We start from the raw sequence: 57,671 nt of genomic DNA, 5'->3' as shown, positions 1-57,671 counted from the left end.
TTTATCTTACGTGTTTTGTGAATTGTTTGGGCTTACGTATTTTAATTTTGTGTTAATAATGGTATTAAGCTCGTCTTTGGTTGGTCTTATAGGGATTATTCCTTTTTTTTTAACATTCTTTTTCGGCGTAAATGAGATGCTTACGGGTCTTCTGATGTCTTATGGGAATCAAAGATTGGTAGATGGATTTATATCAAAGCTTTTAGGTCTAAATGAATTTTTAAATCATACAAAGAGTGTCGATCAAATATTTACTCTCGATACTTCTTTGCCATATTTAATTTTGTTTGGGGTTTCGGTCTGGGGATTTTATGTATTGATACACAAGCGAACTATTTTAGGATTAAAGCTTGAAATATTGAGTGATAGGAAGATGTTGGGTAAGTTTTTTAGTGTTAATGAGTTTAAGTATAAATTTTGTACGGTATTTGCTAGTGCTTTTCTTAATGGACTTGTAGGTACAATGTTTGTTATATTTTTTAAAAATTATTTATTTTTAGGGTTAACTGCGGGACTCGGTTGGAGTGGATTTATTGTGGCAGTAATTTCGGGGTTTAACTATATTTATGTGCTGTTCTTCAGCCTATTTTTTGCAATGCTGAATGAGTTTAATAATTATCTTAAGATACATTATTCTTTTAAGTACGATTTTATTGGATTGTATCAGGCTATATCTATTTTTTTCTCATTATTTTTAATTAATTCGGGTAAAAAATAATGCTTGTTATTTTTATACATTCTCTAATATTCGCATATTTAGCACTTGGGGTGCTTTATACGGAAAAAATAGGTCTTTTAAATATATCTATTGAAGGAATTTCTTTTTTGTCTGCTTTCTTAACATCTCTTCTTATTTATTTGGGGTATGGAATTTTTATTTCAATTGTTATGTCGCTTCTCGTTAGTTTTATTTTTGGTGGGTTTTTGTCCTTTCTTACGGTAAAGGGCTACGACATTTTCATATCAGGCATAGGAGTGAACATATTATGTTATTTTTTAGTCAGTTTTTTGATGAGGTTTAATTTTGATTTTATGCCAGGGTTTAGTTTGGATCTATCAAATAATTTTGCTATTTCTATTTTTGTTTTATTTTTTTTCGTCTTTTTAGGCTTCAGCATTTATATAATAAATTGTTCAAGAGTTAGGGTAGTTTTTGAGTTTATACGCTCAGGAGATTATGAGAATGTATTAGGTGAGCGAACTAGTAATTACTTTAAGTCTTTTGCTATCTTAATATCTGCGATTTCAGCAAGTGTGTCAGGCTCATTTCTTGCTATAAGTCTTAATGTTTATTCTCATAATTTAGGGTTAAATAATGGTTGGCTTTCCGTTTGTATATTATATATTTCGTTTTCGAGTCCTTGGCTTGTTTTTCCAGTTGCATTTTTTATGGTGTTTATTGAGTATAATTTCTTTAATTTTCAGGATTATGTAAATTCTTATTTTGCTCTTGCTTTGCCATTTTACATGGCCATATTAATTAACATATTGATTTCTCCTTTTAGGAAAAATAAGAAATTTTAGTCATACCATTTGTTGAATTTTTAATTTGCTTTAGGGTTCTCATTTGTAGTTCTAACCTTTTTATTTTGATTTTATTAAAGAGATAAAAGGGTAACTGCTTTACAATATCTAGGTTATGTAGAAAGAGTGTATATAACATATCGTCATGTGTTTCTATTTGAAAAATAGTGTTAATGATTAGATCAAATATTGAGTCTTCATCTTCAATGAAATGATAAAGACCTTTTTTTAATATGGCGTCAATGAGTATGTATGTGTTAGTGTTTAGTAAATTTTGGTTTTTTTGCATAAAATCTGTTATATAAGCCATTGAATTGCTAGACTCTCCGATGAGAAAATACGCCCATGAAATGTCAAGATAATTTGATGTATCCGCGAAATCAATTATCTCTAGATAAGTTTTTGTTTGTTTAATTGCTTCTAGCCAATTTCCCATCAGATATTCTAGTTCCGAGAGTAATAAGTACGCATCAACTTGTTTAGGATCCTTGTTTATAATTTCCATCAATAATAGTTTAGATTTGTCATATTTTTTTAAATTTTTTAATAAAACTGATTCTTTGTAAAGCTCATCAATTTTATCTCCTCCCATATCTTCTGCAGATATTTCTGCGTAAATGGGAATAACGATATTTATAAAGGCTAAAATTAGAATTATTCTAAATTTTTTCATAGGTTTTCCTCTTTTATTTTGTTTAAAATTTCTAGTATTATGTCTTGGCATTCGTTGATTAAATTGTCCCCAGAATTTTTATCCTCAATTTCATTTTTGATATTTCGGATATCATTCATTATTTCAAGATAGGTTCCAAACCTTAAGAAGGTATTGTGAGGATTTTTAGATTTATTTTCGTTATTTGTAAGTATTCCAGTTAAAAATCCGGCCATTCCAAAAAGAGAGCTTGTCTTAAGGCCCAACAAAGGGATATGCTCCTTAATGCTCAGGATGTGTGTTGCTTTGTTAAGTTCAATGTCGCTTCCGTGCTCCAGGTGAAGAACTGCAGGAGTTGTGAGAAAATTTTCGCAAATTAATAATTTTTGACTTTCTTTTGAATTGGAGTTCCTTATTAAACCCACCGGCAGGAAATAAATTATATTTGTAGTATTAATACTGGAGTCTATTCCATAAATTAAGTGAATAGTCAGATCCTCCTCTTCTTTGTAAAGTACCGTCTTTAATATCATAAACAATTAAGCTTCCGGAATGAGGTAATTCAAGTAGCAGGCTTAACTTGTATAAATTTTCAGAGTTACCAGCGTTATGCCCTAAAGCATGCTCCAGTACAACCATTAGTATTTGCCTTATTTTCTTCATCCCTCGTTTGATTATCCAAGCGGGTTGCACTTGAATGTGTTTTTACTGTATCCTCTCCATGATTAAGCTTTAGCGCTAAACCCGTGCCTTTAAAGAGATTTAGAAAATTATTCATTTGAAAGTACGACATTAATGTTCTTTTCAATATTTTCTAAAAACAATTTATTTTTCATATATAAGAATTATAATAAAAGCATAGCTGAGATGAGAGTTGTATGTATGATGTTAATGATGAGTATTCTAGGAGGGCTAGGAAAGAGGGGTACCTTGCTAGGTCTGTTTATAAGTTGGTAGAAATTGACAAGAGGTTTTCTTTGTTTTCTTCTGGTAACATATTGGATATTGGGGCATCTCCTGGCAGTTTTTCTCAGTATGCCTACGGTAAGCTGAGAGAGGGGATGCTTGTTGCTGTTGATCTTGATGAAATGAGTCTTAATTTTGGCAGTAATTTTTGTTTTATAAAGGGTGATGTGTATCTTGGTAGTGTTGTGCAAAGAATTAAATCTTTTGCTCCTTACAGTCTGGTTTTGAGTGATGTAGCTCCTAGGACCACCGGTAACAGGTTAGTTGACACGAGTAATTCTTTTAATCTGAATAGTAGAGTGGTAGAACTAGCTTCTGAGATCTTAGCTAGGGGCGGGAGTTTATTAATTAAGGTTTTTCAGGGAGGAGAAGAGGATCAGATTTTTTTTGTGCTTAAGAGATATTTCAGAATTGTTAGGAAGATTAGGCCTAAAGCTGTGAGGAAAAATTCATTTGAAATTTATTTTTTATCTAAGGGCTTCATGTGTTAGAAGCGAGTAGTTAGGTAATGTTAAGGGTGTGGGTATGTTTGGAAGAGAAAAGGTTAGAGAGAGAAAATCTCAGTTACAGATTGCATGTTTTAAGATAGGAAGAGAAAGCTATGGGATTACAATAGATCATATTAGGGAAGTGATTAAGGTGCCTCTGGATAGCATATATGCGATACCTAATGTTCCTGAATACATCACAGGTATTTACAATCTTAGAGGGGATATTATTCCTTTAATAAATTTAAATATTAGGTTTAACATTCCTTCTATTTGTCAAACAGAGGAAGATAAAATTTTAACGGGTTACTTAATAGTAAATATTAAGGGAAAGCTTTTAGGCATATTTGTGGATAAGGTATTAAAAGTGATTAGTTTTGATGCATCTAGAGTGCAAGAACCTCCTGCTACTTTGCAGACTTTGGATAGAAAGTATATATCTGGTGTTGTTAAAGTCGATAGTGAGGAAAATTTTGAAAGTGAGTATTTAGTATTAATTGATATTGAGCAAATATTTGACAAGGTTGAGTTTGAGGGGATTCCATACAAGGAAAGTAATGGAAGATAGGGTTTTAATTTATATTAATTACTCAAATTTGCATGCTGAGTTTCTTGGTTGTGAAATACAAAAATATTTAAAAGATAAGTACGGTGTTTTAGGTTTGTTGATGGGAGCTGGTAAGTCTTTGGAGTTATCGGAAAGCGGTGGTTTGATTTTTGCAATAACCCTAGGGGGGGATGGCACGGTTTTATTGGCCAGCAGTTTATTGTTAGAAAGTGATATTGATGTTCCAATAATTTCAATCAATCTGGGCAAGGTAGGGTTTTTAGCAGACATAAAACCCAAAGACTTTAAGGAAGTAGTAGATAAATTTTTCGATCATTCTTTAGTTATTCATGAAAAATATTTGCTTAGTGTGACTGCTTATAGGGGTGGGCGCGCTGTACTTACTAAGTATGCTTTAAATGATGTAATTATTCGTTCAAGTATTCTTAATAAGTTAATTTGTGTAGATCTTAAGGTTAATTCAGAAGATTTTCTTTCATATAGAAGTGATGGGGTAATATTTGCGACCCCCACGGGGTCGACCGGATATTCTTTCTCTGCAGGGGGCTCTGTTTTAGAATCAGATCTTAAAGCCTTCATTTTAACTCCCATTTCTCCACATTCGGTTTATAATCGTTCCTTTGTTTTTTCAATCGGGAGCCAAGTTACGCTTTCATTTCAAAAAAAATGTACTCTAAAACCAATATCAATTTTTGTTGATGGGGTTAATCTTGGAAAATTTGATGTTGATACTGTTTTTGAAGTAAGTCTTGCAAATAAAAGCCTGCGGTTTGCGTCTTTTTGTACGGACACTTTTGTGAAAAGACTTAAAAATAAGTTATTATAAAGCAAAGCATTTTAATATTTATTTTTGAGTTTTGTATGTTGGTTGAGCTTTTTATAAGAAATTTTGTTTTAGTTAAAGAAGTGTCTATTGGTCTTAGAAAGGGATTGGTAGTATTTACGGGTGAATCTGGTAGCGGGAAGAGCCTACTGTTGTCTTCAATTTATTATTTGTTTGGTGGGAAGCTTAAAGATAACGTCATTATGGATAAAGAGAGAGAGTGTGTTTTGCTTGCTAAATTTATGGCAAATAGAGGAGCTAGGGATTATTTATCTTCTAAAGGCATACTAGTAGACGATTTTATTAGCATAAAGAGGGTAATTATGGCTAAGTCTTCAGACACCTTTTTGAGTAATTACTATATTAACAACGAGCCTATTTCTAGTGTAGTCTTAAAACCAGTTTTTGATATGCTGATTGAGATCCATTCTCAAAATCAACAATATTTAATTTTGAGAAATCCATCAAATAATTTAAAGATTTTAGATAATTATGCTAATTTGAACGTTTCTTTGGAAGAATATAAATTAGTTTACGAGGATTACGTTAAGTTTTCAAATGATTATGATAATTTTATTTCGGAAGAAAAATCACATAAAGAAAGTAAAGAAGAATGTGAAAGGATACTTAAGGATATAGATTCTTTAGATCCTGAAGTAGGAGAGGAGGAGAGGTTAAAGTCCAGATTAGATGAGCTTCGCAATCATGAATCTTTATGCAGTACGCTGTTAAACTTAAAGAATGTCTTAACTTTGAGCGAAGATGCCTCTGCTTTAAGTGAGGTAAAAAGGGTAATTTGTGATTCCGAGCATCTGTCTGAGATGAATAGTTCTTATCTTGAGCTTGAAAAGCGTCTTAAGAACGCTTATTATGAACTTGAGGATATTGGGCAAGTTTATAGCCGGCTTCTGCTCGATATGGCCTATGATGAGCGAGAGGTTGAGGAAATAGAGAGTAGGTTGTATGACATTTTTCGCTTCAAGAAAAAGTATGGACCAAATATTGAAGATATTATAGAATTGAGGGAGAGATGTAGTGCTGTTGTTAATTCGTCGCTTAATTTCGAAACTGAAAGGCTATATAGGGAGCAAAGACTAAATGACTTGTTAGTCCTAACGGAGAAGTTGGCAGGTAATATTTCAGAAGCTAGGAAAAAGGCTGCTTTGAGCTTTTCTTCTGGAGTAACAGCAATATTACACAGGCTTAGTATGGGTAATGCAAAATTTTTTGCTTCAATATCAGAAAGGAAAATGGGCTTGACGGGTATTGATGAGTTGGAATTTTCGATTTCTAGTAATCTTGGGGTAAAAGCGCAACCAATTTATAAAATTGCTTCTGGAGGAGAACTTTCAAGGATAATGTTGGCCATTAAGAGTGTACAAAATATTAGTGAAGATAGGCTTGTAATATTTGATGAGATTGATTCTGGGATAGGGGGGGAGGCTGGTGTTAGTTTGGGTAGGTATTTAAAAAATTTATCAGGGAATGTTCAAATATTTGTTGTAACTCATCTTGCCAATATTGCAAGTCTTGCAGATTATCACGTTTTAATAAAAAAGGAATTCAATAAAGGTGTTACTTGCGTTAACGCTACTATGTTGAAGGGGAATGATCGAGTTTTAGAGGTCGCTAGGATGCTTAGCGGGGATATTAATGACAGTAGCATTAAACACGCAGAGGTCCTTTTGAAAAATAGTAGTCAAGTATGAATGGTTATTTATGGATTTAATTGATAGCAAAGATTATCAAAAGATTTTATTTATTGATGGTCTTATTTTGCAAACTTTCAATGACATAAGGGAAATCAAAGAGTCTGGAAAATTATCACTTGATTCTGAAGCAACGATTAATTTTATCAATTTAAATTTGAATGTTTTAAGTTATATTGTTTCTTTAAATTATTTTTATACAAGACCTAGATTGAAGGTTAATTATAATTTTAAGAAAAATCTTTTTAACTTTATTACCGATTCTTCTTTGTTTGTAAGTCCTGTTTTACTTGCTCCTTCCAGTGAGCTTATTGAAAGAGGATCTGTAATTGATCTAGACCCCAAAGAGCGGTTTTTGATTGTTAGAAAATTAGGGTATCTTATTGACCTGGGAATATATTTTAATAAGGGTGATTCTAAATCAATTTTTTTCCTAGAAGATATATATCTTAGATTTATTGTTTTTGTGAAGAATTTTATTGATTTTAAGAATTTAGCAAAAAATCTGCTTATTGATAGTCCTTTTTATAAAGTTCAATTAGCCCATCTTGTTAAGTCTTTAGAGCTTTTAGAGGAAGGGGCATTTCTTTTAAAAGTCAGATATGAAACAAACAAAGCTTACGTATTTTCAAAACAGGCCCTGAGTTATATTCAAGCCGGAAAGATTTTAGCTGTTGTCACTTCCCAAAAGGAGATAGCTGAGAAATTTTCAAAATTTTATGATGTTTGGTCTGCTAAGTTTAAGTCGGATTTGAACAAATCAGAGTAATAAGGAAGGATACTAATAGTTTTGAATTTTGATGAAGAAGGCATAGTTAAGTATAAAAAAATAAGATTTCTTTTATTACTAATTTTTTTATTACTCTTAACAGTAGTGGTCGGTTTTTTGCTAAAAACAACCACTACTGTTTCTACGTTTTATAAGTTTAAGCGTTTTGAGGTGAGTCCTCATGATTTTGTTGATATTTCTCCAAGCAATAGTGTCTTTATTGGAGGAAAGGTTATAAAACTAGATTCTAACAGGGGTCATTACAGCGTTTTAAACGATCATTTGGTGAGTTTTTCAGATTATTACTATGTGATTTCTAATTTTAAAGATCATTATTCCGTATTCCTCAGGGAAACTAATAAATTTTTATTTTCGTTTAAATTTAAAGGTTTTGTTTTTTCGAAAGGTAATGCTATTTTTGCTCTAAATGATTTATATAAAGATTTAGAGGTTTATGGGTCTAGTGGAGATAAAATTTTATCTTTGAAGTTCATAGCGTCCATATTAAGCATTGATTATAACGATGATGTCTTATCGCTAGGGCTATCTGATGGTAGAGTATGCACATACAAGCGGGGTAATTTGATTTATAGTAGTGATGTTCCAGAGATTAGATTTCCGGTTTTATGTGTCAAGTTAAGCTTAGATAATAAATATTTGTGTGTGATAAGAGAACACGAAGGGGACTCTTTAGAGATAATTAATCTAGATAATAAGCGCGATCAGGTAATGCATTTAAGTAATTTAAAAATTAAAAATTTGAATCCTTTTTTAAGATTCGATGATTTTTATAATTTATTTATTGAAACCAAAGATTCATTTTTAATAATTAGTATTGAAAACGGTAAACTTTTTAAAGTTGATAATAAAAATTATGTTTTAAAAGCCTCATATGATTCTTTTTGTGAAATTTATAGAATATATTTTTATGATTCAGATGCTAAGATAGTAAATATAAGAACTTATTCTGAAAATTCTTTTAAGTTGTTTGATAACGTGTTTTTTAGCGATGGGATGGTTTCGTACGTTGAATTTAATGGAGGAGTTTTGTACTTTAGCGATGATGGTGGTTTAAGGTATTTGGGACTGTAATTGCCATGAAGATTGTATTTCTTTTTCTTTTTAGTTTTGTTAATCTGTATTCGTTTTTGGAGTTCGGGAGAGGTGAAAAATTTGGTTTGGTTAGGGATTTTGGAGAACCCTTAAATGGAGATAATGATATAGGTATTGGCATAAAGCTTCAAGCTGTGGATACGAATATCTCTGTTTTTTCAAACAATTACAAAATTTTATATTCTAAAAATAAGGAACATGAATACGAGAGAAGCGTTTTAATTATTTTTGATAAAGATTCAGCCCTTAATCTGGAATTTTTTGGTGATTTTGTGTATAAAAACGAGAGAATTTTTTTCGCAGACGGTAACAAAGTCTTTGATGTTGTAGTTATTGATCAACATAGAGGGTATATAATCAACCCATTATTTGTAATCAAGAATAGAGGTAATTTAACTGTAGGTCCTTCCTTTTCTTTGGGTAGTGTCCTTTTAAAGGGTAAAGACGATACGATGCTTGAATTGCAACGAAATACAAATTTGGATATGGGGTTTGGAAATTATGGCCTTGTTTTGAATTTTTCTAAAGGCAATGCTAATGCCTTAAATACACTTAAGGGTATTTATTACTTTGAAGTGTTGTTAAATAATAAAAGTATTTTTCGTGTTAAATTTCAAAGTATATTTTTGAACAATAATCTGTATGTTGTTTCTGGAAACAAGAACCATGATTTATCGCTTTTTAACTTTAAGAAGGATAATGGAATTATTGAAATAAATAATCTTGAATTTGCTAAGGGAAAGAACGAAATTACAATTAGGTATGGAGATGTTTATGAGACTGAGATTAAGTTAACCTACAGGTTTGTTATTAATGGGTGATGTTATGCTTCATACCTCTGTACTTCTTGACGAGGTGGTTGATCTTTTAGATTCTGTTTGTGTAGGTGATGGATGTATTTTCGTTGATTGTACCCTAGGAGAAGGCGGGCATTCATGTGCGGTATTAAGAAAATATGAAAACATAAGTGTAATTGGTATTGAGAGAGATGTTGCTATTTTAAACAAGGCGAAAAATTTTCTTGAGGAATTTAAAGATAGAATTTCATATTTTAATATTTGGTTTGATGATTTTTTTTGTGAATACCCCTTAAAGAATAGGGCTAATTTTATTTTGGTTGATCTTGGCGTTTCTATGTTTCATTACAGGGAAAGCGGCAAGGGGTTTTCTTTTTTAAAGGACGAAATATTGGACATGAGACTTGATCCTAGTTCTTCAAGTCTTAGTGCGTATGATATTGTAAACACTTTTAGTAAGGAAAAACTTGAAAATTTAATCTATGAACTTGGCGGTGAGCATTATTCTAGAAGAATTGTAAAATCTATTCTAGAAAGTAGGAAAGTGAAAAAAATAAAGACTGCCTTAGAACTACAGAATATCATTGAGAGAGACTATCCTAGGATCAATTTTAAAATAAATCCAGCAACTAAGACATTCCAAGCGTTAAGAATTTATGTTAACGATGAGCTTTTCAGATTAAAGAGAAGTTTACCATTATGGTTAGAAAAATTAGCAAAGGATGGAATTTTGGCCATTATTACATTTCATTCATTAGAGGATAAAATTGTAAAGGAATCTTTTAAAAATTTAGATAGAAATTTGTATTCTGTATTGACTAAAAAACCTATAATTCCGAGTTTGAAAGAGAAGAAATGTAATAGTGCATCCCGAAGCGCTAAGCTTAGAGCCGTAAAAAGAATAGATAGGTAGAATGGGGAAAATTGAAACTATATTATTTATTGATTTTGATATTAACAGTAGTTGCATGTCTTAACATTTATCTTAATTTTAGATATGTTGTGAAATTGCGAGAGTTTGAGGATTTAAATCAGGAACAAAGTAACATTGTTGATGAAAACCTTAGATTGCTAACTGTGATATATGAACTAGAAAATATTGAGAGGATAGAAGAGCTTAGCAAAGATTATTTAGATTTAGAGAAACAGGAGAATAGTGACATAAATGTTATTGAGTAACAGGTTCCTTAAATGAGGGTGTTTAGTGCATATAAAAGTTGAAGATATTCTAAATTCTTCAGATGATGTTAAATTTATCGGACATTCAGAAAGCATGCAAAAGGTTTTGTCCTTTTATTCGATTGATAGCCGTGAGATAAATACAAAGAACAGCAATGACAGTCTTTATTTTGCATATAAGGGAGATAGAGTAGATGGATTTTCTTTCGTTGATTATTTGATTGGTATTGGTGTTAAATATTTTGTGTGTTCTAGGGATTATGAACTTTCCTGTATTGAGTATTTCAAAAAGAGAAATGATTTAGGATTTTTGCTAACTAGTGATGTAATTGCTTTCTTGCAGAAAATGGCATCGCATTTTATTAAGAAAACAAATTTCAAAAGGATAGCTGTTACTGGTAGCAATGGAAAGACTACAACAAAGGAAATGCTTTACAGCGTATTATCTGAAAGGTATAAAACTTGTAAGACTTGGGGGAATTTAAATTCAGACATTGGACTCCCCCTTAGTATCTTAAGAACTAGGGGAGATGAAGAATATGCTGTTTTTGAAGTTGGGATTAGCTACATTGGGGAAATGAATCTCCTATCTGAGATATTAAATCCTGAAATTGTTATTATTACAAACATAAGTTATGCACATATGCAAGCTTTTGAAAACCTAGATATTGTTGCTTCTGAGAAGGCCAGAATTATTACTAAGAGCACTCGGATAGTTATGCTTAATGAGAACTGTCCTTATCATCATGATTTGAAAAAAATAGCCAATTCTAGAAGCCCAGGGAGTAAAATTTTCTACTTTGAATTTGATAGGCTACAGATAGGATCATTGTCAATGTTGAATAAGAAATTGTCTCGTGATTTTAATTATAAAGGTTTTAATTACTCTATTTTATTACCAGGTAGGCATAATATTTTTAATGCAATATCTTGCATCAATCTAGCCTTGTTACTTGGGCTTAGAGAGGATGAAATTAGAAGGGGACTTATGCATACTGACTTCCAAAGAGGTAGAGCAGAGCTTATGAAGGTGAAGGACTATCTAGTGTTAAATGATTCTTATAATGGTAATTTAGGTTCCTTTATGGCTTTAAAGAAGATGATCATAGATCTTGATATTGAGGATAAAAAAATTATTGTTCTTGGGGCTTTTAAAGAGCTTGGAAAATTTTCGTATGAAGCACACAAAACAGTAGTACAAGAGATTATTCCAATGAATTTTGATAAAGTTTTTTTAATTGGAGAAGAATATCAAGAAATAAAGAGGAGTAAGAATTTTGAATTGAGTAATTTGTATTACTTTAATAGTTTTGAAAATTTTATTAATTATTTTGTTAAGAATTTAGAGGCTCATTGCTTTATTGTTATTAAAGGATCAAGGGCAAACAGGCTTGAAAGGATTCTTGACTACATTTAGGGATTGATGAGGTTTTATGTTTTATCTTCTAGGATTAAGATTACTCAAATATATTACTTTCAGGGCAGCTTATGCCACCGTTTTTGCATTTTTACTTGCTTTATTTGTTGGTCCTTTTATTATCTTGAAACTTAAGAAATTGAAGCTGGATCAAATCTTAAGAGAAGAAGGCCCTAAGCGCCATTTGAATGAAAAGGTAGGGATACCTACCATGGGTGGCATTCTCATTTTTTCTTGCGTATTAATTTCTTTGTTGTTTTGGGCCAATCCTTTCAATATTTACTTTTTAATTATTCTTTTTGTAATGCTTAGCTTTGCATGTTTGGGATTTGTGGATGATCTTTTAAAGATAAAGAGACAAAATACAGATGGACTTAATGCTAGGTTTAAAATTTATGGACAGATTTTGTTTTCTTTTGTGTCAGTTAGTATTCTTTACTATTTTGGAAGTGGACATGTCAGTATAATTTATTTTCCGTTTATTAAGTCTTTCAATTTAGATTTAGGCTTTTTGTATATTCCGTTTGGAATGTTTGTTTTAATATCTGCATCTAATTCTTTTAATTTAACAGATGGCCTTGATGGGCTTGCCATTGGACTTAGCACAGTTATAACAGGAGCTTTAATAATAATTGCTTATCTTACAAGTAGAGCAGATTTTGCATCTTATTTAAATATTCCAAATATTAAAGGAACTGAAGAACTTGTAATATTTCTTGGAGCTTTGCTTGGGGGTAGTTTTGGGTTTTTATGGTTTAATGCTTATCCTGCTAAAATAATGATGGGAGATACTGGCAGTTTGTCAATTGGAGCAATCCTTGGAATGGTTGCTTTAATTTTGAAAAGTGAGATTCTTTTTGCAATTCTTGCAGGGGTTTTTGTGGTTGAGACCTTGTCTGTAATTATTCAGGTGGTTGTGTATAAGAGAACTGGAAAAAGGATATTTAAGATGGCACCGCTACATCACCATTTTGAAGAGCTTGGGTGGTCTGAAATGCAGGTCGTTATTAGGTTTTGGATAATAGGTTTAATATTCGCTATACTTGCTTTAAGTACTCTTAAGATTAGATGAGTTAAAATTTGCTGATATGTTGTTTGTAGATAAAAGTTTGCTTAGAAAGTATTATTTGCTTGTTTTGTGGTCTCTTGTTTCTTACGGACTTATTGTATTTTATACGTCTTCGTTCTTTTTAAGTCTAGAACTTACGGGAGATCCTAATTTTTTGTTTTTAATGCGTCTTAGGTACCTTTTTTTGAGTTTTATTACATTTTTTGTTTTTGAAAGAGTTTCTCTAGATTTTTTAAGAAAAATAGTGTCTATTGTACTACTTATAACCTTTACTTTGGTTTTGGCAACTTTTTTGTCTCCTAGTATTTCTGGTGCAAAAAGATGGATATTTTTAGGGGGAGTTAGTATACAGCCTTCAGAGATTTTTAAATTGTCTTTTACGATCTATCTCTCAAGTTATTTGAGTAAGTTTAGATTAAAATCAGACAACAATATGTCTTATTGGATTAAGCCTATGATGGTTTTTTCTAGTTTTTGGTTGCTTATAATTTTGCAAAATGATTATTCAACAGCTATTTATTTTGCTATTCTTTTTTTTATTATCTTGTTTATTTCTGAAATGGCAATTGGGTATATGTTTTCTATCTTGTTCACGTTTTTGCCGATTTCTGTTCTTTTTTTGGTGTTTGAGCCCTATAGAGTTGCTAGGATTTTTGCTTTTCTAAATCCTCATGAAGATCCTTCGGGAAAGGGATACCAGATAATTGCGTCTTTTAATGCTTTAAAAAGTGGAGGCATTTGGGGTAAGGGTCTTGGCATGGGAGAGATAAAACTTGGAAAACTACCAGAGGCTAACTCAGATTTTATTTTCTCAGTTCTTGGAGAGGAGCTAGGGTTTTTAGGGGTTTGTGTTGCAATTGTGCTGTTTTTTCTATTTTTCTATCTTGGGTATTTTGTTGCTATTTATGCTAAGACTAAGTTTAGGTTCTTTATTGCCTTCATATCAAGTCTTGTAATCTTTCTTCAAAGTATTATGAATATTTTAATTGCAGTGGGGCTCCTGCCCCCTACAGGAATAAATTTGCCGTTTTTTTCTTCAGGCGGCTCTTCTATTGTTATTACAATGGCACTTGCTGGGTTGATTGCAAATGTTGCTAGAGATGTTGAGAGTGGGTAAGTTTTAGGGGGGTATAGAAGAATTGATTCAATCTTGAATATGATGGTTTATAAAAGATTTTTGTTAAGATACATATACGTAATAGTTTCTCTTATATTGCTTGAGGTTGTTTTTATTATTTTTATTTCGCCTTATTTTTTAATTAGGTATATCAGCTTTAATGATGGTATTCATATTTCTCAAGAAGATATAATAAAGATTTCAGGTATTAAGCCTAATACTTATTATTATGAAGTTGATACTGCTGTTTATGAGGCAAATATTAAGAAGCATTTAAGAGTAAAAAATGTAAGGGTGGAGCTCATATTTCCTAATAAAATTAGTATTAATATCGAAAAGAGAATGCCTGTTGTTGTTACTTATGAAAATATTAATGGTGGCTTCATTTATTATTTCATCGACTCAGATGGTGTAATTTTAGAAAAGGGTAAAGATTTAATTTATGATTTGCCTATAATTAGTGGATTGCGTCTGAGTGAAAATGAGGTGGGTGATTTTTTAGAAGATAGAATGGTTGCTGTTATAAAGCAGCTTAACTATATTAAAATAAATCATAATACTTTGTATAATTTGGTATCAGAGATCAATTTTTTAAAATTGAATTTCTATGATTACAAGATAACTTTGTATATGAAAAATATATATAATAGGATATTGATAACGTCTGATATGAACTTAATGAGTTCAGTGCATAGGGTATTAATGATAGCTGATTTGCTTAAAGGAAGCTCCGATACTGTTGATTTAAGAAGTGGTGATATCATTTTGTTAGGAGAAAATTAGTGTCTAGGAATTTGATAGTAGGGTTGGATGTTGGAACTTCAAAGATTTGCACTGTTGTTGCTGAGATAAATTTGAATAACCAATTGGAAATAGTGGGAATAGGCACTAGTGTATCAAGGGGTGTTAGGAAGGGGGTTCTTATAAATATTGAGGCGGCGCTTGATTCGATTTCTAATTCTATTGAAGCTGCAGAACTTATTTCTGGGTGTGATATTTCTGACCTTTCTGTTTCTATGTCAGGTAGTAGCATTGAGGGCGCTAATTCTCGTGGAGTTGTTGCAATAAATTCAAAAACCAGAGAGATTAATGAAGAGGATGTTGATCGTGTTATTGAGGCGGCTAAGGCTATTGTAATTCCTATGGATAGAGAGATTTTACATGTTGTTCCTCAGGAGTTTATTGTTGATGGGATTCCTCATATAAAGAATCCGATAGATATGATGGGAATTAGGCTCGAGGGGGAGGTACATATTATTACAGGTTCTAGCTCTTCAAGTCAAAATTTAGTTAGATGTGTAAATCGTGCTGGATTTTCTGTTGACGAGATTGTTCTTGGAAGCTTAGCCTCCTCATATGCAACTTTATCTAAGGAAGAGAGAGAAATGGGAGTTTTATTTATTGATATGGGCAAGGGGACTACAGATGTAATTCTTTATGTTGATGGTTCTCCTTATTATACGGGAGTGGTTCCTATTGGTGCAAATAGAGTAACCCTCGACATTGCTCAGGTTTGGAAGGTTCCCGAGGATGTTGCTGAGAATATTAAAGTAACAGCAGGGGTTGCTCATATTTCTGTACTTGAAAGCCAGATGGAGAGCGTTGTTATTCCTAATCTTGGAACTAGACCCCCTCAGGAGAAAAGTAGGAAAGAATTGGCTATTATTATTAATTCAAGGTTGAGTGAGATTTTTGAAATGATTAAAGTCGAGGTAATGAAGAGGGGGCTTTACAATAAGATCAATGGAGGAATTGTGTTAACGGGTGGAGGTGCATTATTCCCTGGTATTTCTAATTTAATGGAAGAAGTATTTAAATATCCGTCAAGAATAGGGTTTCCAATGAATATTAACGGGGTAAGTGAGGAGTATGTTGATCCTAAATTTTCTTCAGCCCTTGGGCTTGTTCTTTATAAACACGAACAACAAAAATTCAATAAATTAAAGAAGGGAAGTAGTAAATCCAAGAATCAAAGTAAAATATCTTCAAAGTTGAAAGGTTGGTTTTTGAAAGAGTGGTTTTGACCGGCCATGGAGGAAATTTAATGAAAGATTATAATATTATTGACAGTCATTCAAGGAGGTTTGATTCTGCTGCAAATCCTACGGTTCTTAAAGTAATTGGTGCAGGTGGGGGCGGTAGTAATGCTGTTAATCGTATGATTGAATATGGAGTAAGGGATGTTGAATTTATTGTGGCAAATACTGATCTTCAAGCGCTCCAGACCTCTATTGCTCCGATAAAAATTGCTCTTGGTGCCAAGGTTACTGCAGGGCTTGGGGCTGGTGGGAAACCTGAAATTGGACAGGCTGCGGCCGAGGAAGATATCGATATTATTAAAAATCATTTAGCCGGCGCTGACATGGTATTCATTACTGCTGGAATGGGGGGAGGAACTGGAACGGGTGCAGCCCCTGTGATTGCGCAGGTAGCAAAAGAACTTGGGATTTTAACTGTTGGAGTTGTTACTAAGCCTTTTAAATTTGAGGGACCTAAAAAAATGCGACTCGCTGAGCAGGGAATAAATAATTTGCGAAAATCTGTCGATACCTTAATAATTATTCCAAATCAGAAGCTTTTAACTGTTGTCGATAAGCGGACCACTATTAAGGATGCTTTTAAAAGAGCAGATGATGTTTTGAGGATGGGTGTTCAGGGAATTGCTGGTCTCATCATTGAGCATGGAGAGGTTAATATTGACTTTGCTGATGTTAAGAGTATTATGCAGGGTCAGGGTGATGCTTTAATGGGTATTGGTTACGGTAAGGGAGAGAATAGGGCAGTTGATGCAGCTACTTCTGCCATCAGTAATCCCTTGCTTGAAGAAGTTAGGATTGAAGGGTCTAAGGGGCTTCTTGTTAATGTAACGGGAGGGGAGGATTTCTCATTGCTTGAGCTTGAGGAGATTATGGGAATAATTACTGCTAGTGTTGATGATGAGGCTACTGTTATTTATGGGCATGCTATTAACTCTAACCTTGATGATGAAATTTATGTTACTGTTGTTGCCACTGGATTTTCCTCTAAAAAGCAAAAAGACTTGTCTGGTACTAATGAGAGTAATACTTTAAGTTCAAAAGAATTTGATAGTTTGATGTCAGGAAATCAGGACAATACTGGAAGTTCTTATGGAATGAGCGACAACTTTATAGCAAAATCCAAAAATGTTAATTATTTTGAAGATGATATTGATGTCCCAACATTTTTAAGAAATTTAAATAAAAAAAGTAGTGATGATTGAATGAAAAAGTTGATGTCATTCTTGTTATTTGGGGTTATTTCTTGTGGGAGTGGATCCAAGGAGAAGACAAATCTTGGTCTTAGAATAAGAGAGATAGAGATAGCAGGAGGGGGTCCTTTAGAGAAGATTGAGGTTTATAAGGAATTTATTGGTAGGGAAGAAAAAAATGTTTTAAACATATTAAATTCTATTGATAAAAAATCTAGATTTTTTAGTCTAATTGGGCTTGAGCTTATTAAGCTGGGTCAATACGGCCCTGCCATTGAGTATTTTAATAAAAATTTGGAATATAGTTCGAGCAATTATTTATCTCATTTTTATATAGGAGTATCTTCTTATAACTTAGCTAAGGAGATAAAGAGTAGAGAAAAGATTGAAGAATACTTAAGTCTTGCAGAAGATTCTTTTTTAAAATCAATTTCTATTAAAAATGATTTTAAAGAAGCTCTTTTTTCTATCTCCACTATGTATGTTTATGATCTTAATAGGCAAGTGGATGCCAAGGAATATCTAAGTAAACTTGAAGCTATGGGAGAGAGTTACTTTGAATTTTTTATGTTAAGAGGCTCAAATTACTATTCTCTTGGTGATTTTAGTAATGCCTTATTGTTTTATGAAAAAGCAAAAAACAAGGCTTTGACTGAGGAGCAAATAGAGGGAGTTAATAGAGTGATGAGTAATTTCAAATAGTTTATGATTAAATTACTCTACATAGATAGTTTGAAATTTTTAAAGAGCAAAGAAAAACTTAAGATTTTTAATGATTTTGGTCTGGATGATGTCTTTCGATTAACCCTGAGTGATATTTCTTCCTATTTATCTAGAGATTTCAAAAAAGTGCATAGACTTCCAGACTTGAAGTTGATCGAGCTTCAACAGAAGGTTATTAATAGGACAGGTGCAAAGGTTTCTTTTTTGGGAGACAGGGACTACCCTCTAAAGCTTAAAAGGATTTACGATCCACCGTTTGCTATTTATTATAAAGGAAATCTTCCAAATTCTGTGGCTGTGTCTTGGGCTGTTGTGGGTTCAAGGCGAATTGGAAGGACTTTAGCAAGTCGAATTGGAGAGTTGGTATCTCATCTTGCTAGAAATAATATTGAAGTAGTATCTGGATTTGCGATAGGTGCTGATATTGAAGCGCATCTTGGAGCAATAAAGAATAGGAAAAGAACGTACGCTGTTATTGCAACTGATATTGATAATATTTATCCGAGGCAAAATAGAAAATATGTCTCCGAGCTTTTAGAAAATGGAGGAGGAATAATTACTGAAACTTTACCCTACGAAAAAATACAAAATTATTTTTTTGCGAAGCGGAATAGGATAATATCGGGTCTCTCAGATTCCGTTTTTGTGACATATGCTCCGATGAAATCTGGTGCCTTAATTACTGCTGATATTGGACTTGATTTAGGCCTTGATGTTTATGTATACGATATTGATTATTCTGGAGAGGGCTCTAAGGCTTTATATGAAAGTGGAGCTCAGGAGATCAAGGGAATACCAGATCTTTATAAGATACTTAATGTTCAATATAATGAGCCTGAAATTAGTGACGATGGCCCTGGGGATCATTTTGAGTGTAGGAATATATCTAGTGTGCTTGTTAAAAATTTATTGAATGAAATATCTAAATAGGGGGTTTAGTATGAATTTTAATGGGACTACAGTAATTGCAATAAGAAGAAAGGGGAAGACAGTGGTGGCCGCAGATGGGCAGGTGACTTTTGGGCATACCGTTTTAAAGTCCAATGCTATAAAAATAAGAAAATTACTTAGTGGTAAGATTTTGGCAGGATTTGCAGGTTCAACTTCTGACGCTATTACTCTTTTTGAGAAATTTGAAGAAAAGATTAAAGCTAGAGAAGATGGGATTATTGATATCAAAAGAGCTGCTGTAGATCTTGCAAAAGATTGGAGGTCTGACAGAATATTACACAAGCTTGAAGCAATGATGCTTGTAGCGGACTCTGATAATATTTTATTGATTTCAGGTACTGGTGATGTTGTTGAGCCTGAGGAGGATGTCATCTCGATAGGCAGTGGGGGCAATTATGCATACTCGGCGGCGCTTGCTTATATGGAAGATAAAAAATTAAGCGCTGTTGAAATTGCTTTTAAGTCTTTAAAGGTAGCAGCGAGGGTGTGTATATACACAAATTCAAATATTGTTCTTGAGGAGATTGGTTAATGGATAAATCTGAAAAGCATAATATAATTCCTAAAGAGATTGTTGCAGAATTGGATAAATACATAATAGGACAGTCTGAGGCTAAAAAATTAGTTTCAATCGCTCTTGTCAATAGGTATATAAGATCTAAGCTTCCTAAGGAGATAAGAGATGATGTTATGCCTAAAAACATTATTATGATTGGTTCGACTGGAATTGGCAAGACTGAAATTGCAAGGAGGCTTTCAAAGCTTATTAAGGCTCCTTTTATTAAAGTTGAGGCTACTAAGTATACTGAGGTGGGTTATGTGGGGCGTGATGTTGAATCTATGGTTCGAGATTTAATGAGTATCGCTGTTAATATGGTAAAGGAGGAGATGTATGATTCTGTCCGCGCAGAGGCCAGTAAGCGTGCAGAGGAGAGAATAATCGACAAACTTTTTAAGGTGCCTGAGGACACTGAAGATGAAGAAGAGAAGAAAATTGGCGAAAAAGTTAGAGATAAATTTAGGAAACAGTTGAGGAGCGGATCTCTTGACGAGGATCTTATTGACATTTATGTCTCAGGTAAAATGCCAGTCTCCACGATAGAAATATTTTCTGGTGGTAATTTTGAAGAGATTGACATGAGTCTTGGAGGTTTAATTAATAATATATTTGATAGAAAAAAGAAAAGAGAGGTAAAAGTAAAAAAAGCTAGGGAAATTGTTTTGTCCGAAGAACTTGAAAAATTGGTTGATAATGAGAATATTGTGGAGATTGCAAAATCTAGGGTAGAGAACATGGGAATTATTTTTATCGATGAGATTGATAAAATAGCTACTAAAAATAGAAGTGGAAATGATGTTTCCAGAGAGGGGGTTCAAAGAGATATATTGCCAATTGTCGAGGGCTCTAAAGTCAATACTAGATATGGAATAGTAGACACTTCTCATATTTTGTTTATTGCAGCAGGGGCTTTTAATTTATCAAAGCCTTCTGATTTAATACCAGAACTTCAGGGTAGGTTCCCAATCAAAGTTGAGCTTAAGAGCTTAAGTGTTGATGATTTTAAAAATATTTTAAAAGAAACCAAGAATTCTTTAATAAGACAGTACATTGAGATGTTTAAGATATATAACTTAACTTTGAAGTTTAGCGAAGAGGCAATTGATAGAATAGCTGAGCTTACTTTCAATATGAATCTTGAGGGTGAAAATCTCGGGGCAAGAAGATTGCATGGAGTTATGGAAAAAGTTCTTGCTGATCTTTTTTTTGAGGCTCCCGGTAGCAAGTTGAAAAAAATTGAAATAGACTTGGACTATGTTAATGAAAAAATAGAGATTAAAGAAAAAAAAGACTTAAATTATTATATAATATAGGTAAAGGTTGTTTTAAATAGAGGGTATTGGTTTGGTTAATTTTGAAAAGTCGATTGATTTGACGCATAAATATTTGGATGTTCTCAGTTTAAGGCAGGCTGTAGTTTCTGATAACATTGCAAATGTGGATACTCCAAATTTTAAGAGAAGTGGAATTACTTTTGAAGCTGAGCTTAGGCAGGCACTTTTAGATGAAAGTGCACCCGTTTTGTCCTTAACAAAGAGCAGTGAAAAACACTTAGATGGGGCTAGGGAGTTGGGGTATTTAGATGTTAAGCCACATAGAATGCTTGACTATGTTTCTACTTTTAATAATAACGGCAATAATGTCAATATTGATTCTGAGATTAAAAGCCTTGTTCAGAATCAGATGATGTATAACTTGTTTACGAATATTCAGACTCATTATTTTAAAAGTGTGAATATTGTAATAAAATAGGCTATTATCTTGAGGAATGTAATTTATGGGGTTGTTTTCAAGTATTAATACTGCTTCAACAGGATTAACGGCGCAGAGATTGAGAATAGATGTTATTTCAAATAATATTGCAAATGTGGGTACTACTAGAACCTCTGAGGGGGGAGCTTACAGAAGGCAGAGGGTAATTTTTTCTCCAAGGGTTAGGAATCCATATTGGAAGGGTCCCTTTGTGCCTGAATATCTTGATAATGGAATTGGACAGGGCGTAAGGGTTGCTGGTATCGAGAAGGATAAGGCTCCTTTGAAATTAAAGTATGATCCAACGCATCCTGATGCGATAAGTTTTGGTGATCATAAGGGGTATGTGGAGCTTCCTAATGTTAATGTAGTCGAAGAGATGGTGGATATGATTTCTGCTTCTCGTGCTTATGAGGCGAATTCTACCGTTATTAATAGCAGTAAATCAATGTTTAGGAATGCACTATCAATACTGCAAAATTAGGGGGGTTAAGGGATGAGAGTTGATTCTTTTTTTATGGACGATAATGGGGTTTACTTGGAGCGCAAGGATCCTTTGCACTTTAAATTAGGTTCTACTGACTTTGAAATTAAAGAGCGTGGATTACCTAGGACTTTTAAGGATGTATTTTTTGATGCGATATCTAGGGTGAACGATAGCCAGTTGGATGTATCTAGGATGACGGAGAGGGCTATTGTGGAGCCGGACAAAATTGATGTGCATGATGTTGTTATTGCAATGGCTAAAGCTAATATGAATTTGAGTGTTACAAAGGCTGTTGTTGAAAAAGGTGTTAGGGCTTACCAAGATATAATTAATATTCGCTAAGGAGCTACACAATTTGGGCAATTTTGTTACTAATTTTTTTGCATCAGTAGGAACGGTTTTTAGAAAGGCTAGTGTAATTCAAAGGATAGCTTTTGGAGTCATTGCTCTATTTGTAATTCTCGCGCTCGTTTTTTTGGTGAGTTTTTCTACTAAGGCGCAGAGTGTTGCTCTTTTTGGTGTTGGGATTAAAGATCAATATTTATTAGATAGAATAGTTCAAAGACTTGATAGGGAAAGTGTTTCATATACGATTACTGCTGATGGAAAGATATATCTAACAGATGAGAATATGTCTAAGAGAATGAGGGCAATTCTTGTTAGGGAGGAGCTTGTACCTGTTCATATGGACCCTTGGTCTCTTTTCGATATCGACAGATGGACCATTACGGATTTTGAAAGAAATATTAATCTTAGGAGGTCAATTACAAGGGCTGTAGAGCAACATATTGTTGCTCTTGATGATGTTGATGCTGTTAGTATTAGTCTTGTAATGCCGGAAAAAGCTCTTTTTAAGGAAGCACAGGAAGCGGTTAAGGCCTCTGTTAGAATTACTCCTAAGCCTGGTTCAGATATTGTTACTAATCGTAAGAAGGTAGAGGGGCTTGTTAAATTGATTCAGTATGCTGTTGAGGGGCTTGAATCAGATAATATTGCTGTTGTTGACAATAAGGGGAATATATTAAATGATTTTTCCAATTTAGATGGGGTTGATAGAATTGATTTGGCAGAGAAAGAAAGGAAACTTAAATTAAAGTATGAATCTATGTTAAGGGATGAGATCGATTTTGCATTAAGTAAGGTTTTATCTGTTGATAGGTTTATGATTGCAAGGATTAATGTGAAACTGGACACTTCTCGTCAAACTACGGAGTCTAAAGAATATTCTCCTATTGAGCTTCAGCCTCAGGATCCAAAAGTTTCTTATAATACAAGAAAAATTAGCGATTCTACTGTGATCTCTTCTCAGGTGCATAAAAGAGAGTATCAGGGGCAGGGTTATAGTCCATGGGGTCCTCCTGGTCAGGAGGGTAACACTCCGCCCGAATATCAGGATTTAAGTGATATTATTGGCAAGTCGAATGAGTTTAAAGAAACAAAGAATGTTGCTCTTAATGAAAAGAAGTCTTTAAATGAGAAAGAGCCTGCCAGGGTTGCGGGAATTTCTCTCGGTATTTTTGTGGATGGAATTTGGGATTTTGTTTATGATGAATCTGGGAATTTTGTAATAGAGAATGGCATTCGTAAAAGAGAATATAAGCCTATTTCCGATGAATCTTTGAAAAATATTGCAGATGTCTTGCAGAGTTCTTTTGAATATAAACCGGAGAGGGGCGATTCTATTACGGTTAGGAATATTGCATTTGATAGATTAAGTGAGTTTAGGAAGATAGACGAGGACTACTTTGCTAACGAAAATTTTAAGTATTTTTTGTATATACTAAGTGTAATAATTGCACTATTGATAGTAGTCTTGACAATCTTCTTTGTTGTTTCTAGGGAACTTGAGAGGAGAAGACGTCTTCGAGAAGAAGAATTTGCAAAACAGGCTCATTTAAGGCGACAACAGGCTTTAATGGATGGAGATGATCTTGGAGTTGATGATGTGGTTGGCGGACTTAGAGAGGGTGATGAGCTACAAAATAGTGCTGAGCTTTTGGCGCGAGAGAAACCAGAGGATGTTGCTAAACTGATTAGAACGTGGATTTTTAAGAATGTATAAAGGGTAATGAAGTTTATGGAAGAGAGAAATGAAAAAGAAGAACTTGATATATCTACTTTAACGGGGAAGCAGAAAGCTGCTATTTTGTTGGTTTCAGTGGGTTCTGAAATTTCATCTAAGGTGTTTAAATATCTCTCTCAGGAAGAGATAGAATCTTTGACTTTTGAGATAGCAAAACTTGATACTATTACCTCTGAGCTTAAGGATAGTGTTCTTTTGGAATTTAAAGAATTGATGATGGCTCAGGAGTTTATTCAAAAGGGTGGAATAGATTATGCTAGGGAGCTTCTTGAGAAATCTCTTGGTACTCAAAAGGCTGTAGATATTATTAACAATTTGGGTTCTGCTTTGCAGTCAAGACCTTTTGAGTTTATTAGGCGAGCTGATCCTGCTAATATTTTAAATTTTATACAACAGGAGCACCCACAAACGATTGCTTTAATACTTTCGTATCTTGATCCCCAAAAGGCTTCGTTTATTTTGTCAAGTCTTCCTACTGAAATTCAGACTAATGTTGCAAGAAGAATTGCATTGATGGATAGAACTTCTCCTGAGGTGGTCAGAGAGGTTGAGAGGGTGCTTGAGAAAAAGTTGGCTTCTTTATCCTCAGAGGATTATACTTCAGCTGGTGGGGTTGATAATGTTGTTGAGATAATTAATATGGCGGATAGAAAGACAGAGAAGTTTATTATTGAATCTCTTGAGGAGGAGGATCCTGAGCTTGCTGAGGAGATAAAGAAGAAGATGTTTGTATTTGAAGATATTGTTCTTCTTGATGATAGGTCAATACAGAGGGTTTTAAGGGAAATAGATGGACAGGAGTTGGCAAAGGCCTTAAAGTCTGTTGATGTGCCTGTGCAGGAGAAGATTTTTAAAAATATGTCCAAAAGAGCTGCTGGAATGCTTAAGGAGGATATGGAATTTTTGGGGCCTACTAGGCGTAAGGATGTGGAAGAATCCCAACAGAAGATTGTTTCTTTGATTAGAAAATTGGAAGAACAGGGTGAGATAGTAATTTCTAGAGGGGGTGAAGAAGATGTGCTTGTTTAGTAAAGGAGTTTTGTTTGCCTAAGATTTTATACAAATCAAAAGAGATTGCGAATGTGGTGAAGTTAGAATTTGTTGAGATTGCAAATCCTGTCTTTGAGTCTTTGGAAGTTAGAAAAAAAGAAAATGAAGTTTTTAATATTGATAATCAAGTTGCCAGTCTTAGAAGTGAGCTTGAGGTTTTAATGGATAAGAAAGTAAAACTTCAGGAAGAAATTAATAACGGTCGTGAGCTTGCTAGGAGAGAAATGGAGGAGGAATCTTCTAGGATTCTTAAAGAAGCTAATGAGCAGGCTAACAAAATAGTGGACTTAGCAAATGAGAGAGCCGAGGCTTTGCAAAGAGAGGCTGAGGGTAGGAAAGAGAAAATTGAGAAAGAGGTTAATTCCGAGATTGAAAAAATAGTTAAAGAGTATGAGGATAAATTGAAAGGTGAGCTTGAGGCCGCAACTGCTAAGGGCAATAAGGAAGGGTATGAAGTGGGATTTAGTAAGGGTTGTGAGGATTTTGATAAATTAGTAGGAAAATTAAACAATATGATAGCTACTTTGGCAGCAAAGAGAAAAGAAATTTTTGAATCCTCAGGGGATCAAATAATGAAGCTTGTTATGCAGATTGCAATTAAAGTGGTTAAGAAAATTGTGGACACGCAAAAGAGTGTGGTTATAGAAAATGTGAATGAGGCTTTAAAGAAGGTAAAAAATAAAACTAACATTGTTATTAGGGTTAACCTCGATGATGTAGATATTGTTAGTCATGAAAAGACTGAATTTATTTCCAAATTTGATTTTATAGAACATTTAGAGGTTGTGGAGGATACGAATATAGGCAAGGGTGGGTGCGTAATTGAGACGGATTTTGGAGAAATTGATGCACGTATTTCATCTCAACTTGACAGGATAGAAGAGAGACTTAAGAATTATTCTTAAGTCTCTCTTCTTGGGGGGTATATTGGTGGACAGCCTCTTTAAAAATTATTCAAGAATATTAGACGGTGTGGAGTCTATCTCTCTTGTTGGGAAGATAAAAAAGATTAAAGGTCTTTTGGTTGAAAGCTCGGGTCCAAAGTGTGGAATAGGGGATTTGTGTCTGATTGTGCAGAGAAATGGCAGGGAGATATATGCTGAGGTGTTGGGCTTTAATGGGTCTTTAGTTAGCCTTATGGCTTATGAGGGCTTTGATGGGGTTGAGGTTGGAGACAGGGTTTATTCTTTAAATAAGAGACTTCAGATTAATCTTGGTGATGATTTGCTTGGAAGAGTTATTGATTCGCTTGGGAGGCCTATTGATAATAAGGGACAAATTCGTGGCAAGCACTATAAGGAATTAGGTTTTAGGAGTATTAATCCCTTAAGTAGGGGCATTTTTGCTGAACAAATAATTACTGGAGTTAGGGTTCTTGATGGATTTTTACCAATTGCTAAAGGGCAGCGTGTGGGTATTTTCTCTGGTGCTGGTGTAGGTAAATCTACATTGCTTGGCATGATTGCCAAGAATTCAGAGGCAGATGTTAATGTTATTGCTTTTATTGGAGAGAGGGGGCGAGAGCTTAATGAGTTTATTAGGTATGAGCTGGGAGAGGAACGATTGGGAAAAAGTGTTTTAGTTGTCTCAACATCCGATGAATCTCCTATTTCAAGGTATAAGGGAGCCTACACTGCAACACTGGTTGCTGAGCATTTCAGAGATAGGGGTTTGGATGTTATTTTGCTGTTTGATTCAATTACAAGGTTTGCAAATGCAAGAAGAGAGATAGGCCTTTCTATGGGAGAGCCCCCTGCTGCTAAAGGGTATCCTCCTTCTGTTTTTGTGGAAATTCCTATTTTGCTTGAGCGTTCAGGGCTTAACGGTAAGGGGAGTATTACGGGGTTTTATACTGTTCTTGTTGAGGGTGATGACTTTACGGAACCAATAGCTGACAGTGTGAAGGCTATTTTAGATGGGCATATCATTTTGGATAGGGAGTTGTCTGATAAAGGAGTTTATCCTTCCGTTAATATTTTAAGTTCTACTTCGAGATCTCTTCATAGAATAGTGAGTTTTGAGAAACAGAAGTTATTACTTAAAATTAGGAATTTATTATCAATTTATAAGAATTATGAAGATTTGATTAAGACAGGAATTTATCTTAAGGGGTCCAACAAGGAAGTTGATTTGGCAATTTCAAAATACCCAGAGATTATTGATTTTGTTTCTCAGGGTATGCAAGAAGAATTTGATTTTGAAAATTTAGATAATGAAATAAGAGAAATATTAGCTTGAATGATTTGATCTTTAAGAAGGAAAAATTTGAAAAAATATTGGTTGTTAGAGCTTACGATAAGAAGCGTAGTGAGTTTGATTTAATAAATGCAAATGGTAATGTTGCTAAAGTAGAAAAATTTTTAGATGCAATTCCTGATTATGTGAAGGCGTTAAGCGATGAGGATGTGCTTTATAAGGGTAGTTTTTTGGATTATTTAAACAAGAAAAAGGAAAAAGAATTAAAAAAACTTGTAAAAGTTAAGCATGAATATGACAAATATTATGATACTTATTTGGAAAAGTATGGAGAAGAAAAGAAGGTTAAAATATTAATAAAAGTTTTAAATGATACTATAATTAAAAAGAAGGAAAAGAGAGAGAGTTTGTTTTTGGATGAGTATGTCGGGTATGAGGTTTGTAGGAGATTAGAGAATAGTAATGAGTAATGTTTTGTTGTTCTTATCTAGGATGTTTTTTTGGCTTCTTTTGATCGTCGTTCTAATGGGATTTTCGGTTTTTTTGATTGATGTGTTTGGGTTGTATAAGACTAGGGATTATTTCCCGATGTATGTAAAGAGTTTGCTTTTTGGGGAAAGTATGCAGTCTTTTGAAGATACAAACATTAGTCTTGATGAGATTAGGATGATAAAGGAAAGGGAAGCGATTGATATTAAGAGTCAACAAGTTGAAAAATTAAGAGAAGAATTGAGGATAAGAGAGGATAGTTTGAATAAACTTGAGGCAGAGCTTAACCAAAAGCAAAGAGATTTGGATTTAAAGCAGAAGGTTATTGATGACATTGTTGATAAGTATAAAGATGAGGACGCGAATTTTGTACAGGCTGCTCTATACTTGGTAAACATGCCACCGGAAGATGCGGTAAAGAGGCTTGAAGAACTTGGTGATGAGGTTGCGATATCTTATATTCGCAAGGTGGAGGATATCGCTAAGAAAGATGGAAGGGTATCTATTGTTCCTTATTGGTTATCCCTTATGGATGCTAAAAGGGCGGCTGTGTTGATGAGGAAGATGTCTGTGAGTGCATTGGAGTGATTTGTGAGTTGTGTTTTGGGTAAAGTTGTCTTAAGCAGCCCCGATTTGTTGAGCAAGGGGTTAAGTCCGGGAAGCTTAGGTGCTTCTTTGGGGAAAGGTAGTAGAGTTAAGTTTTTAGATCTTATTTTTTCAGAAATGGAGGGTGCTTCTAAGACAAGAGGTTCTGTTTTAGATTTTTTTAGGTTTTTAAAGGATAATGGCCTTATAGATAAACAATTTAAAAGGATGTCTTTGGATAGGGTTTTTGCTTTTGAAAAACTTGGTGATGATGGTTTTGTGTTTGATTTGAAATCTTTAATAAAGAAGATGAGTCATTTGTCTGATTTTGAAAATTTTAGAGTTTTGAGTGAAAATTTGTCTGGTGGTGGGTTTGCTGATCCGAAAGAAATAATAAAGAATATTGAGGATATTTTGTTTGATGTTGGTGTTTTTAGGGATGTTGGGTCTTTTTTGGGTTTTGATGTGCTTGGTGTAGCTCTTAGTTCTAATCAAAGGGATTTTGGTCTTGAAGGAAGAGGTGAGAAAGGAAATGTTATTGACGTTGATGTTAAGAATTTTAAGAAGAGTAGTGGTTTTAAAGAATTGCCTAATATGGAGTCCAAATTTCGGGTTGTCGATGGTGAGCATTCTGTTGGCAAGTATAGTTTCAAAGAAACATTTAGTGGGATGGGGGACTTCGTTGGCGATCTTTGCGGTTCTGGTACGTCAAAATATGTTAAAGAGCCTTTAAGTGGCAACGTTGGTGGCGATTTGATGTCGGAGTGGGATTTAAAGGTGAATCACAATATTGTGAATAAGGCTAAAATTGTGTTAAAATCGAACGATACAGGGGAGATTAAATTGATTATAAAGCCTAGGGAGCTCGGTAGCATACGAATTAATTTAAATCTTGACTCTGGTAATAATTTGTTGGGCAGGATAGTAGTTGATAATCAAAATGTGAGGGCTCTTTTTGAACAAAATATGTATTCGATCAGTAAGATGTTGGATGATAATGGGTTTAATACCAGTTTAAGTCTTTCTCTTGCAGGTGATTCTGGAAGTTTTTCGGGGTTTAAGGATGAGGATTCGGGTCGAGGACTCTCTTTTGGTGAAGGTGAAGTATTTAGGCTTGAAGATGACATTGAGATTTCTGATGAATTAGAAAAGAATATTAATTTTGTTGTTTAGGGGGATGAGTGAGTACAATTGATAGTGTTTCTGGTTTGGTTAACACAAACAGGGTTAGGGGGGTGTCTAGCTCTGGTGTGGAAAGAGGATCCGGGGGTGTTAATCTTGGGAGGGATGATTTCTTGAAGCTTCTTATTACGCAGCTTAGATATCAGGATCCCACTGATCCAATGAAAGATAAGGAATTTATAGCTCAAATGGCCCAGTTTTCTGCGCTTGAGCAGATGACGAATATGAGTAAATCTTTTGAAAAGCTTTCCTCTGCACTTAATGTGAATAAAGATTTGGATTTATTGGGCAAAGTAGTTGAATTTGAGCATGCTGATGGAGAAGTTATTAAGGGTAAGGTTACTAATATTAAAACAGGAGTAAATCCGGGGATTATGGTAGGTGGTAAGTATTACACTTATGAAAGTATTTTATCAATAGGGTTGGAGGAATAATTGTATGATGAGATCTTTGTATTCTGGTGTTTCTGGGCTACAGAACCATCAGACTAGGATGGATGTTGTTGGTAATAATATCGCAAACGTAAATACGGTTGGCTTTAAAAAGGGAAGAGTTAATTTTCAGGATATGATATCCCAAAGCATTTCTGGGGCATCTCGCCCTACTGATGTGCGGGGAGGAACTAACCCGAAGCAGGTTGGGCTTGGTATGAGTGTTGCCACGGTAGATACTATTCATACCCAGGGATCTTTTCAAAGTACACAGAAAGCTTCTGATCTTGGGGTTAGTGGTAATGGGTTTTTTATTTTAAGAGAAGGCAATAATTCTTTTTATACGAGAGCTGGTGCGTTTGATATTGATTCTGGTCGTAATCTCGTAAATCCTGCAAATGGGATGAGGATTCAGGGCTGGATGGCAAGGACGCTTGGTGGGCAGCAGGTTATTAATACATCTTCTGATGTTGAGGATTTGATTATCCCTATTGGAGATAAGGAAGGCGCTAAAGCTACTGAGTATATTACTTTTGCCTGCAATCTTGACAAGAGGTTGCCTGTAATTGGAGAAGATGCTAGTGAGTTGGATGTTGCCCAAGGAACGTGGGTTGTTAATAAGACGGTTTACGACAGTTTTGGTAATACTAGTGTTGTGGAGCTTAGGGTTGTAAGGGATCCAGCTGTTTCTAATGCATGGAATGCTACAGTTTTAGTGAATGGAGAGGAAAACTCTAGCTTTTCACTAGGTTTTGATAATGAGGGTGCTTTGCTTTCTTTAAACGGACAAGCAGGACAGGCGGAGGATTTGCTTGAATTTCCTATAACTTTTGGTGTGCCTGGAGCTAATGTCGGGGAGATCGGAGGTGAGCAGACTGTTAATCTTAGACTTGGTAATGTAGGTAGTTATACTAATTCAGTTACTCAGTTTGCTGATGCAAGCACGACAAAGGCTATTGTTCAGGACGGGTATGGTATGGGGTATATGGAGAACTACGAGATAGATCAAAATGGAGTAATAACGGGAGTTTATTCAAATGGTATTAGGAAAGATGTTGGAAAAATTGCTCTTGCTTCGTTTATTAATCCTGGAGGGCTTGCTAAAGCTGGTGATACCAATTTTGTTGAGACAAGTAATTCGGGACAGGCTAGGGTGGGTGAAACTGGTTTTGCAGGCTTGGGAGTTATAAGGGCAGGGGTCTTGGAGATGGCTAATGTTGATCTTGCTGAGCAATTCACGGATATGATAGTCACTCAAAGAGGTTTTCAGGCTAATGCTAAGACTATTACTACCTCAGATCAGTTGCTTCAGGAACTTGTAAGACTTAAGGCGTAGTGGTTTGTTTTATGATTTATGTAACTAAGTTAAACGGAGAAGGTTATTACTTAAATCCTTGTCATATTGAGAGTATTGAGTCTAATCCCGATACTACGATCTTGCTGATGAATGGTAAGAAGTTGGTTGTAAAGGAAAGCGTAGAAGAGGTGGTGGATAGAATTAGGGTATACAGGAAAGAAGTTGCCTTTTTGGGTAAAGTTACGCAAGGAAATGAGGGAGTTGGGTTGTGAATTTGGCTAGTATACTTGGTTGGGGAGTTGGATTTGGGGCTATTCTGATTTCTATGGCATTTACTCCAACGGGGTTGGGTGTTTTTTGGGATTTAAGTTCTGTGTTTATTACAGTCGTTGGGTCCTTTTCTGCTCTTATGGCTTCTTCGGAAGTTGTTGCTGTGAAGAAAATCCCCACTTATTTGGGTTTTTTCTTCAAAAAAAGTTCCTTTGCTAAGGCTTCTAGTATAAAGACTTTGGTGGAGCTTTCGGAAAAGGCTAGAAAGGAGGGGCTTTTATCCCTTGATGATGAACTTGAACAGATTAGTGATCCATTTTTTAAGTCTGGGATGAGGCTTGTTGTTGATGGTGCTGATCCTGAGATAATTAGAACAATGCTCTATCTTGAGTTAGACCAAATGCAGGAAAGACACAAGATGGGTTCTAATCTTTTTGGAACTTGGGCAAAGCTTGCTCCTGCTTTTGGAATGACAGGTACTCTTATTGGGCTTATAGCTCTTCTTGGGAATTTAGAGGATAAATCTGCGCTCGGTTCTTCTATGGCCGTTGCTCTTATTACGACTCTTTATGGTACGATAATGGCAAATTTAATGTTTATTCCTGTTCAAATTAAGTTGGAATCCATAGATTCTGAAGAGGCGGCAGTTAAGACAATGATAGTCGAGGGTATTTTGTCGATCCAGGCAGGGGATAATCCTAGGATTTTGGAACAAAAATTGGTGACATTTTTGACTCCTAAGGATAGAAATCAGGTTGGAAATGTTCTTGGGGGTGAATGATGGCGTTGCGGGCTAAAAAGCGTTCGAAATGTGAAGAGGGTGCTCCTGATTATATGTTGACTTATGGAGATATGGTTACCTTGCTTCTTGTTTTTTTTGTTACTATGTTTTCGTTAAGCGATGTTGTATTTAAAGAAAACATAGTGAAGATAATGTCGGCCTCTTTTACGGGTTCTGGGGTTTTTAAAGGTGGTAAGACCTTGGATGTTGATAAGCTTTCTTACTTGAGTAACAGTTTTATGTCTTTGCCTTCTACTGCTAAGAATAAGCAAGCCTCTCAGACGGCTAAAAACAAATCTATGATTGAATTTATTGAAAAAATTCAATCCAAGAGTATTATTGTTAGGCGACTTGAGCGGGGAGTTGTTGTGTCTCTTTTAGCAGATTCTTTTTTTGATACAGCCAGTGCTGAGGTTAAGCTTGATGAAAATAGAGAAACTATACAAAAAATATCATCTTTTATTGGGTATTTAGAAGGGCAAGGATACAATTTTAAAATAGAAGGGCATACGGACAACATTGATACTGGTGTAAATGAAATTTGGAAAAGCAATTGGGAACTCTCAGCAGCAAGGGCTATTAATATGTTAGAGCAGATTTTGAATTACACTGATCAGTCTAGGATGAAAAGTATTGAGAGTAAATTCGAAGTGTCTGGGCTGGCGGGTAGTAGGCCAGTTGCTACAGATGATACTCCTGAGGGTAGGGCGTACAATAGAAGAATAGATATTTTAATTACGAGTGATTCTTCTTTAAGTACTACTAAAGGTATTAATTTGTGATAGATTAGAGTGAGTGAAGAAATTTATAGGAGGGAATATGCCTGAGAAGGAAGATGATCGTATGGATATTGGGAATGACGGTGGGAGGGGTGCCTTGGTTCCGAATATTATAATAAAGATTTTGCAGATAATAGCGATAGGCTTATTGACTGTTGTGATTATGATCATAGTTTCTTATTTTGTGTCTAAGATGGTATTGAGTCAAAGTGGAACGCCTAATGATTTCCCAATTTTTTCTAATGAATATTTAGGTAAGCCTCCTATGCTTATATGGTATGAAAGTATAGATGAAATTAGAGGGACTACTCTGGATACTCCTCCTAAGACCTTTGTGATAAAGCTTGCCTTGGGATATGCTGAGAATAATGTGAATATTTTAAATGAACTTGGAAGACAGAAGGTAAGGTTAAAGGATATTATTAGGGAATATTTTAGTCAAAGAACGGCACAAGAGATAAAGAATGAGAGTCAGATTAAAGCTGAAATCAAAGCTAGGATTAATAGTGTATTAAGGAATGGTGAAATAAAAGAAATTGCATTAACACAAATCGATATATTTGATATGTAATTTAAAGAGGGATTTAAATGGCGGGTAATCCAGGGGCGTTGTCTCAAGATGATATAGATAGTCTCTTAGAATCTATTAATTCGGCTGACAGTTTGTCATCAGACGATGCGCTTTCTAATGTTATATCTAGTCCTATGGGCAAGAAACAGAAGGTTAAGATTTATGATTTTAAGAGGCCGGATAAGTTTTCTAAGGAACAGGTAAGAACAGTGTCGAGTTTTCATGAGGCGTTTGCAAGGTATACTACTACCTCCTTGTCGGCTCTTTTAAGGAAGATGGTGCATGTACATGTGGCCTCCGTTGATCAGTTGACCTATGAGGAGTTTATTAGGTCTATTCCGAATCCTACTACTTTGGCAATAATTAATATGGATCCTTTGAAGGGCTCTGCCATATTTGAGGTTGATCCGACTATTGCATTTGCAATAGTTGATAGACTTTTTGGTGGAGATGGAGATACTATTAAGGATAAGAGCAGGGATTTGACTGAGATAGAACAGTCTGTTATGGAAAGTGTTATTATTCGTATACTTGCCAATATGCGGGAGGCTTGGTCTCAGGTAGTTGATCTCAGACCCCGTTTTGGGCATATAGAAGTTAATCCTCAATTTGCTCAAATAGTGCCTCCAACAGAGATGATTATTTTGGTAACCCTCGAGGTTAAAATAGGTAAGGTTGAGGGGCTTATGAACTTCTGTTTGCCTTACATTACCATAGAGCCTATTGTTTCTAAACTTTCTACAAGATATTGGCATTCTTTAATTGGGGTGGGTACTACTAGTGAAAATCTTGATGCATTAAGAAAAAAGCTTGAGAATACGGGTATGCCTTTAATAGCGGAGATGGGAGAGGTTAGGCTTAAGGTGAGGGAGATACTGTCTTTGCAGAAAGGGGATGTTATTAATCTTGAAAATTCTTTGATAAACAAGGATTTAAGTTTAAAGGTGGGAACCAAACAGAAATTCAGGTGTAGAATGGGTCTTGTTGGAAATAAGATTTCTGTTCAGATTACAGAGAAAGTTGGTGAAGTTAAGGATTTTGATTTGTTAAAAGAGCTTACAGAGGAAATTGAATAATTTTAAATAAGTGGTGTTATTAAGCTTAATGAAGGGGTAATTTATGGGTGTAGGTGAAAATGATTTTAGGGAAGAGGAAAAGCCTGAGATAAAGGGGGTTAAGCTTCCTGATTTGATTGATACTTTGCCAGAAGGAGTTGATCCTAGTAATTTGGGGCTTTTGATGGATGTTTCCATGCAGGTTACTGTTGAGCTTGGTAGGACTGAGCGGAAGATTAAGGACATACTTGGCATGTCTGAGGGTACTATTATTACTCTTGATAAGCTTGCGGGAGAGCCCGTTGATATTTTGGTAAATGGAAAGGTGATAGCTAAAGGGGAGGTGGTTGTAATTGATGAGAATTTTGGGGTTAGAATTACTGAGATAATCAAAATTAAAAATGATTAAGTCTTTATTTGAGTTTTTGATTTTAATCTTTTTTTTGTTTTCTGGGGATTTATTTGCACGGGATGAAGGGGACGGTGATTCGGATGTTATTTTTTCTGGCTTAGAGAATGAGGCTGAATTGCCTATATTTGGAGATGATGAGACTAAATTTAGTGGGGAGAGCATACAGGATATATCTCTTTTCAACATTACGGATTTGGTTAAGATATTATTTTTTCTATCTTTCTTTGTTTTTTTCGTCTTTATGCTTAAGAGGGTGATTTTTAGTAGTAAGAGAAAGGTGAGTGATAGAAAATCAGACTTCATAAAGGAGATTGCTTCTTATGAAATAGACACTAAAAGTTCTATAAGGGTTATTAGTGTACTGGGCAACGTTTATGTATTCCTAGTTTCTGGTAGTTCTTCTGTTTTGCTAAGGGAGATAAGGCAGGGAGAGGAGATGGGCAATTTGGAGCCTGAACTTGGCAAGAATGAAGGTCTTAGGGATGAAAGTTCTTTCAAAACAGTGTTTGATAAGATATTAAAGGTTAGAAAAGATGATAAAGAATTGCTTGATAAGGCTGAGTATACGGAGTTGGAAAAAGATATTGAGACTTCTTTGAAAAGAAAACAAGACAGACTGAAAAAGTTTTAGAGGTTGTTTTTGAGAAATAGAATAATTCTTTTACTGTTTTTTGGAGTTGTGGGTTTTTCGTTTGCTCAGACTAAATCTTTGCAGACTACTACTGGTTTAAATTTTCCGTTTGTCGATTTTGGAAGTTCTACAGGCGAGGGCATAGTTTTCCCTTTGCAGCTTTTATTGATATTAGCTATAATAACTCTTTCTCCAGCTTTCTTAGTCTTAATGACTTCTTTTTTAAGAATAGCAATAGTATTAGATTTTGTCAGAAGAGCTCTTTCGCTTCAGCAGTCTCCTCCAAATCAGGTAATAATGGGATTGGCTTTGTTTTTAACTCTTTTTATCATGTGGCCAACTTTTAATATGATATACGAGAATGCGTACCTACCCCTTAAGGATTCAAAAATAACTTTCCATGAGTTTTATGATAAAGGAATTGTTCCACTTAGAAGTTTTATGTATAAGCAGATGTCTGGTGGTAAGCATGAAGAGATTAGATTATTTATGGGTATGAGTAATTATCCAAAGCCTAAAAATTTTAGTGAGGTTCCAACGCATGTTTTGATTGCATCTTTTGTTTTACATGAATTGAGGGTTGCTTTTAAAATGGGGATTTTAATATTTTTGCCATTCATAGTGATAGATATTATTGTGGCTTCGGTCTTGATGGCAATGGGGATGATAATGCTACCACCTGTGATGATCTCTTTACCGTTTAAGCTTATTCTTTTTGTAATGGTAGATGGGTGGACTTTAATTACGGGGGGGCTTATTAAGAGCTTCATGTGAGGGTTGAATGACAACTGGTCAAATTATTTATCTGATTAGAATCTCTATTGAGAATATCATTATTCTATCAGCTCCGATGCTGATTACGGCGCTTGTAGTTGGGTTTCTTGTTTCGATTTTTCAGGCAGTCACATCAATTCAAGATCAAACTCTGAGTTTTATACCTAAAATCATCATAATACTGTTAACTCTTGTTATATTTGGCCCTTGGATTTTAAAAAAACTTATGCAGTTTACTTTTGTGGTATTTAATCAAATACCACATATATGATTTGTGAAGTTAGAATATGGATATAAATTTCCTAATCTTGAAGTCCTTTGTTGTTTTACCCGTATTTGTTAGGATTTTTCTTTTTTTAAGATTTTCTCCTCTTTTTTCAACCATAAGAGTAGGCTATCTAAACTTTTTCTTTTCCTTAATTCTCTCTATTATTCTTGTAGACAAGATTAATGTTGCTTATCCTTTAGATAATTTGTTTTCATTTGTTTTGATTTTGTTAGGAGAGGCTATTCTAGGCCTTATTCAGGCTTTTTTTGTAAGTATAATTTTTAATGTTTTCCATTTGCTAGGCTTTTTTTTCTCAAATCAAATGGGACTTGCTTATGCAAATATTTTTGATGTATTTGCAGAAGAGGATAGTTTAGTAATATCCCAGATATTTACATACTTTTTTCTACTCTTATTTTTATCGAATGATGTTTTGATGCGTTTCTTTTTTGTTGGAGTTCATGATTCTGTTTTAAATGTTAGAATTGAAAATCTAGTTAATGTGAACAATTATGAGTTTATTACATTGCTTTTTTCTTCTTTCTCTATTCTTTTTGAAAAAGCTTTAGTAATTTCTTTGCCGATATTAGGAGTGCTTTTATTGCTTTATTTGATTTTGGGGATACTTTCAAAAACTTCTCCTCAGATGAATTTACTAATGCTTAGTTTTTCAATTTCTTTGTGCCTAGGGCTTCTCATTTTGTACGTCAGTTTCCCAAGTTTGACAATATCTGTTAGGAGAGTCATTGAACTTGCTATAGAATCCATGAGGGATGCTTTAAATCTATTTTCTGGGGTTTTAAAATGAGTTCCAGAGAAAGATTATTAGGTAAAAGTTGGTATATTCCTCTTAATTTTTTTGCTTCAGAAGATGAGGGCAGAACAGAATTACCTACTGACCAGAAAAAGCAGAAAGCAAGAGAAGAAGGACAAGTACTAAAATCAAATGAAATTAACTCAGTAATTAGCCTTTTTATATTGTTAACAGCATTCTTTTTTATGCTGTCCTATGTTGCTCAAGACTTAATAAGCGTATTCAGATGGCAAGCCAGTAAACTTCCAGAGATAATGTCTGTGAGTATTTATTCAATAAATTTTGCATATTTTAGAGCAATGTTTGGATATACAATGGTATTCCTTTTAATAGCATTTGTAGTGAATTTTTTTGTTAATGTTGTTCAAGTTGGATTTTTAATTACTTTTAAACCCATAGTTCCTAAATGGGATAGAGTGAATCCGAATTTTTCAAAGTGGATAAAGAATTCATTTGGGTCATTTGATGCTTTTTTTAATTTGTTTAAAAGTTTATCAAAAGTTGTTATAATATCCCTCATATATTACGTTATTCTGAGAAGCAATATAGGTAAGATTGCAAGGATACCTGAGTATAGTCTTGAAAGTGGTGTTTCCGTTGTTTTAAGTCTTGCTTATAAGGTATGCTTTTTTTCAATGATGGTATTAATGGTCGTTAGTGTATTAGATTATGCTTTTCAAAGGACTCGTTACGTTGAAAGTTTGAAAATGACTAAGGAAGAGGTGAAGCAGGAGAAAAAGGAGATGGAAGGAGATCCTCTACTTCGCTCTAGAATGAGAGAGAGAATGAGAGAGATTTTAAATTCTAATTTAAAGGTGACAGTTCCCCAGGCAGATGTAGTGATTGTTAATCCGGAGCATTTTGCTGTTGCTATTAGGTGGGATAGTAAGACTATGCAAGCACCAAGAATACTTGCAAAGGGGCAGGATGAGGTTGCATTTACAATTAAAAAAATTGCTAGAGATAGTGGTGTCCCCGTGATGGAAAATAAAACACTTGCGAGAGCTCTTTATATTAAGGTTAAGGTTAATGAAGAGATTCCAAGAGAATATTGGGAAATTGTTTCAAAAATACTTGTGAAGGTATATTCTATTACTAAAAATTTAAGTAGAGGTTGAATTGTTGAATGCTAAGAGAAATACTGTGTTGGGGTATTTGGGTTTGGCTAATAAGTCGGACTTAATAGTTTCAGTTGGTTTAATACTTATTGTTGCCGGGTTTATTTTGCCACTTCCTGCGTTTGTTTTGGACGCTTTGATTGCGGTCAATTTGGTAGTAAGTCTTCTAATTATTCTTATCGTTCTTTATTCTAAGCGCTCGCTTGATTTTTCAGTTTTTCCAACACTTTTGCTTGTTATGACTATTTTTGGCCTTGTTTTAAATATTTCTTCTACTAGATTGATTTTAACGAGGGGTGTGGGTTTTAATGGGCAGATGATAAGAGCTTTTGGAACATTTGTTATTGGGAGTACTGGGACTCAGGGGCTTGTTGTTGGATTTATAATATTTCTTATCATAATTGCAGTTCAATTTATTGTTATCACTAAGGGTGCTACGAGAGTAGCTGAGGTCGCTGCTCGTTTTGCGCTTGATGCTCTTCCTGGGAAGCAGATGGCTATTGATTCTGCCTACAGTTCTGGAAATTTAACAGAAGAGGAAGCTACAAGGCAGAAAAATGACTTGCAGGCAGAGGTAAATTTTTATGGAGCTATGGATGGTGCATCTAAGTTTGTTTCAGGAAATGTAAAGGTTGGATTTTTAATAACTCTTATAAATATTTTTGGAGGACTCTTAATAGGCGTTACTCTGCAAGGTCTTGATTTCAGTGATGCGATTAACAATTACGTGTCTTTAACTGTTGGAGATGGGCTTGTGTCGCAGCTACCAGCACTATTAATTTCAACAGCAACAGGGCTTATTGTGACAAGATCAATAGCTAAAGATAGTTTCGGGGGAGAAGTTATTGGGCAGTTTACTTCTTATTCCGGAATTTATTGGATTGTATCTGGATTTTTATTATTTTTGGCGTTTCTTCCAGGGTTTCCCACATTAATACTAATTTTGTTAAGTTTAGTGATAGCATTTTTAGCTTATTCACTTTCTAATCTAGCTAAGGATAAAGAATTTTATGAGAGGCAAAAAGCGGAAGAAGATAAGATATCAAGTTATGCTGAAAGAGAAGTTGCTCCTGTTGTTCCGTTGGATCCGTTGTCTTTGGAGATAGGATATAATCTTGTTCCGATAGTGGATGATACAAAAACATCAGAACTTCTTGATCGTATCGTAAAGATACGACGTGAGATTGCACTTGAATTTGGAATAGTTGTCCCCAAGATTAGAATAGTTGATAATATGCGCCTTAGGTCCAATGAGTATTCATTTAAACTTAGAGGAGTGGAAGTTGGGCATGGAGAGATTAAGCTTGGTAAATTTTTGGTTATCAATGTGGAATCTGATTCTGGTATAGAGGGGGAGCTTACAAAAGATCCTTCGTTTGGGCTGCCGTCTCTTTGGGTGAATGATGATGGAAGAGAGGTAGCTGAGAAGTTGGGGTATACTGTGGTTGATCCACCTTCTATTATTGCTACTCATATGACGGAGCTTATTAAGAGGCATGCTTTTGAAATCTTAACTCGTCAGGATGTACAGAATATTCTTGATGTATTTAAGAAGGATTATGGAGCGATTGTTGAGGAAGTTTTAAAGGATTTTTCAGTCGGAGAGATTCAAAGAGTGCTGCAAGGTCTTTTAAAGGAACAAGTTTCAATTCGTAATTTAGTTACAATTTTTGAAACAATAGCAGACTTTACAAGCGTTACCAAAGATACGTTCTTTTTAATTGAAAAATGTAGACAGGCAATTGGAAGGCAAATAGTTAGTGGATATTTGGATTCTAATTTAGAGCTAAATGTAATAACAATAAACCCAGAATTTGAACAAAAAATAATTGAATCAAGGTTTGAATCTAATAATGACCTTATAAGCTCTCTTGATCCTAATTTGAAGACTAAGTTTGTTTATGAGCTTTTTAAACTTATAAGTGAGGTTCAATCACAAGGGTATTATCCCGTTTTGCTCTCAAGTGAGTCTGCACGACCTGTGATAAGGGTTTTAGTGAGTAGAGATCTTTCAGATGTTGTTGTTATTTCTGTGTTAGAGGTTCCCAAAAATGTTAAGGTTAATGTGCTTAAGACAGTAGAGGTTGAAGAATAATGGTTCAATATTTTACGGAAAGAGGCCCAACCTATAATGAGGTAATAGAAACGATTAAGAAAAAGTATGGAAAGAATGCTAGGGTTATGACTTATAAGACCATACCCTATGGGGGAATTTTTGGCTTATTTAGTAAGGATTGGATTGAGGTATCAGGTTATGTTAGATATGACATTGGGCAACAACAGATAAATGTGGAGGAAGAAAAGCGTAAGATTCTGCAAAGCATCAAAAAAGAAGAAGGGTCTTCAATTGAAGATGTGCTTAAAGAGGTTAAATCTCTCAAGAGTGAGCTTGCTCATAAGAAGGAAGAAATTAACCATCCGACAATCTTGAAAATAGAAGATACCTTGCGTGATAATGATTTTTCTGAAAATTACATTAAAGATGTCAATGATTTTATTAAGAAAGAGTTTAGTTTATCAGGTCTTGATGATTATGACAGGGTGAGAGATAGTGTGGTGGTACATATTGCTGGTACTATTAAGTGCTCGGGGTCTCTTATTGATAATCTTAAGAAGAGGATTTTTATTTTGGTAGGACCAACAGGAGTCGGGAAGACAACCACAATTGCAAAGCTTGCAGCAATTTATGGGATCAATGGAGATAATAAGAATTTAGATATTAAGATTATTACTATTGATAACTATCGTATAGGGGCTAAGAAACAAATTCAGACTTATGGTGATATTATGGGAATACCAGTTAAGGCAATTGAGTCTTTTAAGGATTTAAAGGAGGAGATAACGCAGTCAAAGGATTTTGATCTTGTTCTTATTGATACTATTGGCAAGAGCCCTAAGGACTTCATGAAACTTGCTGAGATGAAAGAACTTTTGAATGCTTGTGGAGATGATGCTGAGTTTCATTTAGCCGTAAGTTCTACTACAAAAACATCAGACATTAAGGAGATATTTCATCAATTTTCTCCATTTAATTATAAGACTATAATTTTTACGAAATTAGATGAGACAGCATGCGTCGGAAATTTAATAAGTTTAATTCATGAAATGAAAAAGGAAGTTTCTTATATCACAGATGGACAAGTAGTTCCTCATAACATTAGTGTGGCAGATCCACTCACTTTCATAAAGAAGATAAATGGATACAGAATAAGTGATGATGTTGAATTCATTCGAAGGATTAAAAGTAAATCTTATTATTGAGGATAATACAAAATGGAAGATCAGGCTCAAAGTTTAAGAGATATTATGAGATTGAGTAGTAAGGCTAATTTTGTTGTTGATGATAAAATTCAAAACAGTAGAACCCGATTTATTGCTATTACTAGCGGCAAGGGTGGAGTTGGTAAGAGCAATATTGCTGTGGGGCTTGCTCTTAAATATTCAAACCTTGGAAAAAAGGTTTTAATCTTTGATGCCGACATTGGGATGGCTAATGTCAATATTTTACTTGGAGTTATACCAAAGTACAATATTTATCACATGATTATGCATGGTAGGGATATTAAAGAAGTAATAACAAAGACAGAATATAATATTGATCTTTTGGCTGGTGCTTCTGGAACAACGGAACTTTTAGATCTTTCAGATGCTGAGATGAGTCAGTTTATAAAAGAGTTATTAAAAGTTTATGAGTATGATATAGTTATCATAGATACTAGTGCAGGGATTTCAAGACAGGTAATTTCATTTTTGTTTTCTAGTGATGATGTAGTTATTGTTACAACTCCAGAGCCCACTTCTATAACAGATGCTTATGGTATCATCAAGGTTTTAGCTCACAGGATGGAAAATTTGAAAAATTTAAGGCTTGTTGTTAACAGAGTTGCTAATGTAAGTGAGGGGAAGGTAGTTGCTAAGAAGGTTATTGATATATCAAGTCAGTTTTTAAATTTAAATATTGATTATTTGGGATATGTTTACGAAGACCAGAACATTAGAAATTCTGTTTTCAAGCAGAGGCCTTTTATTTTGTTAACTCCTAACAGTAGGGCTAGTTATTGTCTTGATTCTATTGTGGCTGCCCTTGAGGAGGTTTCTCTAGACAGTAAGAAGAGAAGGGGGGTCATAGGGTTTATATCTAAGTTTTTTGGTATGGAAAGGTAATATGTTATTTGGCAGAGAAATTAGATATGTCTTATTATTCAGTGCGTTTGCGTTTGTTATTTCTGTTATCTTTGGCCTGCTTGCCCGCGTATATTTTTTTACAATACTGTTTAGGGCATTCGTTCAGTTTGTATTTTTTTTCTTTATTGGGATTTTGATAGAGTTCATATACAAAAAGTATTTATATGATCTTTTTAAAGATGCACTATTTAGTAGCAAGAGAAATGATGATCATAGTAATGGAGCAAAATATGAAACTGGTGTAGTTGATATGAGCTCTTTTCCCAAAAGTGTCCCTGTTGATGAAAGCGGGGAGGGCGGTAGTGACTTTCAGTTTGTGGAAGAGGTTGAGAAATATAGTGTAGCGCATAGTAATAACGGATCCAGTAGTAATGCTCAGTTTAGTGATAAGCTACCGAGTCAACTTTCATATCTTGAAGCCAATGATCCAAAAATTGTTGCTAAAGCTATTAAAACCTTGATTAACAGGAAGGAGTAGGTTATGCCTAGTAGTGTTAATTTTTCTGATTTTTGCAGCAAGATGAAGGATTATTTGGAGAGAGAGAACAATGTAAACTTAATAGAGGTGGAGTCAGACACTCTTGAGGAGGCTTTAAATGATGCTTCTTTGGAACTCTCAGTTCCTTATAAAGATTTAGATTATGAAATTTTGGCACGAGGAAATAATGGGATATTTGGATACGGTAGGAAAAAATGGAGAATAGTCGCTTATAAAAATTCTTATACAAAGTTTGATGTTTCTGATGTTTTAGGTTCTGATGAGGGAGATGAAAAAATTCTGTCGAAGGATGGTGTGTTTTTTATCAGGAAAGCTGCTAGGGGTATATTTTTAAAAGTTGTGGCACCTAAGGGACAGGGAAGTGCTGTTGATTTTGAGGATGTGATTAACAGGCTACACTTGGAGGGTAACATTGGAGATTTGAATAAGGATTTTGTTCGGTCCCTAGTTGAGAATGCTAATGGGAATTATGAGAGAATAGGTAATTTTGAGGCTGATCCTTCTGAAAGTGTGACTATGATGGTTCAGATATCAGAGAATTCAATGTCAGTGACTATTGAATTTACTAGCCCTGGGGATAATGGTTACGAAATATTAGATAAAGATATTTTTAATATTCTTAAAAAATATGGAATATCAGAGAGGGCATTCCTTAGGGATAAGATAGAAGATTTTGTGGATTTTCCTATCTACGGTGAGCCAGTCGAGATGGCAAGGGGGGTAGCTCCTGTTAGGGGAAGGGATTCTTATGTTAATTTTATTTTTGATAATAAAAGTCTTGGTGAATCTGATACTTTGGGTGTTGAATTTAGGAATGTTAATGAAGGGGAAGAATTGGCAGAGATTGTTCCCTTTTCAGAGGGTATTGATGGATATACTGTTTTTGGGAAAGTACTAGAAGCAGAAGATGGTAGTGAGTTGGAAGTTACTCTGGGGGAGAATACTGCACTAGAAGGAAATAAAATTATTGCAAAATGTGGTGGATATGTGACTGTTGTGAGTGGGGTGATTGCTGTTCATGATGTTTATGTTGTTGAAGGCGATGTTGGACCTGGTACTGGGAATATAGTCAATAATGGTATGGTTCTTGTTAAAGGGAGTGTTTTGGATGGATATAACATTATAGCTAAGGGTGGAATAGAAGTAAGTGGGCTTGTTGGTAGGTGTAATTTAAGGACTGATGGGCCCCTTATTTTAAGCAGTGGTGCTAACGGGAAAGGAGGTTCAGAGATTTATTCAAAGACGGGGGTTAAGGCCAAATTTTTGGAAAATGTTAGCATAAAGTGTCATGGGGATATTGAGGTTGTAAGGGGTATTGTTAATTCTGTGGTATCTTGTAAGAAGAGGGTATTGTGTGTAGGGAAAAAATCTAAGATCGTTGGTTCTAGTGTACATGCGAGGGAGGAAATTCGGGCATATTCTATTGGATCTGAAGGTAATGCCGAGACTTCCCTTGAGGTTGGGTATGATCCTGAGATAAAAGATTTGTTATCTAGGTTTACTAAGTATCTTGTAAAAATTGAGAGGAGATTGGAGGTCGTGACGAAGGATATTTCTGTTTTAAGGAAGAGTGCTTCAGTTGCTACTGATAAGGCGGAGAAGTCTTTAAAAATTGACAGCTGCAATGAGCTTCTTAATGAGAAAGGAGTTCTGGCTTCAGAAATAGAGATGGTAAAAAACAAGCAAGAGAGCTTACAGGGTGAACTTGAAAATAGCATGGTAGACGGTAAGATTTTTGTTGAAAATATTGCTTATGCTGGAGTTAAGATTCATATTAGGGGTGTTTATTATGAACTTTCAAGAGATTATAATAATGTGACTTTCGTGGAAGATGACGGGATTATTAAGACGGTAGCTTATATTCCTTTTAAATCATAGTGGGTTATAGGCTGTAGGAGGTACTTTATGGATATTAATAGTGTACCTGAGGGTATAAAGGCAATTACACAGAGTGCTTTTAAGGTTAGTGAAATTTCAAATGAAGATTTGAGAAACAAAAAGATTAAGGACGATAAGAGGTTAAGTTTAAATCCAAGTAAGGGTTATCATGTGGATTCTGAGATCAACAGCATATACCCTGCTAGTGGCATAAGGGGTGAGAATGTAAATTTTACGGTATTAGTAAGGACTAGGGTTAGTGAAAGGGATAAAGAGAGTGCGTGTGGTATTGGATTTAACGATCCAAAAATAGGAAGGAATGTTGATATTGAGAGGTAGTCTGGGGCATTTTACATGTTTGTTTTGTTTTGTTTTGTTTTAATTGTATTCGTTTTCATATATTTTCATGTTTATATTGGCTTGAAGATAAAGTCTAATAGCATACTCAGGAAATTTAGGAGTGAAGTGGATAAGACTATTATTGAGATCAACCAGGCTACGGATCGTAATATAAATATCATTGAAATAAAAATTGAGAGTTTAAATAGAATAATTAAAGAAGTGGATGAAAGGATAGAAATACTTGACCACAGGTTATCTGGGTTTAATTCTAATTCAATTTCAATGGGAGGTAATGATTTTGGGATTAAAAGTGATTCTAGTTTTTATAAGAATAATTTGAATTATTCAATACCTACTATTGAGAAAAATATAATAAGGGAAGGGTATGATATACGCCAGCAAGTGATTTCACTCTATGAACAAGGGATGTCTTTGGAAATTATTTCTAAGAAGTTGAAGTTAGATTTGGGTGAAATTGAGTTGATTATTTCAATTCATAGGGGTAGTTAATGAAAAGATGGATAGGAATAGATTTTGGGACTACAAATACTGTGGTGTCCTATTTTGACGGTAGTTCTAGAGTGATATTAAATGATAGGGGTGAAAGGATTACACCTTCTGTTGTCTCTTTTACAGATTCTGGTGTTGTTGTAGGTAGTTGTGCTAAATGTCAGATCTTAGTAAATCCGGATAAAACTTTTTACAATTTTAAAGTTAATATAGGTGCTGGGGTTTCTTATAGGGTAGGAGAGGGTTTATATAGAGCTGAGGATATTGCTTCTTATTTACTCTTGCATGTTAAGAAGAACGCTGAGAAATTTTTAGAAGAAGAAATCAGTGATGCTGTAATAACGGTTCCTGCTTATTTCTCTGAGGTACAAAGAAGAGGGATGGTTGAAGCTGCAAGTCTTGCAGGATTGCACTGTAGAGCAATTCTTAATGAGCCAACAGCGGCAGCTATATCTTACGCTTTTGAAAAGCAAGTAGAGGGATTTTTTCTTGTTTATGATCTTGGCGGTGGTACTTTTGATGTTACTCTTTTGGAAAAGCGAGGGGATGCTTATACTGTCCTTGCGACTAAGGGTGAGAATAGACTTGGAGGTAATAGTTTTAATGAGAAGATAGAAAAGGATGTGTTAAGTAATTTTAGAGAAAAATACCCTAGTATTGATTTGGATGATTTTGTTCTTCTTGGACAAATAAGGGATAAAATTGAGGAAGCTAAAAAGAATTTATCTGTTATGGATGAAGATAGTATTGTGTTGCCTTTTCTTGATGGTAAACATTTGGAGTATAAACTTACAAGAGACGATTTTGAGGCAATGATTAGCCAGTTAGTAGATAGGACTATTATTCTTACAAATGACTGTATTTCTGATTCAGGAATGGACTCTGGGAATATTTCAAAAATAGTGCTTTCGGGAGGTTCAACCAGGATTCCCCTGATTAAGCAGAGATTGGGTAAGGCTTTTCCTTCAATTGAGGTTTTAGACTCTTTAAACCAGGACGAGGTTGTTTCAATGGGAGCGAGTATTCAGGCCTTTAGTTTGTTAAATAATAACACTCTCATTAATTTTAAAGATATAACACCTTATTCCCTTGGGATTGAGACTCGAAATGATGGATTTTTTACTTTAATTAAGAGAAATACTCCGTTGCCAGTATGTGAGAGAAAAATTTTTACAACAATGAACGATTATCAAGAAGAGATTGAAATACATGTGCTTCAGGGTGAACATAAGAAGTCTTCTTTAAATTATTCCATAGGTAGATTTTGCTTCAGTAATATACAAAGAGCTTTAAAGGGTGTTCCAAAGATAGAGATACTTTTTAGTTTAAATGAAAGTGGTATTTTAAATGTCGCTGCGAGGGATTTAGATACTAATATCTCTAAATCCGTTGAAATAAGAATAACTAGTTCCTGCGATAGTAGTAGCATTGGGAGCGTGTATGAAGATATTATTGATTTTGGGGAGAGTGATTCTTGATAGGTTGATTCTGATTAGACATTAGATGATTAATCTTGTGGCTTATTGTAGACTGTATATTATTTTGCCAATTATGCTGTTTATGTCTATAAATCCATACTCTCTGGAATCGAGAGAGGCTTGCTTGTTTTCTCCTATTACCAGGTAGTAGTTTTTTGGGATGGATTTGTTCTTTAATGTTTCTAGCTGTTTATCACTTATATTGAAGTTTAAGTTGTCTATTTTTATTACGTTTTTTTGTACCTTTATAAAGCCTGCTCCTGGAGTAGCGAAGATTTTCTTGACCGATGCCTTTTGCGTTATGGGATCTTTAATAATCACAATATCGTTTTTTTTGGGTGCATTCCACAGCAACATGTATTTTCCCCTCTTATCCAATCTTATACCATAGGCTAAATTGTTGCTTATGATCCAATTTTTTTCTATAAGCGTAGGCAACATTGAAGAACCTTTAACTAGGTAAAAAGACAATGATAGCTTAATCATGACTAACATCAGCATTAAAGCCAATGCAACAGAGGCTAGATGGTCCTTATATAGTTTTATGATTGTCTTAAGAATTTTCATTGAATGCTTTTTAATAAACACGCATCCCTATTGTATAATAAGGCATAATATGATTATACCAAAAAAAGGACAGAGCGTAGGTAAAAGAAATAGAAATTTTTTGTTTAATAAAACCACTAGAGGTGATTTTGCATTAAAAGATTTTGGTAATGTTGTCGACCCCACCAGAAAAAGGAGAAGTAAGTCCTTTAGATTTGTGAATTTTTTCAGAAAACCTTTTTATGTGATTAATTTGTTTTTAGCTTTAGTTAGCCCTAGAACAATGGGTATCAAGAGCTATAAGTATCAGTATTTCTATAAGCATCCTGCAGTTAAGCTTGGGAGTGCTTTCAATGTTAATCTAAGTTATGGTTTTATTTTTAGATTGAATGCCGTAATTTTTGTTTTGATACTGGTCTTTTATTTAAATATTTTTTCCTATTACGGTTCTTATATGTTTCTCAATAGACTGAGCTTTCCCAAAGATTATTTTATTGATACTTTTTTATACTATAGCGATCAAGATTTGAGTCAGATTAATAATGATCTATTTTCTGCAAACGGAAATAATTATGAGGGCTTAAAAAAGCCTTTAATTTTAAAAGTTGTTAAGCATAAAATTAAGCCGGGAGAGACGCTTTCTCATGTTGCTTCCAGATATAACATAACAAGTGAAACTTTAATCTCTTATAATCGCATTAAAGATGTGAGAAATATTAGGCCCAATTTGGTGATTAATGTGCCTAATATGAAAGGGGTTCTTCATATTGTTGAGAAGAATGATTCTTTGTCTTCAATTGCAAAAAAATATAACATTACCAAGGTAGATATTCTTGATGCTAATAACCTTGATAATGAAGTACTATCTTTGGGTCAAAATCTCTTTATTCCAGGTGGAAGAATGGCTAGGGAAGCACTAAGGGATGCTTTGGGTGAAATTTTTCTCTTTCCAACACAAGGAATTATTACCTCTGGTTATGGATATCGTCCGGATCCTTTCACGAGGGTTATTAGTTTTCATAATGGGATTGATATTGCAAATGCGGCCAATACACCTATTAAGGCAGCGAAAGAAGGTATCGTAGTAACGGTTGGATTTAATGCGGGAGGATATGGGAAATATATTGTTATCTCGCATAACAGTGGTTTTCAGACTCTTTATGCTCATCTAGGTTCTTTTGCAGTTAAAGTAGGTCAAAGGGTTTCAAGAGGACAGGTGATAGGGCACATGGGGAGTACAGGGTATAGTACAGGAAATCACTTGCACTTCACTATTTTTAAGGATGGAAAAACAGAGAATCCTATGAAATATCTTAGATAAATTAGTGGTATTTTGATATGTTTACTTTTTTAAGGATTTGTATTAATTTTTTTCCTTCTATCAGATCAATTAGCCTGCCTTCAACCATTTGTTTGGATTTAGAAGAAAATAAGGCTGGCGCTATGCAGAGGCCTTTTAATTTGTTTTCTTTAGTCTTTGAAATAAGATCTCTTAAGAATAATTCGCCCACGATCTCCTGTTCCGTTCTTACAAACCGCGCTATTAAATTTTCCTCCCATTGGTTATTTGCAAGTTGGAAATTCATGTCTATAAATTGAGAAGTGACTTCATTTGTCTTAGCTTCTCTTACTTGAAATTTATTTTCGTATATTTTAACGACAATTTCACTGGCCAATTTTTCAAACTTTTCCTTTGAACATTTAAGATATGTTCTGAGAGATAAATTTTCGCTTAGCTTTCTACTAAATTCCAGTTTTTCGCCGATTTTTTTATAGTGTGCGTCAGATCTTTCAACTTGAATAAAGACTTCTGTCGCTTTTTGATAGTTTTCACATTCCATGTAAAGCTCTCCCAGTTTATAAAACAGTTCAAGAAATATCTTTTTAGGCAAATCAGGTTTTAATTTGATGATTTCTTTAACATTTTTTTCCAACTTTTCTAAGTTATTATTTTTAGCATGAATTTCAGACTCAATTAAAAGAGATTCGTATAGCATTCCGTCTCTGTCTCTTAGGTTGTCTGCAATCTCAAGAGCAAGGAAGTCTTTATTGAGTTTAAATAAGCATTTAGCATAAATTAAAAGAGCATTTACGTCGTTCTGTATGTATTTTTTTATGTTATTAAATATTCCAGCTGCCTTATGATAATTTTCCATATGGAAAAGAGCTATCCCTATGTATTTTAGAGCTTGATGATTTTCTTTATCAAATTTGTATATCTTTGTAAGATAGTGGAGAGCTTCCCTGTAATAGCCATTTTTTAGGAAGGCTATTCCAAGGTAGAAGTTAACTTCCGTATCGTTCTTTTTTATTGCATATGCCTTTTTAAGGAATTCCAATGCTTCTCTGTTAAAATTTCTTTCAAGATTATAAAACCCATAACTTAAAAAAGCTTTAAGGGAGTCTATGTCTTGGCCTATAGGATTCTCTGATATAAGTTGGCATAACTTTTTTGCATATTTAATACCATTTTCATGGTCCTTGTTGTCATAATAGTAATTGTTCAAAGTTTGAAGAGCTCTTATTTCATTTGGATTTGTTTTGAGCATGTTCAGAGCTTTTTCTATTAATTTTTTGGTTCTTTCTGATTCTCTGTCTCTTGTTTTTGTGGCTCTTGTTGTAAGTACGAAAAACGAAGCCAGTAAAATGGATACCATCAACGAGGAAACTATTATGAAAAATGAATACACCTAAACTTCTCCTAACTCTATATTCAGTAATATTAATGTGAAAAACGTAAATAACATTCAAAGCGTTCTTATTTTGAATAAAAACTAGCTATAAGTTGAATATAACATTACTTATATTATATTATAACTATTATGAATAAATTTGTTTTTGCAAGAAAACGAAAAGGTTGGCATTCTTGAAAGGGTTTTTAGCAATAAGGCTTTCTGGTGAGGATTATTTTCAGGTTTTGGACTTGGAGGATGTTTCTGTAAAAAAGGTGGTATTGGGTAAGCTTTTAGATGAAACTAATGTGAAGTTAGATTTTTATGTTAGCGAGTTTGAAAATTTTCCTAATCCTGTTCTTCTCGGGTCTTTTTTCTTGAATAATGTTACAAAGGATAGTTCTGATATAGATGTTTATTTTAAAGTGGAGTCCGAGATACTTTATGTTTATGGTGAGTGTGGTGGAGTTGAGAGTAAAGCTAAATTTGATTTGAGCTTGGTGGATCTTGGCGTGAGTTCAGGGGAATTTGATGGAGAACAACTTGAGGGTGGGCATTTCTCCGATTCTGATGATTTAGATTTTGCTGAAAATTTAGAAGTTGGTTTTGAACAGGATAAAGATAATTCTTCTTTAAACACTTTAGATGATGTTGATAGCTTGACTAGTACAGGATCTTTGGGTGAATTTAGTTTAGTTAATGAAGACAGTTTAGAGGAAGGGTTGGCTGGCTCACTAAACACAGGTGATGATTCATCTAATGCTCTGGATCTCGATTCTGGTCTTGATTTAGAAGAGGCGGACGTTAATCTTAGGGGAGATATTTTTGATTCTGATGGGTCTTCCCATGACGTGGGTGATTTGGGAATAGGTATGGCTGGTCTAGATGGCTTTTCCTCTGATGGTAACGATATTAGTTTTGATTCTAATAATGATGCTGTGGAGTTCGTTGAGAATGAGGATATTGATTTTAGTAGTGTTAATATTTCAGGTTATGGAGCTTCTTATTCTGATGATTTGAGTGTTGATGATATTATTGCAGATATTGATAAGGATTTGGGAGAGAGCGTGGTTGATGCTGTTTTTGGGGATGATAGCAGGGGCTTTGGTGTGGGTAATGGAAATGAGCAGTTAAATACGGATTCAAAAGAAGATTTTACGAAAACTTTTATGCTCTATTTAAGTCTTATTTCTTTGTTTTTATTGATGTTTTTTTCATTATTTTTGATTTTTTCTAAAGTTTTAAACCCTAGAAATTTGAGGGTTTCTCATCATTGTGTATTTGAGGAAGAAAAGATTGAAAAGTATGAAAGAAGTTCTCATGTTTAAGAAGGTATTTTTTTTATTTGGCCAGACTGTCTTTTCTTTTTTATTACTACTGAGTTTATTGTCTTGTTCTTTCGAAAAGAAATCTTTAGGTGTTGGTGTGTTTCAGAGGAATGCAGATGATTTTGATTTGAATCATTTGAACTGGTTATGGAATTTTGATTATGAGGGACAAGATTTTGATGGGTATTTTGGTATAGATCCAAACTCGTATGTGTATGTTGCCTATCTTTTTAGGAAAATAGGATATGAAGAAAAATTTAGGGAATATATGTTTAAGGCCGTGGATAGTGGTAACGATATTGTTGAGCAATTTGCTGCTGTCAAACTCCTGGAATATCATAATGCAAGGAGAGAGTATTTTGAAGCTGAACTTGTTGGGAGGAAACTCTACAAAAAATATGAAGATAATAAATATATCTTATTGGGGTATTTTAAAAGTCTTTATTGGCAAAGGAAGAATGATGAAGCTCTTTTAGTTTTAAATAAACTAGATAAAATGAATCTTTTAGAGACTCAAGTGAATGAAAATATTTTGTTTAAAGCTGTTCTTTATTTCAATATTTCGGATATTGATGAGTCATTAGTTTATTTTAGGAAGTTGTTTGAGGATTTACCAGCAGGCTATCTACATGTGAGGGCGCATGATTATCTCATTTTAGATGATCGGTTAGTTCGTTTAAGTACAGGCCTTTTAAATCTTGTTAGGTTTAAGGCGTTGCTGGCCAATGGGAATCTAGGGGGCGCAATAAGCATATTAGGTAATAATTTAAAGGAGTATTATAACAATTTTATATTTTTAAATGATGTTTATAAGGCTTTTCTTGCCTCAGGGCGTATAAGTAAGGCATTTTCTTTCTTTAGTAATTTAGATAGTGTTTATAAAGATTATTATTTGGGGCTTATAGGCTTGAGACTAAAGACAGAGTCGGGTTTGTCTACTGTGATTAAATATTTGGGTTCTAATTCTTTAGAAAATGAGTTTCATAGGCTGGAGATGCTTAATGAGGTGTTTAGTAATTTAATATTTACGAAAAATACAAGAGACTATTTTTCTCAAAACCTATCCAGATTTTATACATATACAGACGGTAGCAATCCTTCATTTATTAAGGTATTGGATGGATATGTTTTAGAAGCTATTCAACTTGAGGATTATGATAATCTGTACGCGCTCTATCATAATGGCAGGGATATACTTAGTGGTGTTGTTTTATCCAGACTGGCTTTCATTAACGCAAGGCTTATATATCACAATTTTGTTAAGGCTAAATCTGGGAGTGAATATGGGGATTTTTTGCGTTCTTCTATTCAATATGACAAGACATCTTATTCTTCTTTTATGAGTAAATATTTGTTGGGTCAAGATATTGATGATTTTTTTGAGAGTACTTTGGATGTTGATTATGACCAGTCTTCTGATTATGAAAGGTTTTTGGAGGGTTTTCTGAGATTCAATTTACATTCTTATGTTAGTGCTTTTGTTGCAGATAATTTTAAGAATGGTCACAGATTTTCTCCTAATTTTTACCGTGGTCTTTATGATGAACTTGTAAGGCATGAGTATTATTATGAGGCCACTCTTGCTATTAATTACCTTGCGAGACAAGATAAATCTGCTTTAAGCAGAGACGATTATAAGCGTCTTTATCCTTATTTGTATAGTTCTTTGGTCAAATATTGGTCAAAGAGGAGGGTTCTTGAGTCTAGTCTTGTTTTCTCTCTAATAAAGGCTGAGAGTAGTTTTAAAAGAGATGCTGTATCTAGACCTGGTGCTGTTGGACTTATGCAGGTTATGCCAGCGACGGCCGTTGATATATCGAGGGAGCTTAAGTATTACGATTATGATTTAAAGCAACCAAAGGACAATGTTATTATAGGAACTTATTATTTGAAAAAAAGAATAGGAACGGTGGGAGATGTTTATAAGGCTCTTGCGTCTTATAATGCTGGCATTGGGAATGTTCGTAAGTGGGAGCAGGCTTATGGGCATATGCCTAGGGAACTTTTCATTGAAGCGATTCCCTTTGGGCAGACTAGGAATTATATTAAGAAAATATTGGTCTATTCTGTGTTTTATGATGTGTTGTATGGGGGTAAAGGCATGGATTCTGTGGTAGAGTACATTGTGGGTAGGTTGCCTAAGGGATTCTAGATTATTGAGAACTGTTGATGAATCTTTTTAAGGTTATTATTTTAGGAGCTGTGCAGGGAATTGCTGAGTTTCTCCCTATCTCTAGTTCGGGGCATTTATTACTTTTAAGGAAGTATATGGGGTTAGAAGTTCCGATAGTATTTGATATTTATTTGCATTTAGCAACTGTGTTAGTCGTTGTGATTTATTACCGCAGTCGAATACTGGAGCTTGCCCTAAGCCTAGTTCTGTTTTTTTTAAGAAAGACTACTTTATTGGACTTGGATAATTTAAAGACTGTATTTCTTATAGCAATAATTACTTTTATCACGGCATTTGTTGGAATTTTTATAGAAATGTTTGAAGAAGCATTCCTCTTTGGTGTAGTTTTGTTAAATTTCGTTTTAACGGGGATTTTATTGTTATTACTTGAATCTAGGCTTTTGATTTTTAATTTGAAAAATAATATTCTGTTTTCAGGTGTTTTTATTGGGATTATGCAAGGAATTGGTGTGATGCCTGGTATTTCTCGTTCGGGGATTACAATTTTTGCTTCAATTCTTCTTGGGTTTAGCAGGTCAAAATCACTTGAGATCTCGTTTTTATCTCTGATCCCCATTGTGTTTGGGAGTTTATTGCTGAAGCAGAAAGAATTATTTGCTTTGAACGTGGTTTTTAGTGTTTTTGAAGTAAACTTGGGAGCGGTTGTTGCTTTTGTTATTGGGCTATTTTCAATGGGTTTATTTGTCAGAGTGCTTGCAGGGAGCAGGACTTATTATTTTTCAGCTTATTTATTTTTTCTTTCTGGTGTTGTTTATTGCTTTCTTTGATTTTGATGGGGCTAGTTGTATATGAAGGGGTTTTACCAGTATTTTCAATTTTTATTTTTTTTCGTGTTGGTCGTCATATTATTTTCGCTTTGTGTGGCTCTAACTCCCATAGGGGATATATTTGTGTTTTTTGTTTTCAATTTAATAGGGCAAATGTTAATAAATACCTTTTCATTTTTGTCATTTTATTTAATACTTTACCCCCTTGTAAATTGGTATGTTTACAGGAACAATATGCTTAGTAAGAGGTTTATATTTAATTGGAATTATACAGTTATTTTATTTTTTACCCTAACGTTTTGGTTAAAAATTAACTCTAGTCTTGAAGGTTCTAGCTTTGTTAACTGGTTTTTGAGTAATTTTGGAATAGTGCTGGGTAATCTTTTTGTTTTTCTTCTGTTAATTTTAGAGTTTGTTATTTGGGTTTATTTAAATTACCTATTATTTAAAAGGACTGACTTTATCCTAGATGTTATTAGGTTTTTAATGTTTAGGGTTCAAGTCTTGTTTGAAGGTTCGTTTGCTTATTTTCCTTTTTTAAGCTCTTTGAAGGTTAAAAAAGATATTAAGGTTTATGACGATTTTGATAATGATTTGGACAGGAATGAGCCTCCTGGGGGAAAAGATAATGTTATTAATGGGGCAGAGTATCAGGCCTTGTGGTCTTTTAATACGTTTTCAAGAAAATCTAGTACACCTTCTAGTGTTAATTTAGATAAAACTGTTTTTGGGCAGCCAAAGGGAGTGGAGGGGTCGTTACCGGAGGTAAGCTTGCTTAAAGATCAGGCTTTACGAAGTGATCAATGTGATTTAAGCAGTGATGAATCTAAGCATAGATCGTTGTTAAAATCTGATGGTAATAAGCTAGTGGCTAGTGGAAAAATTAAGGCCAGTGATATAAGGCATAGGGGAATAATAGATAGTATTGCTAGAGTTTCAGATGATGATTTATTAGTAAACGTGGCTGGTAGTAATTATTTTATAGATATTTCTGTTTTCAATAAAAGAGAGCCCAAGAGTGAGGCGGAAGGCATTGCATATGAGAGAGAAATTCAAAAACAATCGATGATTCTACAGGAAACTTTTAGAGAGTTTGGTATTAGTGCTAAGCTTATTGATGTTATTAAAGGCCCTGTTGTTACCATGTATGCCGTTCGTCCAGATAAGGGCATTAAGCTTTCAAGAATAACTTCCATATCGGATAACATTGCCTTAAGGCTTGCAGCAGTTAGGGTTCGAATTATTGCTCCGATACCTGGTAAAGAAGCCGTGGGGATCGAAATCCCTAATAAAAGACGTGAGTTTATTTTAATTTCAGATATAATAGACAACAAAGAATTTAGAGATAATTTCAAAATTCCTTTTGCACTTGGTAAAGAGATTAGTGGAGATAATGTTGTCTTTGATCTTGTTAATGCCCCGCACCTTTTAATAGCAGGAGCTACTGGGGCTGGTAAGTCAGTTTGTGTTAACTCGCTTATTGCCTCAATTATTTTTTCAAAGTCTCCAGATGAGATTAAACTTATAATGATAGATCCTAAAATAGTTGAACTTAAGCTTTTTAATGATATTCCACATTTATTAACTCCCGTTATTACTGATGTACGTAGGGCTTTAGAGGCTCTTCGTTGGTGCCTTGATGAGATGGAGAGAAGGTATGTTCTCCTTGATAATTTTCTTGTAAGAGACATTAATGCTTACAATAGAAAAGTGATGGAAGAGGGATTAAATGAAGTCTCTTTGCCTTATCTAGTAATTATCATTGACGAATTTGCGGATCTTATTCTTTCTGCAAGGAAGGATTTGGAGAATTTGATTTCTAGACTTGCAGCTATGGCTAGGGCTGTTGGGATACATTTAGTTCTTGCTACCCAAAGGCCATCTGTTGATGTTATTACGGGTGTAATAAAGGCTAATTTTCCTTCAAGAATTTCTTTTATGGTAGCTAGTGCTATGGATTCAAGGATAATTCTTGGAGTTTCAGGAGCCGAAAAGCTTTTAGGAAAGGGGGACATGCTTTATGTTAGCCCTACAACTCCTTTCCCTCAAAGAATTCAAGGTGGGTTTTTGGATGAAAAAGAAGTGTACAGATTAGTCGAGGAGGTCAAGAAACTTGGCGTTCCAAATTATATTGACGATGAAATATTTATTGACAGCGTAGGTGAAACAGAGAAGATAGCTGTTAGCCCGTCAGATGAACCCATGTTCGAGGAAGCTCTTGAGATCGTTCGTTCCACAAGAAAAGCTTCAGCGTCTTATCTACAAAGACGATTAAAGATAGGGTACAACAGAGCCGCAAGAATCATCGAGCTTATGGAAGAGATGGGATACGTAGGCGCCGCAAAGGGCTCAAAGCCACGTGATGTCTTCATTTAGTTAGCAAAAAAGAGAGATATTCAGAATTGAATACCTCTTCTTTATTGTCTCCCAATTTTTTGTTTTAATTTTCTGACTTTTTTTGCTTGTTTTCTTTTAAAAGCTTTTTCTTTCTTAACACGAATGGTAGACGGTTTTTCGTAGTATTCTCTTCTTTTCCACTCTCGAATTATTGCCTCTTTTTCAATCATTCTTTTAAAACGTTTCAATGCTTTCTC

The 57,671-nt window shown here is 34.4% G+C and carries 62 protein-coding genes and 1 pseudogene (2 of these 63 cut by a window edge); 57 read left to right on the top strand and 6 right to left on the bottom strand.

Annotation, left to right across the window (positions count from 1 at the left end):
* Together QYZ68_RS01610 and QYZ68_RS01605 are read left to right on the top strand one after the other, a co-directional pair.
* Window positions 1-718, top strand: the 3' portion of a protein-coding gene (locus tag QYZ68_RS01610) for an ABC transporter permease (protein WP_301383844.1). Its footprint begins 215 nt before the window's first position; the window shows 718 of its 933 coding nt (coding positions 216-933); its start codon lies beyond the left edge, outside the window; the stop codon is at window positions 716-718.
* Window positions 718-1,524: an ABC transporter permease gene (locus QYZ68_RS01605; protein ID WP_301383843.1), complete on the top strand. Its 807-nt coding sequence runs from the start codon at window positions 718-720 to the stop codon at window positions 1,522-1,524. Before QYZ68_RS01610 ends, QYZ68_RS01605 begins: the two co-directional genes overlap by 1 nt.
* Here QYZ68_RS01605 and QYZ68_RS01600 read toward each other — a convergent pair.
* From QYZ68_RS01600 to QYZ68_RS05885, 3 genes are read right to left on the bottom strand one after another with little or no spacing between them, the layout of a single operon-like run.
* Window positions 1,502-2,197: a tetratricopeptide repeat protein gene (locus QYZ68_RS01600; RefSeq protein WP_301383842.1), complete on the bottom strand. Its 696-nt coding sequence runs from the start codon at window positions 2,195-2,197 to the stop codon at window positions 1,502-1,504. The two genes, QYZ68_RS01605 and QYZ68_RS01600, sit on opposite strands and share 23 nt — an antisense overlap.
* Window positions 2,194-2,709, bottom strand: coding sequence for a polyprenyl synthetase family protein (locus tag QYZ68_RS01595; RefSeq protein WP_301384402.1), 516 nt, complete (start codon window positions 2,707-2,709; stop codon window positions 2,194-2,196). The genes QYZ68_RS01600 and QYZ68_RS01595 overlap by 4 nt, the downstream gene beginning before the upstream one ends.
* On the bottom strand, window positions 2,630-2,815 hold the full coding sequence (locus tag QYZ68_RS05885; RefSeq protein ID WP_367317276.1) for a hypothetical protein: 186 nt from the start codon (window positions 2,813-2,815) through the stop codon (window positions 2,630-2,632). Before QYZ68_RS05885 ends, QYZ68_RS01595 begins: the two co-directional genes overlap by 80 nt.
* A 239-nt stretch (window positions 2,816-3,054) precedes the next feature.
* Between QYZ68_RS05885 and QYZ68_RS01590 the strand changes: the two genes are divergently transcribed.
* The 50 genes and pseudogenes from QYZ68_RS01590 to QYZ68_RS01345 all read left to right on the top strand — a co-directional run bounded on the left by QYZ68_RS01590 (window position 3,055) and on the right by QYZ68_RS01345 (window position 47,570).
* The gene (locus QYZ68_RS01590) at window positions 3,055-3,633 is read left to right on the top strand and encodes an SAM-dependent methyltransferase (RefSeq protein ID WP_301383841.1); all 579 of its coding nucleotides are present in this window, start codon (window positions 3,055-3,057) and stop codon (window positions 3,631-3,633) included.
* Window positions 3,634-3,667: 34 nt separating this feature from the next.
* Window positions 3,668-4,198, top strand: a complete 531-nt coding sequence (locus tag QYZ68_RS01585) for a chemotaxis protein CheW (protein WP_301383840.1) — start codon at window positions 3,668-3,670, stop codon at window positions 4,196-4,198.
* On the top strand, window positions 4,188-5,024 hold the full coding sequence (locus tag QYZ68_RS01580; protein ID WP_301383839.1) for an NAD(+)/NADH kinase: 837 nt from the start codon (window positions 4,188-4,190) through the stop codon (window positions 5,022-5,024). The genes QYZ68_RS01585 and QYZ68_RS01580 overlap by 11 nt, the downstream gene beginning before the upstream one ends.
* 35 nt (window positions 5,025-5,059) lie before the next feature.
* Complete coding sequence (locus tag QYZ68_RS01575; RefSeq protein WP_301383838.1) at window positions 5,060-6,730, top strand: DNA repair protein RecN; 1,671 nt, start codon at window positions 5,060-5,062, stop codon at window positions 6,728-6,730.
* A gap of 10 nt (window positions 6,731-6,740) precedes the next feature.
* Window positions 6,741-7,499, top strand: coding sequence for a hypothetical protein (locus QYZ68_RS01570; protein WP_301383837.1), 759 nt, complete (start codon window positions 6,741-6,743; stop codon window positions 7,497-7,499).
* Window positions 7,500-7,520: 21 nt separating this feature from the next.
* The gene (locus tag QYZ68_RS01565; protein WP_301383836.1) at window positions 7,521-8,591 is read left to right on the top strand and encodes a hypothetical protein; all 1,071 of its coding nucleotides are present in this window, start codon (window positions 7,521-7,523) and stop codon (window positions 8,589-8,591) included.
* Window positions 8,592-8,596: 5 nt separating this feature from the next.
* Window positions 8,597-9,433: a hypothetical protein gene (locus tag QYZ68_RS01560; RefSeq protein ID WP_301383835.1), complete on the top strand. Its 837-nt coding sequence runs from the start codon at window positions 8,597-8,599 to the stop codon at window positions 9,431-9,433.
* A complete protein-coding gene (gene rsmH / locus QYZ68_RS01555; RefSeq protein WP_301383834.1) occupies window positions 9,426-10,322 on the top strand; it encodes a 16S rRNA (cytosine(1402)-N(4))-methyltransferase RsmH in 897 nt (298 codons plus the stop codon). Before QYZ68_RS01560 ends, rsmH begins: the two co-directional genes overlap by 8 nt.
* A gap of 11 nt (window positions 10,323-10,333) precedes the next feature.
* Window positions 10,334-10,588: a hypothetical protein gene (locus tag QYZ68_RS01550; RefSeq protein WP_301383833.1), complete on the top strand. Its 255-nt coding sequence runs from the start codon at window positions 10,334-10,336 to the stop codon at window positions 10,586-10,588.
* 25 nt (window positions 10,589-10,613) lie between these two features.
* Window positions 10,614-12,005: a UDP-N-acetylmuramoyl-tripeptide--D-alanyl-D-alanine ligase gene (gene murF / locus QYZ68_RS01545; protein WP_301383832.1), complete on the top strand. Its 1,392-nt coding sequence runs from the start codon at window positions 10,614-10,616 to the stop codon at window positions 12,003-12,005.
* 16 nt (window positions 12,006-12,021) lie between these two features.
* Complete coding sequence (gene mraY / locus QYZ68_RS01540) at window positions 12,022-13,077, top strand: phospho-N-acetylmuramoyl-pentapeptide-transferase (RefSeq protein WP_301383831.1); 1,056 nt, start codon at window positions 12,022-12,024, stop codon at window positions 13,075-13,077.
* A gap of 55 nt (window positions 13,078-13,132) precedes the next feature.
* Complete coding sequence (gene ftsW / locus QYZ68_RS01535) at window positions 13,133-14,191, top strand: putative lipid II flippase FtsW (protein WP_301384400.1); 1,059 nt, start codon at window positions 13,133-13,135, stop codon at window positions 14,189-14,191.
* A gap of 39 nt (window positions 14,192-14,230) precedes the next feature.
* Entirely contained in the window at window positions 14,231-14,974 is a 744-nt protein-coding gene (locus QYZ68_RS01530; protein ID WP_301384399.1) for a cell division protein FtsQ/DivIB, read from the top strand.
* The gene (gene ftsA / locus QYZ68_RS01525; RefSeq protein ID WP_301383830.1) at window positions 14,974-16,215 is read left to right on the top strand and encodes a cell division protein FtsA; all 1,242 of its coding nucleotides are present in this window, start codon (window positions 14,974-14,976) and stop codon (window positions 16,213-16,215) included. Before QYZ68_RS01530 ends, ftsA begins: the two co-directional genes overlap by 1 nt.
* 20 nt (window positions 16,216-16,235) lie before the next feature.
* Window positions 16,236-17,432 carry a cell division protein FtsZ gene (gene ftsZ, locus QYZ68_RS01520; protein ID WP_301383829.1) on the top strand — a complete coding sequence of 399 codons (1,197 nt, stop codon included), beginning with the start codon at window positions 16,236-16,238 and terminating at the stop codon, window positions 17,430-17,432.
* Window positions 17,433-18,122, top strand: a complete 690-nt coding sequence (locus QYZ68_RS01515) for a tetratricopeptide repeat protein (protein WP_301383828.1) — start codon at window positions 17,433-17,435, stop codon at window positions 18,120-18,122.
* 6 nt (window positions 18,123-18,128) lie between these two features.
* The gene (gene dprA / locus QYZ68_RS01510) at window positions 18,129-19,073 is read left to right on the top strand and encodes a DNA-processing protein DprA (RefSeq protein WP_301384398.1); all 945 of its coding nucleotides are present in this window, start codon (window positions 18,129-18,131) and stop codon (window positions 19,071-19,073) included.
* 10 nt (window positions 19,074-19,083) lie between these two features.
* Entirely contained in the window at window positions 19,084-19,626 is a 543-nt protein-coding gene (gene hslV / locus QYZ68_RS01505; protein ID WP_301383827.1) for an ATP-dependent protease subunit HslV, read from the top strand.
* Entirely contained in the window at window positions 19,626-20,966 is a 1,341-nt protein-coding gene (gene hslU, locus QYZ68_RS01500) for an HslU--HslV peptidase ATPase subunit (RefSeq protein WP_301383826.1), read from the top strand. The genes hslV and hslU overlap by 1 nt, the downstream gene beginning before the upstream one ends.
* A 31-nt stretch (window positions 20,967-20,997) precedes the next feature.
* Window positions 20,998-21,405 (top strand): flagellar basal body rod protein FlgB, encoded by a 408-nt coding sequence (gene flgB / locus QYZ68_RS01495; protein WP_301383825.1) that lies wholly within the window; start codon window positions 20,998-21,000, stop codon window positions 21,403-21,405.
* A gap of 25 nt (window positions 21,406-21,430) precedes the next feature.
* Window positions 21,431-21,889, top strand: a complete 459-nt coding sequence (gene flgC / locus QYZ68_RS01490; RefSeq protein ID WP_301383824.1) for a flagellar basal body rod protein FlgC — start codon at window positions 21,431-21,433, stop codon at window positions 21,887-21,889.
* 12 nt (window positions 21,890-21,901) lie between these two features.
* Complete coding sequence (gene fliE, locus QYZ68_RS01485; RefSeq protein ID WP_301383823.1) at window positions 21,902-22,234, top strand: flagellar hook-basal body complex protein FliE; 333 nt, start codon at window positions 21,902-21,904, stop codon at window positions 22,232-22,234.
* A gap of 13 nt (window positions 22,235-22,247) precedes the next feature.
* The gene (fliF, locus tag QYZ68_RS01480) at window positions 22,248-23,954 is read left to right on the top strand and encodes a flagellar basal-body MS-ring/collar protein FliF (protein ID WP_301383822.1); all 1,707 of its coding nucleotides are present in this window, start codon (window positions 22,248-22,250) and stop codon (window positions 23,952-23,954) included.
* A 15-nt stretch (window positions 23,955-23,969) separates the two neighbouring features.
* Window positions 23,970-25,004 (top strand): flagellar motor switch protein FliG, encoded by a 1,035-nt coding sequence (gene fliG / locus QYZ68_RS01475; RefSeq protein ID WP_301384397.1) that lies wholly within the window; start codon window positions 23,970-23,972, stop codon window positions 25,002-25,004.
* Window positions 25,005-25,018: 14 nt separating this feature from the next.
* Window positions 25,019-25,930 carry a flagellar assembly protein FliH gene (gene fliH, locus QYZ68_RS01470; protein ID WP_301383821.1) on the top strand — a complete coding sequence of 304 codons (912 nt, stop codon included), beginning with the start codon at window positions 25,019-25,021 and terminating at the stop codon, window positions 25,928-25,930.
* Between the two features lie 25 nt (window positions 25,931-25,955).
* Window positions 25,956-27,263, top strand: a complete 1,308-nt coding sequence (locus QYZ68_RS01465; RefSeq protein ID WP_301383820.1) for a FliI/YscN family ATPase — start codon at window positions 25,956-25,958, stop codon at window positions 27,261-27,263.
* Entirely contained in the window at window positions 27,260-27,691 is a 432-nt protein-coding gene (locus QYZ68_RS01460; protein ID WP_301383819.1) for a flagellar protein FlbA, read from the top strand. The genes QYZ68_RS01465 and QYZ68_RS01460 overlap by 4 nt, the downstream gene beginning before the upstream one ends.
* Complete coding sequence (locus QYZ68_RS01455; RefSeq protein WP_301383818.1) at window positions 27,684-28,298, top strand: periplasmic-type flagellar collar protein FlbB; 615 nt, start codon at window positions 27,684-27,686, stop codon at window positions 28,296-28,298. The genes QYZ68_RS01460 and QYZ68_RS01455 overlap by 8 nt, the downstream gene beginning before the upstream one ends.
* A gap of 3 nt (window positions 28,299-28,301) precedes the next feature.
* Entirely contained in the window at window positions 28,302-29,468 is a 1,167-nt protein-coding gene (locus QYZ68_RS01450) for a flagellar hook-length control protein FliK (RefSeq protein ID WP_301383817.1), read from the top strand.
* 62 nt (window positions 29,469-29,530) lie between these two features.
* The gene (flgD, locus tag QYZ68_RS01445; RefSeq protein ID WP_301384396.1) at window positions 29,531-29,911 is read left to right on the top strand and encodes a flagellar hook assembly protein FlgD; all 381 of its coding nucleotides are present in this window, start codon (window positions 29,531-29,533) and stop codon (window positions 29,909-29,911) included.
* Window positions 29,912-29,915: 4 nt separating this feature from the next.
* Entirely contained in the window at window positions 29,916-31,244 is a 1,329-nt protein-coding gene (flgE, locus tag QYZ68_RS01440; protein WP_301383816.1) for a flagellar hook protein FlgE, read from the top strand.
* 11 nt (window positions 31,245-31,255) lie between these two features.
* Window positions 31,256-31,477 (top strand): flagellar FlbD family protein, encoded by a 222-nt coding sequence (locus tag QYZ68_RS01435; RefSeq protein ID WP_301383815.1) that lies wholly within the window; start codon window positions 31,256-31,258, stop codon window positions 31,475-31,477.
* Window positions 31,474-32,256 (top strand): motility protein A, encoded by a 783-nt coding sequence (locus tag QYZ68_RS01430; protein WP_301383814.1) that lies wholly within the window; start codon window positions 31,474-31,476, stop codon window positions 32,254-32,256. Before QYZ68_RS01435 ends, QYZ68_RS01430 begins: the two co-directional genes overlap by 4 nt.
* Window positions 32,256-33,038 carry a flagellar motor protein MotB gene (gene motB / locus QYZ68_RS01425; protein ID WP_301384394.1) on the top strand — a complete coding sequence of 261 codons (783 nt, stop codon included), beginning with the start codon at window positions 32,256-32,258 and terminating at the stop codon, window positions 33,036-33,038. The genes QYZ68_RS01430 and motB overlap by 1 nt, the downstream gene beginning before the upstream one ends.
* Before the next feature lie 37 nt (window positions 33,039-33,075).
* Window positions 33,076-33,606: a flagellar basal body-associated protein FliL gene (fliL, locus tag QYZ68_RS01420; protein WP_301383813.1), complete on the top strand. Its 531-nt coding sequence runs from the start codon at window positions 33,076-33,078 to the stop codon at window positions 33,604-33,606.
* Window positions 33,607-33,623: 17 nt separating this feature from the next.
* On the top strand, window positions 33,624-34,682 hold the full coding sequence (gene fliM / locus QYZ68_RS01415) for a flagellar motor switch protein FliM (protein ID WP_301383812.1): 1,059 nt from the start codon (window positions 33,624-33,626) through the stop codon (window positions 34,680-34,682).
* Window positions 34,683-34,725: 43 nt separating this feature from the next.
* Complete coding sequence (gene fliN / locus QYZ68_RS01410; protein ID WP_301383811.1) at window positions 34,726-35,070, top strand: flagellar motor switch protein FliN; 345 nt, start codon at window positions 34,726-34,728, stop codon at window positions 35,068-35,070.
* Entirely contained in the window at window positions 35,063-35,704 is a 642-nt protein-coding gene (locus QYZ68_RS01405) for a flagellar biosynthetic protein FliO (RefSeq protein ID WP_301383810.1), read from the top strand. Before fliN ends, QYZ68_RS01405 begins: the two co-directional genes overlap by 8 nt.
* 9 nt (window positions 35,705-35,713) lie before the next feature.
* Entirely contained in the window at window positions 35,714-36,478 is a 765-nt protein-coding gene (gene fliP, locus QYZ68_RS01400; protein WP_301383809.1) for a flagellar type III secretion system pore protein FliP, read from the top strand.
* A 7-nt stretch (window positions 36,479-36,485) separates the two neighbouring features.
* On the top strand, window positions 36,486-36,749 hold the full coding sequence (gene fliQ / locus QYZ68_RS01395; RefSeq protein ID WP_301383808.1) for a flagellar biosynthesis protein FliQ: 264 nt from the start codon (window positions 36,486-36,488) through the stop codon (window positions 36,747-36,749).
* 16 nt (window positions 36,750-36,765) lie between these two features.
* Window positions 36,766-37,554, top strand: a complete 789-nt coding sequence (gene fliR / locus QYZ68_RS01390; RefSeq protein ID WP_301383807.1) for a flagellar biosynthetic protein FliR — start codon at window positions 36,766-36,768, stop codon at window positions 37,552-37,554.
* The gene (gene flhB / locus QYZ68_RS01385; RefSeq protein WP_301383806.1) at window positions 37,551-38,678 is read left to right on the top strand and encodes a flagellar biosynthesis protein FlhB; all 1,128 of its coding nucleotides are present in this window, start codon (window positions 37,551-37,553) and stop codon (window positions 38,676-38,678) included. The genes fliR and flhB overlap by 4 nt, the downstream gene beginning before the upstream one ends.
* Window position 38,679: 1 nt before the next feature.
* Entirely contained in the window at window positions 38,680-40,773 is a 2,094-nt protein-coding gene (gene flhA / locus QYZ68_RS01380; protein ID WP_301383805.1) for a flagellar biosynthesis protein FlhA, read from the top strand.
* Window positions 40,773-41,939 (top strand): flagellar biosynthesis GTPase FlhF, encoded by a 1,167-nt coding sequence (gene flhF / locus QYZ68_RS01375; protein ID WP_301383804.1) that lies wholly within the window; start codon window positions 40,773-40,775, stop codon window positions 41,937-41,939. Before flhA ends, flhF begins: the two co-directional genes overlap by 1 nt.
* A 12-nt stretch (window positions 41,940-41,951) precedes the next feature.
* Window positions 41,952-42,842, top strand: a complete 891-nt coding sequence (locus QYZ68_RS01370) for a MinD/ParA family protein (RefSeq protein WP_301383803.1) — start codon at window positions 41,952-41,954, stop codon at window positions 42,840-42,842.
* A gap of 1 nt (window position 42,843) precedes the next feature.
* Complete coding sequence (locus QYZ68_RS01365) at window positions 42,844-43,341, top strand: hypothetical protein (RefSeq protein ID WP_301383802.1); 498 nt, start codon at window positions 42,844-42,846, stop codon at window positions 43,339-43,341.
* 3 nt (window positions 43,342-43,344) lie between these two features.
* The gene (locus QYZ68_RS01360; protein ID WP_301383801.1) at window positions 43,345-45,240 is read left to right on the top strand and encodes a FapA family protein; all 1,896 of its coding nucleotides are present in this window, start codon (window positions 43,345-43,347) and stop codon (window positions 45,238-45,240) included.
* Window positions 45,241-45,267: 27 nt separating this feature from the next.
* Window positions 45,268-45,579 (top strand): hypothetical protein, encoded by a 312-nt coding sequence (locus QYZ68_RS01355; protein ID WP_301383800.1) that lies wholly within the window; start codon window positions 45,268-45,270, stop codon window positions 45,577-45,579.
* 15 nt (window positions 45,580-45,594) lie between these two features.
* A pseudogene (locus QYZ68_RS01350) lies at window positions 45,595-46,150 on the top strand (hypothetical protein).
* Window positions 46,092-47,570, top strand: coding sequence for an Hsp70 family protein (locus QYZ68_RS01345; protein ID WP_301383799.1), 1,479 nt, complete (start codon window positions 46,092-46,094; stop codon window positions 47,568-47,570). Before QYZ68_RS01350 ends, QYZ68_RS01345 begins: the two are co-directional and overlap by 59 nt.
* Window positions 47,571-47,612: 42 nt before the next feature.
* Here QYZ68_RS01345 and lepB read toward each other — a convergent pair whose 3' ends face one another.
* Entirely contained in the window at window positions 47,613-48,158 is a 546-nt protein-coding gene (gene lepB, locus QYZ68_RS01340; protein WP_301383798.1) for a signal peptidase I, read from the bottom strand.
* 28 nt (window positions 48,159-48,186) lie between these two features.
* Here lepB and QYZ68_RS01335 point away from each other — a divergent pair, with 28 nt between their 5' ends.
* Window positions 48,187-49,437, top strand: a complete 1,251-nt coding sequence (locus tag QYZ68_RS01335) for a peptidoglycan DD-metalloendopeptidase family protein (protein ID WP_301383797.1) — start codon at window positions 48,187-48,189, stop codon at window positions 49,435-49,437.
* Between the two features lies 1 nt (window position 49,438).
* On the opposite strand, the gene QYZ68_RS01330 is transcribed toward QYZ68_RS01335, so the two are convergent.
* A complete protein-coding gene (locus tag QYZ68_RS01330; protein WP_301383796.1) occupies window positions 49,439-50,806 on the bottom strand; it encodes a tetratricopeptide repeat protein in 1,368 nt (455 codons plus the stop codon).
* A gap of 176 nt (window positions 50,807-50,982) precedes the next feature.
* On the opposite strand from QYZ68_RS01330, the gene QYZ68_RS01325 reads away from it, so the two are divergent.
* Genes QYZ68_RS01325 through QYZ68_RS01310 form a run of 4 tightly spaced genes read left to right on the top strand, consistent with a single transcriptional unit; the run spans window position 50,983 to window position 57,453 of the window.
* The gene (locus tag QYZ68_RS01325; RefSeq protein ID WP_301383795.1) at window positions 50,983-52,116 is read left to right on the top strand and encodes a hypothetical protein; all 1,134 of its coding nucleotides are present in this window, start codon (window positions 50,983-50,985) and stop codon (window positions 52,114-52,116) included.
* Complete coding sequence (locus tag QYZ68_RS01320) at window positions 52,109-54,268, top strand: flagellar assembly lytic transglycosylase (RefSeq protein WP_476390634.1); 2,160 nt, start codon at window positions 52,109-52,111, stop codon at window positions 54,266-54,268. Before QYZ68_RS01325 ends, QYZ68_RS01320 begins: the two co-directional genes overlap by 8 nt.
* 14 nt (window positions 54,269-54,282) lie before the next feature.
* The gene (locus QYZ68_RS01315) at window positions 54,283-55,077 is read left to right on the top strand and encodes an undecaprenyl-diphosphate phosphatase (protein WP_301383794.1); all 795 of its coding nucleotides are present in this window, start codon (window positions 54,283-54,285) and stop codon (window positions 55,075-55,077) included.
* Window positions 55,078-55,098: 21 nt separating this feature from the next.
* Window positions 55,099-57,453 (top strand): DNA translocase FtsK, encoded by a 2,355-nt coding sequence (locus QYZ68_RS01310; protein WP_301383793.1) that lies wholly within the window; start codon window positions 55,099-55,101, stop codon window positions 57,451-57,453.
* A gap of 41 nt (window positions 57,454-57,494) precedes the next feature.
* Here the strand turns inward: QYZ68_RS01310 and rpsU are convergent, their stop codons facing one another.
* Window positions 57,495-57,671, bottom strand: partial view of a 30S ribosomal protein S21 gene (gene rpsU, locus QYZ68_RS01305; RefSeq protein ID WP_301383792.1) — the 3' portion only. 36 nt of this gene lie beyond the right edge of the window; only the last 177 of its 213 coding nucleotides appear in the window; its start codon lies off the right edge, out of view — the gene reads right to left on this strand; the stop codon is at window positions 57,495-57,497.

The organism is Borrelia sp. P9F1 (genome assembly GCF_030436115.1).
In the GTDB taxonomy this organism is placed as follows: domain Bacteria; phylum Spirochaetota; class Spirochaetia; order Borreliales; family Borreliaceae; genus Borrelia.
This window is presented reverse-complemented; position numbering and strand designations above follow the sequence as displayed.

Excerpts from the sequence above, each read along its gene's own strand:
- QYZ68_RS01605 (WP_301383843.1), top strand. The coding sequence starts at position 718 with ATGCTTGTTATTTTTATACATTCTCTAATATTCGCATATTTAGCACTT.
- QYZ68_RS01600 (WP_301383842.1), bottom strand. The coding sequence starts at position 2,197 with ATGAAAAAATTTAGAATAATTCTAATTTTAGCCTTTATAAATATCGTT.
- QYZ68_RS01595 (WP_301384402.1), bottom strand. The coding sequence starts at position 2,709 with ATGATATTAAAGACGGTACTTTACAAAGAAGAGGAGGATCTGACTATT.
- QYZ68_RS05885 (WP_367317276.1), bottom strand. The coding sequence starts at position 2,815 with ATGGTTGTACTGGAGCATGCTTTAGGGCATAACGCTGGTAACTCTGAA.
- QYZ68_RS01590 (WP_301383841.1), top strand. The coding sequence starts at position 3,055 with ATGTATGATGTTAATGATGAGTATTCTAGGAGGGCTAGGAAAGAGGGG.
- QYZ68_RS01585 (WP_301383840.1), top strand. The coding sequence starts at position 3,668 with ATGTTTGGAAGAGAAAAGGTTAGAGAGAGAAAATCTCAGTTACAGATT.
- QYZ68_RS01580 (WP_301383839.1), top strand. The coding sequence starts at position 4,188 with ATGGAAGATAGGGTTTTAATTTATATTAATTACTCAAATTTGCATGCT.
- QYZ68_RS01575 (WP_301383838.1), top strand. The coding sequence starts at position 5,060 with ATGTTGGTTGAGCTTTTTATAAGAAATTTTGTTTTAGTTAAAGAAGTG.
- QYZ68_RS01570 (WP_301383837.1), top strand. The coding sequence starts at position 6,741 with ATGGATTTAATTGATAGCAAAGATTATCAAAAGATTTTATTTATTGAT.
- QYZ68_RS01560 (WP_301383835.1), top strand. The coding sequence starts at position 8,597 with ATGAAGATTGTATTTCTTTTTCTTTTTAGTTTTGTTAATCTGTATTCG.
- rsmH (WP_301383834.1), top strand. The coding sequence starts at position 9,426 with ATGGGTGATGTTATGCTTCATACCTCTGTACTTCTTGACGAGGTGGTT.
- mraY (WP_301383831.1), top strand. The coding sequence starts at position 12,022 with ATGTTTTATCTTCTAGGATTAAGATTACTCAAATATATTACTTTCAGG.
- QYZ68_RS01530 (WP_301384399.1), top strand. The coding sequence starts at position 14,231 with ATGATGGTTTATAAAAGATTTTTGTTAAGATACATATACGTAATAGTT.
- ftsZ (WP_301383829.1), top strand. The coding sequence starts at position 16,236 with ATGAAAGATTATAATATTATTGACAGTCATTCAAGGAGGTTTGATTCT.
- QYZ68_RS01515 (WP_301383828.1), top strand. The coding sequence starts at position 17,433 with ATGAAAAAGTTGATGTCATTCTTGTTATTTGGGGTTATTTCTTGTGGG.
- hslV (WP_301383827.1), top strand. The coding sequence starts at position 19,084 with ATGAATTTTAATGGGACTACAGTAATTGCAATAAGAAGAAAGGGGAAG.
- hslU (WP_301383826.1), top strand. The coding sequence starts at position 19,626 with ATGGATAAATCTGAAAAGCATAATATAATTCCTAAAGAGATTGTTGCA.
- flgC (WP_301383824.1), top strand. The coding sequence starts at position 21,431 with ATGGGGTTGTTTTCAAGTATTAATACTGCTTCAACAGGATTAACGGCG.
- fliE (WP_301383823.1), top strand. The coding sequence starts at position 21,902 with ATGAGAGTTGATTCTTTTTTTATGGACGATAATGGGGTTTACTTGGAG.
- fliG (WP_301384397.1), top strand. The coding sequence starts at position 23,970 with ATGGAAGAGAGAAATGAAAAAGAAGAACTTGATATATCTACTTTAACG.
- QYZ68_RS01455 (WP_301383818.1), top strand. The coding sequence starts at position 27,684 with ATGAGTAATGTTTTGTTGTTCTTATCTAGGATGTTTTTTTGGCTTCTT.
- flgE (WP_301383816.1), top strand. The coding sequence starts at position 29,916 with ATGATGAGATCTTTGTATTCTGGTGTTTCTGGGCTACAGAACCATCAG.
- QYZ68_RS01435 (WP_301383815.1), top strand. The coding sequence starts at position 31,256 with ATGATTTATGTAACTAAGTTAAACGGAGAAGGTTATTACTTAAATCCT.
- motB (WP_301384394.1), top strand. The coding sequence starts at position 32,256 with ATGGCGTTGCGGGCTAAAAAGCGTTCGAAATGTGAAGAGGGTGCTCCT.
- fliL (WP_301383813.1), top strand. The coding sequence starts at position 33,076 with ATGCCTGAGAAGGAAGATGATCGTATGGATATTGGGAATGACGGTGGG.
- fliM (WP_301383812.1), top strand. The coding sequence starts at position 33,624 with ATGGCGGGTAATCCAGGGGCGTTGTCTCAAGATGATATAGATAGTCTC.
- fliN (WP_301383811.1), top strand. The coding sequence starts at position 34,726 with ATGGGTGTAGGTGAAAATGATTTTAGGGAAGAGGAAAAGCCTGAGATA.
- QYZ68_RS01405 (WP_301383810.1), top strand. The coding sequence starts at position 35,063 with ATGATTAAGTCTTTATTTGAGTTTTTGATTTTAATCTTTTTTTTGTTT.
- fliQ (WP_301383808.1), top strand. The coding sequence starts at position 36,486 with ATGACAACTGGTCAAATTATTTATCTGATTAGAATCTCTATTGAGAAT.
- fliR (WP_301383807.1), top strand. The coding sequence starts at position 36,766 with ATGGATATAAATTTCCTAATCTTGAAGTCCTTTGTTGTTTTACCCGTA.
- flhB (WP_301383806.1), top strand. The coding sequence starts at position 37,551 with ATGAGTTCCAGAGAAAGATTATTAGGTAAAAGTTGGTATATTCCTCTT.
- flhF (WP_301383804.1), top strand. The coding sequence starts at position 40,773 with ATGGTTCAATATTTTACGGAAAGAGGCCCAACCTATAATGAGGTAATA.
- QYZ68_RS01370 (WP_301383803.1), top strand. The coding sequence starts at position 41,952 with ATGGAAGATCAGGCTCAAAGTTTAAGAGATATTATGAGATTGAGTAGT.
- QYZ68_RS01365 (WP_301383802.1), top strand. The coding sequence starts at position 42,844 with ATGTTATTTGGCAGAGAAATTAGATATGTCTTATTATTCAGTGCGTTT.
- QYZ68_RS01360 (WP_301383801.1), top strand. The coding sequence starts at position 43,345 with ATGCCTAGTAGTGTTAATTTTTCTGATTTTTGCAGCAAGATGAAGGAT.
- QYZ68_RS01355 (WP_301383800.1), top strand. The coding sequence starts at position 45,268 with ATGGATATTAATAGTGTACCTGAGGGTATAAAGGCAATTACACAGAGT.
- QYZ68_RS01345 (WP_301383799.1), top strand. The coding sequence starts at position 46,092 with ATGAAAAGATGGATAGGAATAGATTTTGGGACTACAAATACTGTGGTG.
- QYZ68_RS01335 (WP_301383797.1), top strand. The coding sequence starts at position 48,187 with ATGATTATACCAAAAAAAGGACAGAGCGTAGGTAAAAGAAATAGAAAT.
- QYZ68_RS01320 (WP_476390634.1), top strand. The coding sequence starts at position 52,109 with ATGTTTAAGAAGGTATTTTTTTTATTTGGCCAGACTGTCTTTTCTTTT.
- QYZ68_RS01310 (WP_301383793.1), top strand. The coding sequence starts at position 55,099 with ATGAAGGGGTTTTACCAGTATTTTCAATTTTTATTTTTTTTCGTGTTG.